Origin of the sequence: Ideonella flava (genome assembly GCF_051857595.1) — a bacterium.
GTDB lineage: Bacteria > Pseudomonadota > Gammaproteobacteria > Burkholderiales > Burkholderiaceae_C > Ideonella.
The window spans coordinates 1-57671 of the sequence record NZ_JBPZHD010000010.1 but is presented as its reverse complement, the minus strand read 5'-3'; the positions used below and the strand labels follow the sequence as shown (position 1 = coordinate 57671).

The window sequence follows — 57671 nt, the reverse complement described above, 5'->3', positions numbered from 1 at the left end:
AAGCAGCTCATCACCGGCACGTAGATGATGGTGGACACCAGCATGAACATGAAGTATTCGGTGTTGCTCCAGCCTCGGCCCACGGCGAACATCAGCGGCAGCCCGATGCCCGCCAGCACCCCGCCCACCAGGATGAAGGGTCGCCTGCGGCCGTAGCGGGTGCGCGTGTTGTCGGAGATCCAGCCGAACAGGGCATCGGACCCCGCGTCGACCAGCACCTTGATCATCTGCGCCGTCGAGATCAGCCCGGGCGCCATGCCCAGGAACACGTTGAAGACGGTATAGGCCAGCGACGGGTAGAGCCAGTGGCCCCACATGTCGAGCACCGATCCCAGGCCGTAGCCGATCTTCTGGGACAGGGGGACGCGGTCCGACGCCGTGGGCGCAGGGCCGATGGAGGCGACGGCGGTGTCCCGGTCGGGTACGGCGGTGACGCTGGACATGGTGAGGGGCCTGTTCTCAGAGGACGGTTCGGTGGCGGATCACATCGGCGTAGTAGCGCGCCGAGAGCTTGGGAGTGCGTTGCAGCGTCTGGTAGTCGCAGTGGACGATGCCGAAGCGGCGCAGGTAGCCGTCCTCCCACTCGTAGTTGTCGATGAAGGACCAGAGGAAGTAGCCGTCGATCGGCACACCGTCGGCGATGGCGCGGTGCACCTCGCGCAGGTGGTTGCGCAGGTAGTCGCGCCGGTGCAGGTCCTGCACCTCGCCATTGACCAGCGGCTCGTCGTTGTAGCCGCAGCCGTTCTCGGTGATGTACACCGAGGCGTGGCCGTAGACCTCGTGGCACATGCGCGGCGCCCAGTAGATGGCCTGCGGCACCAGGTTCAGCCAGGGGCTGTCGGCGCGCGGGTAGTTGGGCGGCAGGGCGACGACCTCCCACGGCTGGCCGTCGCGTCCGGCACGCACGTAGGTGGCGGTGTAGATGTTCAGGCCGAGGAAGTCGGTCGGCAGGCTGATCAGCTCGAAGTCGCCGGCCTGGACGACGGGTGCGTCCGGACCCACGCGGGCGAGGTAGCTGTCGGAATACCCCTTGCCGTGGATGGCGCCGAGGATGTGATCGTTCTTCTCGGTGAACCAGGCCTTGGCGGCGGCGATGTCGGCCGGTGTCTCGGTCACCGGCACGCTCACGTCGCAGTTGTCGGTCAGGCCCACGCGCGCGCCGGCGCCGCCGAACTGGCGCACCGCGCGCACGCCGTGGCCATGGCACAGCAGGGCGTGGTGGTAGGTCTGGTTGAGCACGGCGGCGCTTTCCTGGCGACCGGGCGCCTTGGTGCCGTAGCCATAGGCGAGCAGCGTGAAGCAGCGGATCTCGTTGAGCGTGATCCAGTTCTTCACCTCGTGGCGGAACTCCTTGACCACCGTGTCGGCATAGCGGGCGAAGGCATCGACGGTGGAGCGGGCGGTCCAGCCGCCGCGGTCTTCCAGTGCCTGCGGCAGGTCCCAGTGGAAGAGGGTCACCCACGGCGTGATGCCGTGTTTGGCCATGCTGGCGAAAAGCCGGTGGTAGAAGTCCAGCCCGGCCTGGTTCAGCTCGCCGTCGCCTTGCGGGTAGATGCGCGGCCAGGCGATGGACAGGCGGTAGGTCTTGATGCCCAGCGAGGCCATCAGCGCGAAGTCCTCGTCGAAGCGATGGTAGTGGTCGCAGGCGACGTCGAGCGTGTCGCCGCCGGCGACCTTGCCGGGGATGCGCGCGAAGCGATCCCAGATGGATTCGCCCTTGCCGTCCTCGAAGGCGGCGCCTTCGATCTGGGCCGAAGCGGCGGCCACGCCGAAGACGAAGGAGGACGGGAACGGGCTGGAGTACGTGAGCATCAGCTTGGGAAGAATCGGGTGGAGGGGTCGGTGGAATGGATCAGGGCGTCGCGAGCAGTCGCTGCAGCGTGGGTTCGATGCGGCGGGCCCAGATGGCGTAGCCCTTGTCGCTCAGGTGCAGCAGGTCGGGCATGACGTCGCGCGAGAGCGTGCCGTCGGGGTTCATGAGGGATTCGCCGATGTTCAGGTAGAAGACCGAGCGCTCGTCGGCGTAGCCGGAGATGATCCCGTTGACGCGGTCGTTGAGCTGGCGCGAGGCGGAGGTCGGCTTCTCGTCGCGCGGGAAGATGCCCAGCAGCAGGATCTTCGCCTTGGGCTGGCGCAGGCGGACCTCGTCGACCAGCCGGCGGATGCCCGCGGCGGTGGTGCGCGGATCCTCCTGCCGGTCGCCGGTGTTGTTGGTGCCTACCATCATCACCACCACCTTGGGCGTGACGCCCTCGAGCTCGCCGTGCTGCAGGCGCCACAGCACGTTCTCGGTGCGGTCGCCGCCGAAGCCGAGGTCGAGCGCGTTGTAGCGGGCGAAAGACTGGTCCCAGGCCTTCTTGCCGGCGTCCTCCCAGCCCTGGGTGATGGAGTCGCCGATGAAGACCACGTCGGCGTTCTTGCCGGCGGCGCGCAGCTCGCGGATCTCCTGCAGCTTCTTCTCGTGGCGCGGCATCCACCAGTCGATGGACCAGACTTCGCTCAGCGGACCGGGTGTGACCGACTGCACGCGGTAGTCGGGGCAGGCCGCATTGGGCTTGCCCTTGCGCTTGATGACCACGTTGGCCACCTCGACCTCGCCGCTGCCGCTGGTCTCCAGCACGAAGGGGCGCTTGACCTGCACGAAATCGGCGCCGTCGCGCACGAAGCACTGCATCGAGAACGACAGGTGCTGCCAGCCCTTGCCGGCCAGCGGCCGCGAAGCCATGACGTAGTTGACCTTGCGGCTGCAGTCCTTGCCGCAGGACATGGTGATGTTCAGGCCCGAGCGGGACAGGTCCGGCGAGCGCACGTCGAACTCCAGCGTGCCGGCGTCGACGAAGGGGCGCAGGTCCAGCGGCTGCTCGCTCTCGATGCGAAGCGCGGCGTACCAGGCCTCCTTCCACTGCAGCGCGACGGCCTCGCCGCTGCCCTCCTTGGCCGTGCGGCGCAGGCTGACCTGGCTGGCCGCGACGCGGGGGTCGGCGGGCTTGGGCATCACCGCGCTGTCCCCGCTCAGGACCAGCTCGCGTTCGAAATCGGCCACCGTGAGGCGAAGGCCCGGCGAGAGCCTGCCGGCGAGCAGGGGCAGCTCTTCGGCGTTGACTGGTGCCTGCGGTGTGGAGCAGGCCGAAAGCAGCGCGTAGGCGGCGCACAGGGCGGCCACGGCCAGCGTTCTGCGATGGGGCTGTGTCATGAGGGGGTATCGGAAAGGGGCCAGGACAGGCGGCGGCTCTGGCCGGGCTGCAACTTCAGGGAGAACGTCCGCTCGCCGTAGCGGATGCGGACTTCATGGCCCGCGATCGAGCGCACGGTGGCGCTGGTGAGCCGGCCATCGGCCCACGCGATGTCGACCTCGTAGCCGCCGCGGGCTCGCAGTCCGCGTGCCGAGCCTTGCTTCCAGGCCGAGGGCAGGGCGGGCAGCAAATGGATCTCGCCGTTGTGCGACTGGACCAGCATCTCGCACATGGCGGCGGTGGCGCCGAAGTTGCCGTCGATCTGGAACGGCGGATGCGCATCGAAGAGGTTGGCGTACGTGCCGCCGGCGTTGTTCGTCTCGCTGCCGGTGCCGGCCTGCTGGGCCGCGCGAGCGCCCGGCGTGGCGAGCAGGCCGCGCAACATGCGCCAGGCATGGTCGCCATCCAGCAGCCGTGCCCAGAAGGCCATCTTCCAGGCCATGGACCAGCCGGTGCCGGCGTCGCCGCGCGCCTGCAGCGTCTTGCGTGCCGCGGCCGCCAGCCCGGGCGTGCGCACCGGCGAGATCTGCCGGCCCGGGAAGAGGGCGAACAGATGCGACACGTGGCGGTGGGTGTCCTTCGGCGTGTCGAGCACCGGGTCGTCCTTCTCGTCCAGCCATTCCAGCAACTGGCCCCAGCGGCCGATGCGCGGGCCCGCGAGACGCTCGCGCGCTGCGGCGATCTGGTCGCGCAGGGCCTTGTCCACGCCCAGGGTGTCGGCGGCCTCGAGGGTGTTGGTGAACAGGTCCCAGACGATCTGCTGGTCGTAGCTCACGCCGTCCTCGATCGGCCCGTGCTCGGGCGACCAGCCGCGAGGCGCCACCAGCCGGCCGTCGGGAAGGGCCTTGAGGTGGTCCAGCCAGAACAGGCACACCTCCTTCATCACCGGGTAGGCCTCTTCGCGCAGGAAGGCCAGGTCCTGCGTGAAGGCGTAGTGCTCCCAGAAGTGGCGGGCGTACCAGGCGTTGCCGGTCTTGTTCCACAGGAAGCCCATGGCACCGAAGGGATTCGATTCGGTGCGCAGCGTCCAGCCGCGCACGGGCCGGCCTGCAGGCGTGAGGAAGGTCTCCTCGGCGGGCGGGGTGGTCCCGCCCCAGAGCGGGACGCCGGGCCGCTCGATGCCGGGATGGGCCAGGGCATCGGCGGCCAGGTCCGCCACGGCGCGCCGGTACAGCGGCAGCTGGCTGCGCACGAAGCCGAGGAAAGGCCGGTGCAGCTCCGCCAGGTTGGCCGTCTCCGCCGGCCAGTAGTTCATCTGGACGTTGATGTTGGTGTGGTAATCCGAATTCCAGGGCGGCGTGGGGCTGTTGTTCCACAGGCCCTGCAGGTTGGCCGGCAGCGAATCTCGCGAGCTCGAGATCAGCAGGTAGCGACCGAACTGGAAGTACAGGGCCTCGAGCTCCGGGTCCTGGCCTTCAGCGGTGTAGGTGGCCAGGCGCAAGTCGGTGGGCAACGCGCGCCGATCGGGGGCGCTGGCGCCGAGGTCGAGCTGCACGCGGCCGAACAGCGCCTGGTAGTCCTTCTGGTGCTCGGCCCGCAGGTCGTCGTAGGGCCGCGCCGCGGCGGCGGCCACTTGTCTCGACACCCGAGGCAGCGGGGCGGCACCGAGGAAGCGGCGGGCGGCATCCGGCACATAGCTGGTGCCCGCGCCGAGGACGAGCGTCAGCGCATCGCAGCCGCTGAACTCGATCACGTCGCCGCGCGCCTTCACGCTGCCCCCCTCGGCCAGCACCTGCAGCTGGCTGGCGTAGCGCAGGCGATTGGGCAGCGCGCCGGTGGCCTGCAGCCGCGCGCCGCTGGCCGTGATCTGCGCGCCGTGCATGTCGGTGAGCCTCAGCGTGCCGGTGTACTGGCCCTGGCGATCGGCGGTCAGCCTCAGCAAGATCACGCCGGCCGGGTGGCTGGCGAAAGCCTCGCGCTGGAAGGCCACGCCGCCCAGCGTGTACGCGACGCGTTGCGTGCCCTCTTCGAGCCGCAGCTCGCGCTGGTAGCCCGTTGCAGCGCGGTCGTGACCGGCCAGCTCGATGAACACGTCGCCGAAGGGCTGGTAGGCCCCCATGGACTTGTCGTCGCCGGTCCACAGGGTGATGTCGTTGAACTGCAGGTGCTCGCGAGCGACGTCACCGAAGAGCATGCCGCCGAGGCGGCCGTTGCCCATGGGCAATGCCTCGCGTTCCCAGCCGGCGGGCGTGTCGGCGGCAGGCTGCTGGTAGCGCAGTGTCAGCGCCGCGGCGCTGCTGCCGGCCGCGGAAGCGGCCAGCACGACGGCCGCGAGGAGTGCGCGCCAACAGCGGGTCATGCCTTGGCCCGCGGCCGCCCCATGACCACGCCGCGGCCATGCGGCGCCAGGTAGACGACGCCGTGATGGCGCGCGTCCGCCGCCATCGACAGCAGCCGACCGTAGCGATGGGCGTCGTCGTTGATGCGCTGGAAGCTCGCGCCGCCGTCGTCGGAGCGGAACACGCCTTCGACCGGCGCGCCGTAGCGGCCGGGCCGCACCTGGCCCCACAGGTAGAGGCTGTGGCGATAGGCCGCGCCCGGCTTGCCGCGGCCGAGGGCCATCATCCACGCGCCGGCGACGCCTTCGATGCGCCGCGGTTCCTGGCCGCGGCCGGCCACGTGCAGCAGCCGGTCGTGCAGCACGAGCCAGAGCTCGTGGGCCGTGCCCGGCGCGCTGAGCAGCTGAGCCCATTGGCCTTCGTCGATGCGGGGCAGTCCGGTCAGCGAGGGCTCGAAGCGGCGGCCGCCATCGGTGCTGGTGAGCACCTGGCCGCGGTCGCGGTCGAGCACGTGGAACACGCCCTCCACGGTGCGATCGGCCACCGGCTTGAGCTCTGCGCCGCTGCTTTGCGGCCAGCCCTCGCAGGGCGACCAGCTGCGGCCACGGTCATCCGACCGCAGCGCCTGGCCTTTCTTCGGTGCGTAGAGGAAGCTGCCGCCCGCGGCCGACACGGCGACATGGCCGGACTGGACCCGCTCGGTCCGCGGCGAGGTGGCGAACGGCCGCCAGCTCGCGCCGCCGTCGTCGGACCAGTGGCCGCTCGAAGGGCCGTCGCTGGTGCGCGCGATGATCTTCGGCGCCAGCTCCGCGAAGTCGACCGAACGGTTGGTTTCCTTGCCGGGCAGGAAGAAGCGGTGGCCGGGCGGACGCTCCGGATCCTCCCAGGCTGCGCCGGCGACGTCGCCCATGGCGGCCAACAGGCGCGGGCCTTCGGAAGGGCTGCGGATTTCCAGCGTCGCCGTCTCTTCCAGGCCCTCCACGGTGAAGTCCCAGCGCACCTTGCTGCCGCGCCGGGCTGCGCCCAGTCCGTGCGTCATCCAGACGCCGTAGCCGGTGCCGTAGACGGCGATCTGCCCGTCGAACGGATCGAGCTTGACCGCCGAGGTCCAGTGGCCGAGTCGGCGCTCGGTTCGCATGTAGGCCTGCAGCCAGGGGTAGGCCCGGGCGTCGTGGACCGAGGCCTGACCGACGGAGGTCCAGTTGGCGCCACCGTCTTCGGAGAGGAAGATGTCGTCTCCTTCGACCCAGCGCTCGATGGTCGAAACCACCACGCGGCGTGGCATCTGGCGATCGACATCCACGGCCGAGTAGCCGAAGCCGCGCCTGCCTTCGCCGGGAAGCTCGGGCGTGATGTCCATCCAGCGGCCGTCGGGCGTGCGCTTCCACACGCCGCCGGACCTGGCGTAGCTCGGGTTGCAGGCCACCGGTCCTTCGCCCTGAGCGAAGGTCACGTAGAGCGAGCCGTCGGAAGCAAAGGCCGCCTGCTGAGGCGCCTGCCGCGGGGTGGCGGCTTCGCGTTCGAAGCTGGCGCCGCCGTCGCGGGAGACGTACAGCCCCGGGTCGTCGTGGCTGCCGGCGTAGACAGTGCGAGAGGCCTTGCCGGGCTCGCTGCCGGCCGGGTCGATCAGCACGAAGGACACGTGCCGGGCGGCCAGGCCTTGCGGCTTGAAGCTGCGCCCGCGGTCGGTGCTCTTGAGCAGGCCGTCGCGCGAGGTGCCGAGCCACAGCACCTGGCCATCGCGAGGGTCGACCTGCAGCCGTTCGCCCGAACCTCGTCCGGCCCAGTTGCCGCCGAGGTGGATGCCCAGTTCGTGCTGCTGCCAGGTGGCGCCGCGGTCGGTCGAAGCGAGCAAGGCGGCTGGGCGGACCCGTTCATCGAGGTACAGGCCGCAGGCGGCGTAGAGCCGGTCCGGATCCTGGGGATCGATGGCCAGGCTCAGCACGCCCATCAGGTCCGCGTCGGCCAGCGACAGGTGATCGAGCAACGGGACCCAGGAGTGGCTGCGCGTATCGAAGCGGTAGGCGCCGCCGATGTCGGTGCGCACATACAGCAGCCCGCGCTCCTTGGGGTGGAAGAGGAAACCGTCGACGAAGCCGCCCGCGCCGAAGGGCACGCTGCTCCATTCGTAGCCTCCGCCGAAAGACGAGGGCCGCTGCTTCGCGCTCCAGGCCAGAGGCAGGCCGGTACCGGCGAGGGCGCACAGGCTGGCACCCTGGAGGATGCGTCGGCGTGGCAGTCGCATGTCGTCGCCTCGCGATCTCAGGAGCCCGCCGCGCGCGGCTTGCCGACGAGCAAGCCACGGCCCTGGGCAGCGACGTAGAGCACCCCATGCTCCAGCGGGTCGGCCGCCAGGGACTGCAGCCGGCCGAAGCGGTGCTGGTCGTCGTCGATGCGCTTGAAGCTCGCGCCTGTGTCGTCGGAGCGGAACAGGCCTTCGACCGGCGTGCCGCCGACCAGGACCTTGCCCCAGACGTAGAGGCTGTGATAGCTCGCGCCCGGCGCGGCCTTGCCGACGGCGATGAGCCAGGGGTCGGCCACGCCCTTGATCGTGCGGCCGCGCTTGTCGGGCCCAGCCAGGTAAAGCAATCCATCGGGCACGGCCAGCCACAGGTCGCGCATCGTGCCGGGCGCGGAGATCAGCTGGGACGATTGCCAGAACTGCAGCACCGGCAGGCCGGTGATGATCGGCTTGAAGCTCGCGCCGCCGTCCACGCTGACCAGGATCCGGCCGCTGGTGCGGTCGTAGACGTAGAAGACGCCGTCGATCGCGCGGTCGGCCACGGGGGTGAGTTCCACGTCGCGGGTGGTGGGCCAGCCGGCCACTTCCTTCCAGGTGGCGCCGAGGTCGCGGGTCCACAGGGCGGCCTGCCGCTCGGGCGCCCAGACCATGAAGTTGCCCTTGGCCGAGATGGCGACGCGGCCGGCGCCGAGGTAGCCGCCGTTGGGGGCCTTGGTCTCGCGCTCGGTCGGCCCGAAAGGCCGCCAGGTGAGCGCGCCGTCGACCGAGATGTAGCCGCCCGTCGAAGCCTGGTCGGCGACGCGCACGACGATGGCCGGCTGCAGCTCCGCATGGTCCACCGAGCGATTCGTCTCCCCATGCGGAAGGAACAGCCCGGCCCGCGGCGGCTTCGTCAGGTTGTCCCAGGCGGCCCCCGACGCCTCGCCCATGACGGCCAGCAGGGACGCTCCGGCCGACGGACTGCGGATCTCGACCGAGGTGGTCTGTTCCAGGCCGTCGACGGCGAAAGTCCACGACAAGATGCCGCCGGGCTGTTGCGCGGCGCGCAGGTTCTCGGTCAGGTACAGGCCGTAGCCGGTGCCGTACACGGCGCGGTCGCCGTTGAACGGGTCGATCTTCAGGTCCGAGATCATGCTGCCCATGGCGCCGCCACGGACGTGATGCGACAGAGCCCAGGCAAAGGGACCCACCTGGTGCTTGGAGCGCGAGGCGAGCGGCGTCCAGTGCGCGCCGTCGTCGGTGCTCAGGAAGACGTCGTCGCCTTCGCCCCAGCGCGCGAGGGTGGAGACCATGAGGCGGCCCGGCACCTGTCGGTCGACGTCCAGGCCGGAGTAGCCGAAGCCCTGCGGGGAGCGGCTGGCGGGGATGGGCGTGATGTCGGTCCAGCGACCGCCGGCATCGCGTTTCCACACGCTGCCGGAGCGGACGTTGCCCGGGTTGGTGGCGCCGTCGGAATGGCTGACGCAGAAGCTCACGTACAGCGTGCCGTCCGGTCCGAAGACCGCGCGTTGAGGCACCTGTTCCGGCGCGCCTGCCTCACGGGCGAAGGTGCTGCCGCCATCGTTCGAGACGTACAGGCCCGGCTGGTCGTGGCTGCCGGCGTAGACCGTGCGGCACGCGGTGCCGGGTGAGCCGCTGGAGGGATCGAACAGCACCAGCGAGACATGCTTCGGCTGGAAGCCCAGCCGGCGGAAGCTCTGGCCCCGGTCGGTGCTCTTCATCAGGCCGTCGCGCGTGGTGCCCAGCAGCAGCACTTCGCCCTGGTGGGGATCGACCTGCAGCCGCTCGCCCGAGCCGCGGCCGTCCGCGCGGCCTCCCAGCTTGATGCCCAGCTCGGTCACCCGCCAGCTCGCGCCGCGGTCGTTGGAACTCAGCAGCGCGCCGTTGCGCGCCCACTCGCCGAGGTACTGGCCACAGGCCAGGTAGACCCGGTTGGCCTCTTTCGGGTCCACCGCCAGGCTGAGCACGCCCATGAGGTCGGCATCCCCCCGGGACAGGGAATCCAGCAGCGGCACCCAGGCGCGCGTGGCCAGGTCGAAGCGGTAGGCCCCGCCGGCGTCGGTGCGTGCGTAGAGCAGCCCGGCCTCGCGCGGATGGAAGACCAGGCCGTCGACGTAGCCGCCGCCGCCGAACGGCACGTTGCGCCAGTCGTAAGCCAGCGCAGGCGCTGTTGCCGCCCGGGCCATGGGCCACTGCCCGAGTCCGGCGGCACAAAGGCCCGCCGCCTGGATGATCTGCCTGCGCAGAACCTTCATCCTTGTCTCCAGTCTTCTGTCGTAGTTGTCTTCAGTACCGGCCCATTCGGACCTTCAGGATGACCGGTCGGGCCGTGAGGTTCAGCCCCCAATCGACCTGGTCACCATTCCATCGGCGTTCCATGATCCAGCGGCCGGCCGCATCGAAGTGGCCTTCCTCGGCGCTGACGAGGTGGGTCCCGTGGCCTGGCGCGGACTCGGCGTCGAGCCGCACGCGCGCGGATTGCCCGACGACCAGGAACTCGTCATCGCCGGTCTGGGCCATCGCGACGCCGCCGAGCAGCTGGCTGGCGTGGGGCGGCGGCTGCTTGGCGTTGCCGGGGAAGCTCTTCTCGCCGAACTGCCACTGGCCGAAGGACACGGTGGCCTTCCAGCCGTTGCTCAAGGTGATGGCCTGGTCGGCGTGGTCGTCGCCCTCGGCCACGCCGTGCGTCCGACCCTCGAAGGCCCAGCGCGCCCATGGGCGCTGCAGCGAGGCAAAGGTCGCGAAGATCGGCGCGAAGGGCTCGACCATGCGCTTGTCGGTCAGCGGCGAGCCGAGCGGGAAGTTGCTGTAGGCCGCGTAGTCGATGCCGAAGGGTGTGACCCCGATCGCGCCGCGGCCGAGGATGGCGTAGACGTAGCGGGCGTACACCGCCGCGTTGCTCATCTCGGGCACCCACAGCGCGTTGTCGGCGCGATGGAACTTGTCGAGCGTCCCGCTCACCTGGGCGGATTCGGGGCTGTAGAGATCGGGCCCGGCGATGTCGATGTGCGGGGCGACCGCTTTGTAGATGTCGATGACGTCGTAGGTCGGGCCGCCGCTGGCGAAGTTTTCCTTCCACGGCGCGAGCGGCTCCAGCGGATCTCGCAGCGCGTTGTTCACATACAGCGGCAGGTCATGCACGGCGCGGCCGGCCTGCGCCAGGGTCTCGATGTAGCGGGCGATGGCCCAGGCGTGGAAGTACTGGTCGGCATAGTCGCCGTAGACCTCGCGCCACGAGCCCGAAGCGGCGCTGCCGGGCGCGGGCTTCTTGCGTTGCAGCACGGCCGCGGGCACGGGCTGCTCGAAGGCCTTCTGGGCGGTGGGGGCGAAGTCGCGCGCCAGGCCGTAGGTGCCGACCTCGTTCTCGACCTGCACCATGATGACGGTGTGCTGCTGGCCGTCGATCTTCTTCAGGTGGCTCATCAGCGCGACGAAGGCGCGCTTGTCGGCCTGCAGCGTCTGCTCGCCGAACGGCGAGAGGCAATAGCTGGTCTTGCCGTCGGGGCCGACCATGCGCGGGAAGCGCCGGTTGTCGGACTTGACCCACTCGGGCGTGTACTGCGGGCTGGTGTTCTTCCAGGTGCCGAACCAGAGCAGGACGAGCCTGGCCTGGTGCTGGCGGGCCTCGGCGACCAGGGTGTCGACGAAGCTGAAATCGAAGCGGCCCTCGGTTGGCTCGACCTGTTCCCAGGCCACGGGCACGGCCACGGTGTTGGCGCCCATGTCCTTGACCGCAGGCCAGACCTTCGCGAGGGCGGCGGGGTAGTTGCTCGAGTTGTGGACCTGCGCGCCCAGCACGAGGAAGGGCGCGCCGTCCACCATCAGGGCATGGCGGCCATCGCGCTCCACCAGCCGCGGGCGGTCCGGCGCGGCCGCGAAGGCCGCGCCGGCGACCGCCAGCACGCCGGCCGCAGCCAGCGTGCCGGCCAGGCGGCCAAAAGGGCGCGATGTCCGGCTCATGCCCGTCCGGTCAGAACGTGTAGCTCAGCCGCACGGCGTAGCTCGGGCCGACCGCGTGCCAGGCGCGACCCATCATGCCGATGTGCTGCTGCATCAACTGCTTGTTGGTCGAGTCGGTCAGGTTGGTCCCTTCCAGGCCGATCTGCAGGTTGTCGTCGAAGCGGTAGCTGATGCTGCCGTCGAGCTGGCCGAAGCTGTCCTGCCAGGTCGGCAGGGCCCAGGCCACGTTGTGCTGGCCGTAGGTCGGGCTGTCCGGATTCGAATCCAGGCCGTCGCCGCCGTTGGTGCCGTTCACGTTGACGTTCTGCAGGTACTTCGAGCGCCAGCTGTAGGCCAGGCGGGCCGAGACCGGGCCACGGTCGTAGAGCAGCGCCAGGTTGAAGGCGTTGCGCGACACGTCCTTGATCGGCAGGTTGCCGAAGGTGCGCCCGTCGGTGTCGCAGCCGTTGAGGTTGCGGTTCAGGTTGGTGGCCCCACCGTCCGAGCCGCAGTAGGCCGCGAACACCGGCGTGTACAGCGTCTGCTTGCTGTCGACGAAGGTGTAATTGGCCTGAACGCCGAAGCCGGCCATCCAGCCCGGCAGTCTGTCGAAGTACTGCTGGAAGGCGAGTTCGAGGCCGTTGAGCGAACCCTTGGCGCCGTTGATCGGCGACGTCACGATGAAGTCATGCAGGCCGCCGTCCACATCCGCCAGCTGCTTGATGGACGTCTGCTTGATGATGATGTCCTTCAGGTCCTTGTGGAAGACCACGAAGGTCAGCGAGTCGGCCTTGCCGAAGTACCACTCGGCCGACAGGTCCAGCGACTGTGAACGCACCGGCTTGAGCAGCGCGTTGCCCGAAGCCGAGCCGCTCAGGGTCACGCTGTTGACCGTCTTTGAACCGTCAGGATGGTTCGTCACGTCGGCCGTCTCGGACAGCGTCGTGTAGGCCTGCAGGTCGGTGAAGTCCGGACGCGAGATCCCCGCGGCGTAGCCGGCTCGGAACTGCAGCTGGTCGCTCGCCTTCATCCGCAGGTTCAGGCTCGGCAGGGCGTTGGTGTACGAGTTCTTGAGGTTCTGCGCCTCGGCGAAACTCGCGATCTTGGGGATGGGCACGCCGTCCACCACGACGTTGTCGGGGAAGCTGGGCGCCGTGTTGTTGAACACGGTGTAGCCATCCGCTGTGCTCGAGGTGCGAACCAGGCGCAGGCCGACGTTGCCGTCCACCGGCCACTTCCAATCGTCGAACGCGAAGCGCAGCTGCGAGTAGGCCGCCTGGGTGTGCTCATGCTGGTTGTTGGTGCCCAGCGGGTCGGTGCCGAAGGTGGCCGGACTCCAGGGTACGCCTCCCCCCTGGCAGGCCGGGGAACCCTTGCCGTTCAGGTCCTCGCACAGTTGCAGGCTGTAGGAGTGCAGCGTTGCATAGCTGTTCGGGTAGCCTGCGGCGACGGAGACATCCGGGAAGATCAGCCCCGGAACGTTGGCGTCGCTGTTGAAGAAGTTGTCGAAGGTGCGGAGGTGCGCATTGCCGCTGAAGCGAGGATCGCCCAGGTACGCCAGTCCCTTGAGCGCCCAGCCGACCTGCCAGGGCTGCGAAATGGATGCCCAGTTGTAGCTCGGGTTGGAGTTCACCGTCGAGGCGTCGCGGTTGGTCAGCCGCACGCCGAAGCGAAGGTCCAGGAGGTGCGGGTCGTCGAACTTGAACTTCGCATCGAGCCGCCCGGCCTTCTCGGTGGCGTAGCTCTTGTCCATGTGCTCCATGGTGAAACCCCAGTAGTAATGGCTGGGGTCCGCCAGGTAGGCGATGTCGTCGGCGTCGAAGACCAGGCGAGGCCGCGAACCGCTCAGGTCCACGTTCTCCTTGGCCATCTGCACGCCCGTGGCGACCGTCGAGTCGAAGGACTCGGTCTTGGCGCGGACGTACTGCAGGTCCGCCGAGAAGCTCCAGCGGTCGCTGGCCTTCCACTTGGTGTTCCAGCCGAAGTCCTCGGTCGAGGAGTGGCGCTTCTGGAAGCGGGTGTCGTCGTTGAAGTTGATGCCGCCGTCGGCCGCGTCGCGCAGCGTTCCCTTGAGGAAGTTCCCGTTCGGACCATAGGTCGCGCCATCGTCGACCGTGATGTTGTAGGGGTTGGACTGGGCGAACAGCGCGTGCTCGTTCCAGGTCATCTTGTAGTCCGACTTGAAGTAAGTCAGGGAAGACGACAGGTCATTCAGCTTCCACTGCAGGGCGCCGTAGATGCCGTTGCGCGCCCGGTCGTAGTCCTCGCGGCGGTACTGCACGCCCTTGGGGATCCAGACGTCGCTGTCGACGGTCTGGCGGTAGTAGGGCTCGACCTGGAAGGTGTCGCTGCGCTGCGAGCTTTCCGAGTGCGCCAGGTCGACCATGGCACCGAACTGGCCGAGGTCGGTATCCCAGCGGTTGGAGGCCATGAGCGAGAACTCGGGGAAGGACTTGCCCCGCAGTACGCTGTAGGTCGACTTGGCCGTGATCGCGACCTTGGTGCCCGGGAAGTCGAAGGGCAGGAAGGTGCGCAGGTTCACCAGGCCGCCGATGGCGCCTTCGGTCTGCTCGGCCGAGGGGTTCTTGTAGACGTCCACGCCGGCCATCAGCTCGGGCGGAACGTCCTCGAAGTTCAGGGCGCGGCCGCCATTGGCCGAGAAGGAGTCACGGCCGTTCAGCTCGGAACGGACGAAGTTCAGGCCCCGCACCTGCACGCCAGAGCCTTCGATGGAGAAGTGCTCCGGGTCGTTCTTGGAAATCGTGCGGTCGATGGTGACGCCGACCATGCGCTGCAGCACTTCGGTGACCGAGCGGTCCGGCAGCTTGCCGATGTCGTCCGCCACGATCGAGTCGACGATCTCGTCGGACTCCTGCTTGATCTTCTGTGCCGACTGCAGCGCCGCACGCTGGCCGGTCACGACGATGGTCTCGACCTTTTCGGTCGGTTTGCCCTTGGCGTCATCGGCTGGGGGGGCCGTCTGCGCAAGAGTCGCTCCGCTCCACATCAGCGCCACTTGGGCTGCTGCGATTGACAACGCTGTCCGCTGAAATTGTCTCATGTCGTATTTGCTCTATTGGGGTTTCAGGGGGCCCTCTATCTCTGTCTCTCTCTTTCTGTCTCGAGGGCCTGGTGGAATTCGGGCGGCATGAAACGGCCACCGCCCAAGGTCTTCACATTCGTGATGGCGTCATCGATAGTCACCCTCCGGAAAATTTGTTGACCAGGTTCTCGAGGAACTCCTGACGGCCCGAGACCGGAGCGACGTCCGTGTTTTCGGCCAGTACGCGGTCGGCCAAACTGTCGAGCGAGACGCGGCCGCGAAGAATGTCCTGTCCCGAGGCACTGTCCCAGCCCGCGTAGCGCGCCGCGAGGGCCTTTTCTAGTCCTCCGTCGAGGATCATTCGTTCAGCCACGAGCAGCGCGCGGGCGCTGACGTCCATGCCGCCGATGTGGCCGTGGAACAGGTCCTCGGGGTCGATCGACTGGCGGCGCACCTTGGCGTCGAAGTTCAGGCCGCCCGTGCCCAGGCCGCCGGCCTGCAGCACGTGGTACAGCGCGAGCGCGGTCTCGGGCACGTTGTGCGGGAACTGGTCGGTGTCCCAGCCCAGTTGCGGATCGCCGCGATTCATGTCGATGCTGCCGAGGATGCCCAGCGCCGCGGCGGTGGCGATCTCGTGCTCGAAGCTGTGGCCCGACAGTGTCGCGTGGTTGGCCTCGATGTTGACCTTGACCTCTTTTTCCAGGCCGTAGCGAACGAGGAAGCCGTACACCGTGGCGGTGTCGAAGTCGTACTGGTGCTTGGACGGCTCGCGCGGCTTGGGCTCGATCAGGATCGTGCCCTTGAAGCCGATCTTGTGCTTGTGCTCCACGGCCATGTTCAGGAAGCGGCCGAGCTGGTCCAGCTCCTGTCCGACACGCGTGTTCAGCAGCGTCTCGTAGCCCTCGCGGCCGCCCCACAGCACGTAGTTCTCGCCGCCGAGCTTCAAGGTGGCGTTCATCGCATCGCGCACCTGCAGCGCGGCCATGGCGAAGATGGCCGGATCGGGGTTGCTCGCCGCGCCGGACATGAAGCGCCGGTGGCTGAACAGGTTGGCCGTGCCCCACAGCAGCTTCATGCCGGTGCGCTGCTGGTGTTCGCCCAGCACGTCGACCATGCGGGCGAAGTTGTCGGCGCTTTCGCGCGGCGTGGCGCCCTCGGGCGCGACGTCGCGGTCATGGAAGCAGTAGTACGGCGCGCCGAGCTTGCTGAAGAACTCGAAGGCCGCGTCGGCCTTGGCCTTGGCCAGCTCCATCGGGGAGCCGCCCTCGAACCACGGGCGCTGAAAGGTGCCCAGGCCGAACGGGTCGGCGCCGGTCCAGCAGAAGTTGTGCCAATAGCACACCGCGAAGCGCAGGTGATCCTCCATGCGCTTGCCCAGGACGAGGCGGTTCTTGTCGTAGTGCCGGAAGGCCAGCGCGTCGTCGCTGTCCGGGCCCTTGTATTCGATCGGGGCGATGCCGTGGAAGTAGCTGTTCATGTCAGGCAGTGGGATGAATCAGTGAGCGGGCAGGGCTTTGAGCCTCTGGTAGATCTGGCGGAAGCGCTCCAGCCGGGACTGGAGCTGACGGTGACGTTCGGCATCGGGCGAGTGGCGCGCGGTGATCTCGGGCCGGCTGCAGACCTGGGCCTCGTCGCCGCCTGCGGCGAGCCAGCCGAGGCGGGCGGCGCCGAGCGCGCCGCCGGCCTGCGAGCCCGCATGCACGACGATTTCGACGCCCAGGGTATCGGCGATGAGCTGGGCCCACAAAGGGCTTCGCGAGCCGCCGCCCACCAGCGAAAGCTGGCGCACCTGCGTGCCCGCGGCCTGCAGGGCGGCCAGGCCGTCGGCCAGTCCGAAGGCCACGCCCTCGAGCACTGCGTAGCCGCAGGCCGCTCGGCCGTGCTCCGGGGTCATGCCGAAGAACACGCCCGAGGCGAACGGGTCGTTGTGCGGCGTGCGTTCGCCGGCCAGGTAGGGCAGGAAGGTGGGGGCGGCTTGGATGTCCGCGGCCGACAGCGTTGTCATCTCGGCCAGAAGCGCCGCCTCGTCCGCTGCGCCGCTGAGCTGCACGAACCAGCGCAGGCAGCTGGCCGCCGACAGCATCACGCTCATCTGGTGCCAGCGCTGGGGCAGGGCATGGCAGAAGGCATGCACCGCGGAGGCCGGATTGGGGCGGTAGCGGTCGTTGACCACGAACAGCACGCCGGACGTGCCGAGCGAGATGAAACCGTCGCCGGGCTGGGTCGCGCCGATGCCGATGGCGCTGGCCGCGTTGTCGCCCGCGCCGCCGGCCACGATCACCTCCGGCCCCAGGCCCCAGGCCTTGGCGAGCTCGGGGCGCAGCGTGCCCGAAGGCTGGTTGCTCTCGACGAGGCGCGGCATCTGCGCGCGGGTCATGCCGCACGCGGCGAGCAACTCGTCGGACCAGTCGCGCGCCGCCACGTCCAGCCACAGCGTGCCGGCGGCATCCGAAGGCTCCGAGACCTTTTCGCCGGTCAGCAGCAGGCGCAGGTAATCCTTGGGCAGCAGCACACAACGCGTCTGCGCGAAGAGCTCGGGCTCGTGCTTCGCGACCCACAGCAGCTTCGGTGCGGTGAAGCCGGGCATGGCCAGGTTGCCGGCGATCGCGTGCAGCCTGGGTGCTCGCTCCTCCAGCTCAGCGCATTCGACATGGCTGCGACCGTCGTTCCAGAGGATGGCGGGGCGCAGCACACGATCTTGCGCGCCCAGCAGCACCGCGCCGTGCATCTGGCCCGACAGGCCGATGGAGCGCACCTGCGCGAAGGCCTCGGGATGCGCCGCACGCAGGGTGGTGACGGCGGCTTCGGTCGCCTGCCACCAGTCCTGGGGCGGCTGTTCGGCCCACAGCGCCTGGGGCCTGGACACGCTCAGCGGCGCGCCGGCCTGGCCGACGATCTGCCCGCCGGCGTCCAGAAGAAGCAGCTTGACTTCGGACGTGCCGAGGTCGATGCCGAGAAACATCAATCAGTCTCCTGTGGGATCAATCGTGCGCCGCCCGGGACGAGAGGCCGGGTGAGGCGATAGCGCGCCAGGGCGGCGGCGCCGGCGGCCACCGCATCGGCGCCGAAGCGCGAGGTGCGCACTTCAGGTGGTGCGAGGTTGGCGGCGGCGGCGTACTCCTGCAGGGTGCGCAGGGCCGGCTGCAGGAAGACGTCGCCGAGCTCGACGAGCGCGCCGCCCAGCACGATGCAGGACGGGTCGTAGGCCGAGGCCAGGTTCTGCAGCAGCACGCCCAGGTAGTTGCCGGCCTTGCGGGTCGCGCGCGTGGTGGTGGCATCCTGCTCGGCGCAGCAGGCGCTGCGCCTCGGACAGCGAAGGCATGCCGTCGGCGGCCGGCACGCGCAGGATCGCGCGCGGGCCGATCAGCGCCTCGGCACAGCCGCGCCGGCCGCAGGAGCACAGCGGCCCGTCGATCTGCAGCACGATGTGGCCCACCTCGCCGGCGAAGCCGCGCGCACCGGTGAGCAGCCGGTCGCCGACGATCACGCCGGCGCCCACGCCCTGGTTGATGCTGACGTACAGCAGCGGGTCCGAAGCCGGCGTGGGGTTGAACTCGTGCTCGCCGAGCGCGGCGACATCCGCCTCGTTCTGCAGGAAGGTCGGCACGCCGGCCAGCGAGGTGCCGGCCAGCTTCTCGGCCAGCAGGGCTCCGACGGGAACGTCTCGCCAGCCGAGGTTGGGGGCGAAGTTCAGCACGCCGCTGGCTTCGTCGACCCCGCCGGGCAGGCCGACGCCGATGCCGATGATGCGGTGGTCGGATTCGTCCAGCTGCTTGCGTACCTTCAGCAGCGCGGTGGCGACGGTGGCGATGCAGGCCTTGGCGCTCTTGGCCGAGCCATAGCTGGCGGTGGCCGTGGCCAGCACCTCGCCGGTGAGGGAGGTGCCGACGGCCCGCACGCCCTCGATGCCGACCTCGGCGCCGAGCAGCAGCAGCCGCGTCGGATCGATGAACAACGGGGTGGGGCGGCGACCCAGGTCGCCGGTGGCGACGACCTCGCGCTCGACCAGCCAGCCTTCTGAGATCAGCTCGCGAACGAGGAGGCTGACGGTCGACTTGGTCAGCCCGACGGCCGGCGCCAGGTCGGCGCGCGACAGGCCGGGGTGGGCGCACAGGTGGCGCACCAGGGCCATCCGGTTGATGTCCTTGAGCAGCTGTTGGTTGCCGGCGGCCTCGGCCAAGTCTTGTCTCCTGTGCTCTTATGAACGGCTGGCATCTATATTAGTTCGGCCATCGAACGAAATAAAGCAGGTGCAAACCCCTAAGGCGTTGCGCACTCGCCGCGGACCGAAGTGACGCCAGTCACAATTGAGCACATTAGTTTGGCCAGCGTACCAACTAAAGCCGTGTAAACACCTAGCCGGGCAGGTCGGCCCCGACACGAGACTCCCGGCCAGCGCCGGGCCCGAGGTCAGAAGTGGTCGCGCTTGCGAGGGGTCGATTTCATGAGCAAGATCCGGGCGGCGGTGCTCGCCGCCGCGTGGATGTTCGCCTCCGGCGGCGCCGCGGCACAGAAGTTCGAGGGCCCGGCGGCCACGCCGCCCATGGGCGGCACGGACAGGCCGCCACGCCGAGCTGCCGGCCACGACGTGCTGGTGCTGCGCCTGACGCCCGCGCACTGACCGGCTGCCGCAAAAGAGGGACATGCCATGAACGACAAGGCCATCCGCAAGATCGTCATCGTGGGCGGCGGCACCGCCGGCTGGATGGCGGCCGCGCCGCTGGCGCTGCAGCTGTGCGCCGGCCGCGAGCGGCCGTGCGAGATCGTGCTGATCGAGTCGCCTGACATCGGCACCATAGGCGTCGGCGAGGCCACCTTGCCGCCCATCCGCGCCTACAACCGCACGCTGGGCATCCCCGAGGCCGACTTCATCAAGAAGACCCAGGCCAGCTTCAAGCTCGGCATCGAGTTCAAGGACTGGGGGCACGTCGGCAACCGCTTCTTCCACGGCTTCGGCGACTTCGGCCCGCGGATAGAGAACCGCTCGGCCCACCAGTACTGGCTGCGCCTGAGGAGCGGCGGCGAAGTGCCTTCGTACGAGGAGTGGTCCACCGCCACCGTGATGGCGCGCCAGAACCGCTTCACCCCGCCCAGCGGGGAGGTGCCCTCGGCGCACAACGCCTACTCGTACGCCTTTCACTTCGATGCGGGCCTGTACGCTGCCTACCTGCGCGAGTACGCCATGCAGCGCGGCGCTCAGCGCATCGAGGGCACGATCGTCGAGGTGGAACAGCGGCCCGAGGATGGCTTCGTCGCCGCGGTGAAGCTCGCCGACGGCCGGCGCATAGACGGCGACCTGTTCATCGACTGCTCGGGCTTCCGCGGCCTGCTGATCGAGGACGCGCTGCACGCCGGCTACGAGGACTGGAGCGCGATGCTGCCGTGCAACAGCGCCCTGGCCGTGCCCTGCGCCAAGGTGCCGAAGCTGACGCCCTTCACCACCTCGACGGCCCGGTCGGCGGGCTGGGTCTGGCGCATCCCGCTGCAGCACCGCACGGGCAACGGCCACGTCTATTGCAACCAGTTCACTTCCGACGACGAGGCGGCGCGGGTGCTGCTCGAAGGGCTGGACGGCGAGGCCCTCGGCAGCCCCCGGCCCCTGCGATTCACCACCGGCCGGCGACGCCAGACCTGGATGAAGAACGTGGTGGCGCTCGGCCTGGCCGCCGGGTTCGTCGAGCCGCTGGAGTCGACCAGCATCCAGCTCATCATGGATGGCGTGGGGCGCCTGATCGAGCTCTTCCCCGACCGCGATTTCCATCCCAGCCTGGCGGCCGAATACAACCGCCGCATGTCCTTCCAGTTCGAGTCGGTGCGCGACTTCATCATCCTGCACTACAAGCTCACGAAGCGCAGCGACAGCGAGTTCTGGCGCTACTGCGCCGCCATGCCCATCCCCGACGCGCTGCGGCACCAGATCGAGCTGTTCCGCGCCAGCGGCATCGTGGGGATTCGCGACCCGGAGGGCTTCGCCGAGCCCTCCTGGGTGTCCATCCTGTTCGGCCTGGGCGTGATGCCGGCCAGCTACGACACCTTCGTCGACCGCGTGGACGAGGCCCCGCTGCGCACCCACTTCATCCGGCTGCGCGCGGCGATCTCGCACACGGTGGCGGCCATGCCGGACCACGGCGACTACATCGCCCGCCACGCCCGCGCTGCGCCGCTGGCCTCGGCCTCACCGGCGTAGGCCCGATGGGCGTTCACCGGCCCTGGTGAAAACGATAGGGCCCCCAGGCGCCCCGCTAAGTGGTTTCCACAGGGCCGCTCGCGGAGCGCGGCGCCAGCATGGGGGTTCGACTGCCAGCCAGTCCAACCACGAAAGACGCAAGCGAATGACCACCCGCCGCCACCTCGTCGCCTCGGCCGTCCTGCTGGCCGCCGCCTTCGCCGCCCAGGCCCAGAGCTACCCGTCCAAGCCGGTGCGCCTGGTCGTGCCCTTCGCCCCGGGCGGCACCACCGACATCATTGCCCGCGTGGTCGCCGAGAAGCTCGGGCCCAACCTGGGCGGCACGGTGATCGTGGAGAACAAGAGCGGCGGCGGCGGCATCGTCGGTGCGACCGAGATCTCGCGCGCGGCGCCCGATGGCTACACGATCGGCATGGCCACGGTGTCCACCACCGCCGCCAATCCGGCCATCAACCCTCAGGTGAGCTACGACCCGCTCACGAGCTTCACCGCCATCACCAACATCGCCGCCACGCCCAACGTGATCGCGGTGCATCCTTCGTTCCCGGCCAAGGACTACAAGGCCTTCCTGGCCGAGATCCAGTCCAAGCCCGGCAAGTACAGCTTCGCCAGCTCGGGCACCGGCGGCATCGGCCACCTGCAGATGGAGCTCTACAAGAGCCTGACCAAGACCTTCGTCACCCACATCCCCTACCGCGGCGCGGGCCCGGCGCTGAACGACGTGGTGGCCGGCCAGGTCCCCATCATCTTCGACAACCTGCCTTCGGCGCTGCCCTTCATCAAGGACGGCCGCCTCATCCCGATCGTGGTCGCCGCGCCGCAGCGCGTGGCCGGGCTGCCGAACGTGCCGACCTTCGCCGAGGTCGGCCTGGCGCCCGTCAACCGCATGGCCTACTACGGCATCCATGGCCCGGCCAACATGCCCAAGGAACTGGTCGACAAGATCCACGCCGCGGTGAAGAAGACGGTCGAGATGCCCGACGTGAAGAAGCGCATCGAGGACACCGGCTCCATCATCGTCGCCAACACGCCGGCCGAGTTCTCCAAGCAGATCCAGGACGAGCTGGTGACCTACAAGAAGGTCGTGCAGCTGCAGCGGCTCAAGCTCGACTGACCGGGCGGCCGCCATGTCGGTCCACATCGTCCGCCTCGGCAGCGAGCGCCTGCCGCACGAAGGCACTCGCATAGGCACCGTGCGGCGCCCGCCGCGCGGCGTGCCCAAGAGCGAGTTCGCCAAGCGCAACTACTACGACGTCTGGTATCCCGAGCTGGCGCCCAGCGTGGAGACGATGAAGCTCGGGCAGTCGGCCGAGACACCCGCCGACTGGGCGGCCTTCGTCAAGGCCTACAAGCGCGAAATGGCCGAGCCTTCGGCCGCACGCTCCATCGGCCTGCTGGCCGTTCTCTCGCACAACGCCGACTTCTCCGTGGGCTGCTACTGCGAGATCGAGGCGCAGTGCCACCGCTCGGTGCTGCGCGAGCTGCTGAAGGAGCAGGGGGCGAAGCTGGACTGACCGCCCGGTCACCACCCCGTCAACTCGTCGACACAGCGGTGTCACCTCCGGCCCGCACGCTGCGGGCCTCGCAGAACGAGGTGACATCCCATGCCCTTGCGTTTCGCCCTGCGCCTGCTGTGCGCATCCCTGCTGGCCGCCGGCCTCGTGCTGCCCGCGGCGGCCTCCACTTCCGGCGTCGTCGTCAGCCAGGTCTATGGCGGTGGCGGCAATGCCGGGGCCACGCTGAAGAACGACTTCATCGAGCTGTTCAATGCGGGCGGCACGCCGGTCTCGCTGGCCGGCTGGTCGGTGCAGTACAACTCGACCACCGGCACGGGGACCTGGCAGAAGACCGAGCTGACGAGCGTCGTGCTGCAGCCGCGCCAGTACTACCTGGTGCAGGAGGCCGCGGGCACCGGCGGCAGCCAGGACTTGCCCACGCCCGATGCCATCGGCAGCATCTTCATGGGCGCCACCGGCGGCAAGGTGGCGCTGGTCAGCAGCACCACGCCGCTGGCGGGCGACAAGCCCGTCTCCGACACCATCGTCGACCTGGTCGGCTTCGGCAGCGCGAACTACTTCGAAGGCGCCGCCGCCGCACCGGCACCCTCCAACACCACTTCGGACCTTCGCAGCGCGGGAGGCTGCACCGACACCGACCAGAACGCCGGCGACTTCGCCACCGGCGCGCCGAACCCGCGCAACACCGGTGCGCCCGCGGGCACCTGTTCGGGCGACGGCCCGACCGAGCGCACGATCATGCAGATCCAGGGCAGCGGCGCGACCAGCCCCTATGTGGGCGAGGCCGTGAAGACTTCAGGCGTCGTCACGCGCGTCAACAACAACGGCTTCTTCCTGCAGGATCCGGTGGGCGACGCCGACGACGCGACCTCCGACGGCATCTTCGTCTACACCGGTGCCGCGCCTTCGGTCTCGGTCGGTCAGCTGGTGCAGTTCACTGCGGTGATCAGCGAGTTCAACACCGGCGCGGCGAACAATGCCGACACGGCGGCGCACCCGGTGACCGAGCTCACCGGCGTCGGCAACCTGCAGCTGCTTTCCAGCGGCCACACCCTCACGCCCAAGCTCGTCACCTTCCCCGAGCTCGTCGATGGCGACCTCGAGCATGTCGAAGGCATGCTGGTCACGATCGCCGGGCCGCTGACGGCCTCGCAGAACTACTTCCAGGGCCGCTACGGCCAGGTCACGCTGTCGGCCGGGGGCCGCATGGAGACGCCGACCAACCGCTACCGGCCGGGAACGCCCGAGGCGACCGCGCTGGCCGATACCAATGCCCGCGGCCGCATCATCCTCGACGACGGCACGAGCCAGCAAAACCCGGATCCGACGCCCTACATCGGCGAAGACAACACGCTGCGCGCCGGCGACACCGTGCCATCGGTGACCGGCGTCATCGACTACGGCCTGGCGACGAGCAGCTCCTCCGGCTTCGGCGACTACAAGATCCACCCCGCGGCGCCGGTGACCTTCACGCGCGACAACCCCCGCACTGCCGCGCCGGCTCCGCAAGCCGGCAACCTGAAGCTCGCCAGCTTCAACGTGCTGAACTACTTCACCACCTTCACCGACGGCACCGATGTCTTCGGACACCCTGGCCAGGGCTGCATGCTCGGGGGCGTCGACTCGCCGGCCAACTGCCGCGGGGCCGACAACCTCGCCGAGTTCGAGCGCCAGCGCACCAAGATCATCGAGGCGATCGCCGCCATCGATGCCGATGCGCTGGGCCTGATGGAGATGCAGAACAACGGCCCGACGGCGGTCGGCAACCTGGTCGAGGGCCTGAACGCGCGGGTCGGTGCCGGCACCTACGCGGCGGTGGCCGACCCGGCCGGCGGGACCGGCACCGACGCGATCAAGGTGGCGATGATCTACAAGCCCGCACGCCTCGCGCCGGTCAACGCCGCGCAGACCGACACCGACCCGATCCACAACCGCCCGCCGCTGGCGCAGACCTTCGCTGCGTTGAACGGCGAGAGATTCACGCTGGTCGTCAACCACCTGAAGTCCAAGGGCAGCTGCCCGGCCGAGGACGATCCGGATTACAGCGGCAACTTCGATGCAGGTGACGGCCAGGGTTGCTGGAACGCCCGGCGCGTGGCGCAGGCCCAGCGCACGGTCAATTGGGTGGGCAGCCTCGCCTCCGGCGCCGGCACCGACCGTGCGCTGCTGCTGGGCGACATGAACTCCTACGCGCAGGAAGACCCCGTGATCGCCTTCGCCGGCGGCGGCTACGCGGACCAGATCGCGCGCTTCAACGCCTTCGGCTACTCCTACGTCTTCGACGGCGCTTCGGGCCGGCTCGATCACGCGCTGGCCACCGCGACGCTCGCCGCCGTGGTGAGCAGCGCCACCGAGTGGCACATCAACGCCGACGAGCCTTCGGTCATCGACTACAACACCGAGTTCAAGCAGCCGCAGTGCCCGGCCTGCGGGCCCGACTACTACACGCCGACGGCGTACCGCTCGTCCGACCACGATCCCGTCGTCGCCGGCCTGTACCTGGTCAAGGTGATCACCGGCGGCCCCGGCAAGGACCAGCTCTCGGGCACGCCGGGCGACGACCAGATCATCGGCGGCGGCGGGGCGGACAAGCTCGCCGGAGGTGCCGGCGACGATGTCTTCACCTACACCTCGATGGCCGATGCCAAGGACACCCTCCTCGACTTCGCGCCCGGCGCCGACCGAATAGACATCCGAGCCTTGCTGTCGAGCATCGGCTACGCCGGCAGCGACCCGATCGCCGACGGCGTGGTGAGGCTGAAGGATGCCGCCAAGGGAGCGGTGCTGCAGGTCGACGTCGACGGCCCGACGGGCGGGGCCAGGTGGAAGACGCTGGTGCTGCTGCAGGGCGTGCCGGCAGCGGCCATCGTCCCGATGCGCGATCTGGTCTTTTTCGACACGGCAGCAAGCGCGCGGCGCTGACCGCGATCCGTCATCCGGGGGTCACGGAAGCTGGCGACACTCGCGCCCGTTTTTTCCGACTGAAGCAGTACCCCCATGATCCGATGTCAGGCGGGCGCGCCCCTGGGCGCGCTCATCGTCGCCTTCGCACTTTCCTCGGCCCCGGCCCGCGCCGCGGAACCCACCCCCCCGAACCCGACGGCCGTGCAGGCCGCCGGTGCGACCTTCCCCGCCAAGGTGTACGCGCGCTGGGCCGAGCAGTACGTCCGCGACCAGGGGGTTCAAGTGCGCTACCAACCCACCGGCTCGGGCGACGGCATCAAGAAGGCGACCGAGCACAGCGTGGACTTCGGCGGCACCGACAGCCCGCTGCCTCCGGAGGAACTGGCCCGACGCAAGCTGGTGCAGATCCCGATGCTGGTCGGCGGCGTGGTGCCGGTGGTCAACCTGCCTGGCACGTCGCGCCTGAGGCTGACCGGCGAATTGCTGGCCGACGTCATGGCCGGCCGGGTCGAGCGCTGGGACGATGCGCGCATCACCGAGCTGAATCCCGGCGTTGCGCTGCCGGCCCGGCGCATCGCGCGGGTGGTGCGGGCCGAGAAGTCGGGCACCACCGAAGGCTTCACCCGATATCTCTCAAGCCAGTCGGAGCCCTTCAGGGCCTCGCCCGGCGTGAGCCCGCTGCCCAAGTGGCCGGGCGAGGTCAAGGCCGAGGAAGGCAACGACGGCGTGCTGGCGGCGGTCAAGGCCGGCGCCGGCTCGATCGGCTACATCAGCTTCGATCGCGTCGAGTCTTCCGGCCTGACGCCGGTGACGCTGCGCAACCGCGATGGCCAATGGGTCCTGCCTTCGGAGGCGGGCTTTCGCGCGGCCATCCTGCAGAGCGGGGTGCACCGGGCGGGGGACGACACCGCCTCCATCCTCGACATGCCGGGCGCCGACAGCTGGCCCATCACGTTGACCAGCTTCGTGCTGGTGGATGCCGCGCCTGCCCGGGCGGTCCAGGTCGAGCCGGCGCTGCGCTTTCTCTACTGGTGCTTCCAACGCGGCGATTCGCTGACCCGCGGCACCGGTTTCGCACCGCTGCCGACCTCGGTGCAGGCGCGCCTGGCAGCGCGCTTCGGCAACGTCCGTCCGGTGGCCGGCGGCGCGCCGGCGTACCAGATGTTCTGACCGCTGGCGTGCATCGCCTCAGGGAGAGGGGATCAGCGCGTAGACCGTCCCCTGGTGGTGAAGCCCGCCGCCGTATCCGGTGCCCAGCAGGAATCCGTCCGCTGTCTGGACCAGGGCGCCGATCGGCCCTTCGGTGTCCGACTGCCCCCAGCCGGCAAAGTCGGCCAGGGGCTGCAAGCCATGTCCCGGCACCACGCGGAAGGCGCCGCCATAGCCCCACTTGCCGCCGAAGGTCAGCGTGCCGTAGAGCGCGCCATCGGCCGCCTGCATGAGCGGGCCCGTGGGGCGGTAGGCCTGGCCGGCATACTCGGGATCGTTGGGCCCCGTGAAGGCATGCAGGATGGTCAGCTCGCCATCCAGCGACAGCCGGAACACCGTGCCGCCCTGCCTGGGCCCGCCCTCGGTCATGGCGCCGTAGAGGTGACCGTCCGTTCCGCGGATCAGCCCCGGAAGGCCCAGGAACCCGTGCTTCTCGGGACTGAACCGGCGCATCTCGGCGGACGATCCGTCCATGGCCACCCGGAAGGCGGCGTTGCGTCCCATGGCGTAGATCGCGCCGTCCGGGCCGAAGCAGAAGTCGCTGCTGGTGTAAGGCTCGTGCTGGCCGTCGTTGCGGAACGAGTACAGGGTGGTCAGCTGGCCCGCCGGCGTGATTCGGAAGAAGGTGCCGTGGCCATGGTGAGTGCCGCCGCCCGCCGTCGTTCCGTAGAAGTTGCCGTCGGGGCCTTCGACCAGCCGCGTGTTCGGATGCCGGCCCCCGCCCGGCGTGTCGTCGAACGCGTGCAGCACCGTGTAGGTGCCGTCCGCGCTCATCCGGTACACGACGCCGTAGTGGTAGGGGCCGCCTTCGGTGGTGGTGCCGTAGAACTGGCCGTCGCCGCCCAGCGTCAGGCCCCGCCCGGGGTCGCGGCCGGTGGCCGTGTCGAACACGTGCAGCGTGGTGATCGACCCGTCCGCGTTCATGCGGTAGATCGTGCCTTCGCTGGTGGGGCCGCCGTTGGACGAGACGCCGTAGTACAGCCCGTTCGGGCCGATCAGCGAGGTGCCGACGGGGCCACCGGGCCGATCGATGCTCGCGTCGAAGTCGTGGACAACCCGGTAGCTGCCGAGCACGCCGTGACGCTCGCGCGGCCAGGGATCGGCGCCAGCGGTTCCCGGTCCGCCGAAGGTGAGGACCGCGAAGGCGGCGAGGAGGGATCCGAGGCGTTGAACTCGCAGCATGTGGGCTCTCCCTTCACGTCAGGACAGGACGCGAGGGCGCACGATGGCACGAGCAGCGTGCGGCGGCGCACGGGATCCCTAGTTCGTGCGCGGCCGCGGTTCAGTTGTCGAGCGTCGGGGCGCCGATGGTCACGCCGTGCCAGAACTCGAAATCGGGCTGCTTCCAGGTGATGCTGGAGTAGGTGCCGACGAACTGCACGACGCCGTGGCCTTCGGTGCCCGTCAGCGTCTTCTTCTTCACCGTCAGGCAGGTTTCGCAGCCGCCGAAGAAACCCACGCCGGACGACAGCAGGGTGGGCACCTGGCCGAACACGTAGCGGGTCGGGATGCCATTGCGGCCGAGCGACATGACGGCCATCACCGGGTTGACCACCGGGCGGCTGAAGCTGATCTTGTAGACCTCCTTGTCGGTGCCGCCCTTGAAGGCGAGGATGTCGCTGCTCGGCGGCTCGCCGGTGATTTCGTAGGCGGCGCCGGACCAGTAGTCGGTCTGGCCATCGGCGACCTGGGCGAAGTACAGGGTCGGGCCGCTGAACTTCACCTTGACCTTGCCGCTGGGCAGCATCACGGTGCCGGCGGCGGTGGTCAGGCCGTCGGTGGTGGTCCAGTCGGCCCAGGCGGTGGGGATGGTCTGTGCGCCGACGCTGGCGCTGGCGAAGAAAGCCGCGGCGGCCAGGCTGGCGGCGAGCGGGCGGAAGGCGGTAGGCATCGTGTATCCCTCTGGGACTGCTCAAAAAAGAGGCGCGAGTGTGACAAAGCCCGCCGGCTTTGGAAACGTTTACGCAGGGGGGTTGACAGGCCCTTGGGGATGCTGCATTCGCGCACTGCACGGCGTGCGCGCAAGGCGCGCAGCGAACAGGCCCTAGGAGGACCTGGGCTCCCAGGCCTCGATCCAGCGCGCGAAGCGGTTCAGGCCTTCGTCGAGCGGAGTGCAGGCCCAATCGCCGATGCGCGCTCGCAGCTTGCCGTCGTCGGCGCAGGTGACGGGCACGTCGCCCGGTTGCATGGGGCCGTATTCGATGATGGCCTTCAGGCCCAGGGCGGCCTCCAGCGTGTTCACGAAATCGATCACCTTCACCGGCACATGGTGGCCGAGGTTGTAGATGTCGGATTCCTTGGCGGCCGTGGCCGGTGCCGGCGTGTTCAGCAGGCCGACGACCGCGTCCACGATGTCGTCTATGCAGGTGAAGTCGCGCAGCAGCTCGCCGCCCGCGAAGAGCGTGATCGGCTGGCCGGCCCGCATGCGGCGCGAGAAGGAGAAGTACGCCATGTCCGGCCGGCCCCAGGGGCCGTAGACGGTGAAGAAGCGCAGGCCCGTGGAGCGCAGGCCGTGGATGCTGGCGTAGGTGTGGGCGATCAGCTCGTTGGCGATCTTGGTCGCGGCGTAGAGCGAGGCCGGGCGGTCGACCCGGTCCGTCTCGCTGAAGGGCGCATCCTCGCGGCTGCCGTAGACGCTGGACGAACTGGCGTACAGCAGGTGCGGCACGCCCGCCTCGCGGCAGGCCTCGATGACGTTGCCGAAGCCGACCAGGTTGGACTGGATGTAGTCGCCCGGGGCCTTGATCGAGTGCCGCACGCCGGCCTGCGCGGCCAGGTGGATCACCGCGTCGAATCCGCCGTCGACCACCAGGCGCCGGGTGGCCTCGCCATCGCACAGGTCGAGCCACCTGCATTCGACGCCCAGCGGCGTCAGCAGGGCGGCCACGCGGTCGTGCTTGAGCCTGGTTTCGTAGTAGGCGTTGAAGCTGTCGATGCCGACGACGCGGTGGCCCTGGCGGGCGAGCTGGGCCGCGACGTGCGCGCCTATGAAGCCGGCCGCGCCGGTGACGAGGATCTGCTGCTGGGGCATGGGCCGGGGATGATAGCCCCGGCTGCTACCATGCGCGGTTTTCCTGGCCGCCACGATGCCCCCGAAGCCCGACATCGCGCCTGAAGGCGCGCGCCGCTCCTGGATGCGCCTGGCGGTCGCCAGCGTGCTGGGCATCGGCCTGCTGGCCTTCCTGCTGCGCCAGGTCGACCTCGCCCCGCTGAAGGCGGCCTTCGCCGCCACACCCGCCTGGGTATGGGCCGTGGCCCTGGCCGGCCTGGCCGCGAGCTATGCGTTGCGCGCGGAGAGGCTGCGCCGCGAATGGGGCTCCTGGTTCGGGGCCGACGCGGCGCGCGGACGCGCTCCGGGATTCGTCGCCTGCCTCGCCCTTTTCCTGACCCACAACGCCGCCATCGTCGTGCTGCCCCTGCGTGCCGGCGAGGCCGGCTACCCCCTGCTGCTGCAGCGCCGCTTCGGCGTGCCGTTGGGAGAGTCGCTCAAGAGCCTGCTGTGGCTGCGCCTGCAGGATGCGGCGGTGCTCGGCACGCTGGCCGCGTGGTGGCTGCCGCCGGTCGGGCCTCGCGAGCGTGCCGCCTGGGCCGTGCTGATGGCCCTGGGCTGGCTCCTGGGCCTGCTTCTCGGGCCGCGACTGCTGGCGGCCGCGCAGGCGCGCGTACCGGCTGTCCAGCGTTTCTCGGCCGCCTGGCTGGCCCACCGCAACGACCGGATGGGCTGGGCGCTGTGTGCCGCCAACTGGCTGGTCAAGCTGGCTGTCTTTTCGCTGCTGCTGCAGGCGCTCGCGCCGCTCGATTTTTCGGCCGCCCTGCGCGGCTCGCTGGGCGGCGAGGTCGCCTCGGTGCTGCCGCTTCAAGGGCCGGCGGGCCTCGGCACCTACGAGGCCGGTGTCTGGGCCGCCGCGCTGATGGGCGACGCCAGCATCCACGGCCCCGGTGCGCAAGTGGCCGCCGGCGCGCTGGCGCTGCACGCCTTCAGCCTCGCCGTGGCCCTGGCCGCGGCTGCGATCATCATGCCCTGGGCCCGCGACAGCCGGCCCGCGTTGGAGAACCCATGAGCACGACCACCCTCCCACCGGCCGCCGCCGTCGCGGCGCCCATCGACCTGCCCGCCATGCGCATCGAGGCGCTTTCGCGCCTGCCCGTGCACCGCCTCTCGGTCGTCGTGCCGATGTACAACGAGATCGACAACGCCCGCCCGCTGATCGACGCGGTGCAGGCAGCCCTGTCGGCCTACCCGCAGCCGTGGGAGCTGATCGTCGTCGACGATGGCAGCCGCGACGGCACCGGCCGCGCGCTGCAGGATCACGCGGCCACCGTCGGCCCGCACATCCGCGTGCTGCGGCTGCTGCGCAACTTCCGCCAGACCGCGGCCATGCAGGCCGGCATAGACGCGGCGCGCGGTGACGTCATCGTCACCATGGACGGTGACCTGCAGAACGATCCGCAGGACATCCCGCTGCTGGTGGCCAAGCTGCTCAACGAGCCCTACGACATGGTGGCCGGCTGGCGGCAGAACCGGCAGGACGGCTTCGCCCTGCGCAAGTTCCCGTCGATGCTGGCCAACCGCCTGATCCGCCGCGTGACGGACCTGAAGTTCCAGGACCTCGGCTGCAGCCTCAAGGCCTTCCGCGCCTCGGTGCTGCGCGAGGTGCGGTTGTACGGCGAGATGCACCGCTTCATCCCCGCCTGGCTGGCCACGGTGACCTCGCCGGCCCGCATGGCCGAGGTGCCGGTGAGCCACCACGCCCGCACGGCGGGCGAATCCAAGTACGGCATCTCGCGCACCTTCCGCGTGCTCGTCGACCTGCTGGCGGTGTATTTCTTCCTCAACTTCGGCGCGCGGCCAGGGCACTTCTTCGGCACGGTGGGGCTGGGCGTCGGCGCCATCGGAACCGGCATCCTCGGCTACCTCGGCGTGCTCAAGCTGCTGGGCGAATCGGTGGGCGGCCGGCCGCTGCTGATCCTGGGCTTCTTCATGGTGATCGCGGGGCTGCAGTTCTTGTGCACCGGCGTCCTGGCTGAGTTGCTGATCCGCATCTACTACGAAGGCGGCCATGCGCGGCAGTACCACACGATGAAGCAGCCGGAGCTCGGCGAGAACGAAGCCTGGCATGCCAGTTTCTCTTCCTAGGCGGGCGCCTTGGGCCCTGGCGTTGGCGCTGCTCGCGCTGGCGCTGTTCCAGCTCGGCGCCGCGCCGCTGTTCGACGTCGACGAAGGCGCGTTCAGCGAGGCCACGCGCGAGATGCTCGCCAGCGGCGACTGGGGCCACACCACGCTGAACGGCGAGGACCGCTTCGACAAGCCGATCCTCGTGTACTGGCTGCAGTCGGCCAGCGTCTCGGCCTTCGGCTTGAACGAGTTCGCGCTGCGCCTGCCCTCGGCGCTGTGCGCCTGGGGATGGGCGCTGGCGCTGTTCGGTTTTGCCGCGCCCCGCCTGGGCCAGCGCAGCGCCACCAATGCGGCGCTGATGCTCGCGACGAGCCTGGGCGTGCTCGCCATCGGCCGTGCCGCGACGGCCGATGCATTGCTCAACCTGCTGCTCGTGCTGGCGGTCTTCGATGCCTGGCGATGGCTGGAGTCCGAGTCGAAACCGGCCCTGCGGCGGGCCTTCGCCTGGATGGGCCTGGGCTTGCTGGCCAAGGGGCCGGTGGCGGTGCTGGTGCCCGTGGCGGCTGCAGGTGTCTGGCTGCTCACGGCGGGCGACTGGCGCGCGCTGGGGCGCCGCCTGCTGCAAGCCGTGGGCGACCTGCCGGCCTGGGCGCTGATGCTGGGCATCGCGGTGCCTTGGTATGCCTATGCGCTGCACCGCCATGGCCAGGCCTTCATCGACGGCTTCTTCGTGCGACACAACCTGGCGCGCTACACCGGCACGATGGAGCAGCACGGTGGCGGCTGGGCCTATTACCTTGTCGTCCTGCCGTTGGTGCTGCTCCCCTGGGCGCCGCTGCTGGTGGCCGTGCTGCGCCACGCGCGCGAGCACTGGCGCGACCCGCTCGGCCGCTTCCTCCTGGGCTGGGGCCTGTTCGTGGTGGTGTTCTTCACGCTCTCGGGCACCAAGCTGCCGCACTATGTGTTGTACGGCGCGACGCCCTTCGTGTTGCTGATGGCCATCGAGCTCGAGCGCTCGGGTGCTGTGATGCGTTGGGCGTTGGCGCTCGCGGCGTTGCTGCTGCTCGCTCTGTTCGTGCTGCCGGCCTGGCAACTGCCGTGGGTGGCCGCCCGCATGACCAAGCCGGAATACCGCGCGTTGCTGGCCGGCGTGCCGGTGCCTACGCTGGTGGTCGCCGCCGGTTGGGTCGCGGCCGGCGTGGTGTTCGGCTTGGCGGCCGCGCCTGCGCGCTGGCGCCAGGGGCTGCCTGCCAGCGCCTCGCCGCTGCTGGGCGCGTGCGTGGTCGCGCTGACGGTGCTGGGCTTCGCGCTGCCCTGGTGGGGCACGCTGCTGCAAGGGCCGGTGCGCGACGCCGCGGCGGCCGCGCGCAACCGGCCTGAGCCGGCGGTGCAGTGGCAGCTTCATCACCCCAGCTTCGCCGTCTACCGCGGCCAGGTCACGCCTCGCCGGCATCCGCAACCGGGCGAACTCGCGCTCATCCGTGTCGACCAGTTGCGCAAGCTCCCGCCCGAGGAGGCGGACGCCTGGGAGCCCGTGTTCGAGGAGCGCGGCTTCGCGCTCGTCAAGTGGCGGGGAGTGGCCGGGGACACCGCTGCGCCGGCAGGAGCGCGGTAGGTCAGGCCGAGTCTGCGGCGGCCCGTCAAGCGCCCGGCGCGAGGCGCTGGTCGATGACCCGCCGCGCCTTGCCGGTGCTGCTGCGCTCGATGGCGCCGGCGGCCATCACGCGGACGCGGGTGCTGACCCCCACGTGGGTCTTGACGCCATGCTCCAGCGCGCGGCCCAGGGATTCGGCTTCGCCCGCGCTCAGCGAAGCCGCCGCATCAGCCCGCGCTTCGACCAGCACGTCGAGCGTGTCCAGATGGCCGTCGCGCTTGACGACCAACTGGTACACCGGGGCGAGGCACTCGTGGCGCAGGATCAGCTCCTCGATCTGCGTCGGGAAGACGTTGACGCCCCGGATGATCAGCATGTCGTCGGAGCGGCCGGTGATCTTGCCGATTCGGCGCATCGAGCGCGAGGTCGGCGGCAGCAGCCGCGTCAGGTCGCGCGTCCGGTAGCGGATCACCGGCATGGCCTCCTTCGTCAGCGAGGTGAAGACCAGCTCGCCTTCTTCGCCGTCGGCGAGCACGCGGCCGGTGTCGGGATCGATGATCTCGGGATAGAAGTGGTCCTCCCAGACCACCGGGCCGTCCTTGCTCTCCAGGCATTCGCCGGCCACGCCCGGCCCCATCACCTCGGACAGGCCGTAGATGTCCACCGCGTCGATGCCGGCGCCGGCCTCGAGCTCTGCGCGCATCGCCTCGGTCCAGGGCTCGGCGCCGAACACGCCGAGCTTCAGCGAACTCGCGGCCGGGTCCAGCCCCTGTCGCCTGAACTCCTCGATCAGGGTGAGCATGTACGAGGGCGTCACCATGATCACGTCGGGCTTGAAGTCGCGGATGAGCTGCACCTGCTTTTCCGTCTGGCCGCCGGACATCGGGATCACCGTGCAGCCCAGGCGCTCGGCGCCGTAGTGCGCCCCCAGCCCGCCGGTGAACAGGCCATAGCCGTAGGCCACGTGCACGAGGTCGCCGGGCCGGCCGCCCGCAGCGCGCAGGGAGCGCGCCACGACGCCGGCCCAGGTGTCGATGTCGGCCCGGGTGTAGCCCACCACGGTCGGCTTGCCGGTCGTGCCGGAGGAGGCGTGGATGCGCGCCAGCCGCTCCCGCGGCACGGCGAACATGCCGAAGGGGTAGTTCTCGCGCAGCTCCTTCTTGCCGGTGAACGGAAACCGGGCCAGGTCCGCCAGGCGGCGGCAGTCGTCGGGGTGGACGCCCGCGGCGTCGAACGCGGCGCGGTAGTGCGGCACGTTGTCGTAGGCATGGCGCAGCGTCCACTGCAGGCGCTGCAGCTGCAGGTGGGCGATCTCGTCGCGGCTGGCGCGTTCGATGGGCTCCAGCAGCTCGGAGGGCGGATTCAGTCTCGGCATGTGTCGTTGTCTCTATGCGTTGGATGGGCGTGAGCTCGGGCCTGGCTCAGAGCACGGGCGCCGGCGCCGTGCCGAGCAGGGCCTCGATCGACAGGCCGATGCCCAGCAAGGTGCGGTCGCTGCCCAGCGGGCCATCGAGCGCCAGGCCGACGGGCAGTCGGTCGGCCGTCATGCCGCCGTGCAGGCTCAGGCCCGGGATGCCGGCGTTGCTGCCCGGGTCGGTGTTGCGGATGAAGGTGTCGAAGGTCGCGACCGGCTCGCCTCCGTCGATCGACACGCTGGACGACCCTTGCGCCGCGTCGATGGCCACCGCGGGCAGCACCGTGGTGGGGAACATCATCGCGGCCAGCCCGTGCGTGGCGAAGTAGCCCGCGTACAGGGACTGCATCCGCGGCCGGTGGACCGCCATCACCTCGGCATACGCCGGGCCGAAGACATCGGCCAGGATGGCGCCGAAGGCCAGCTTCACGTCCGGGCTCGCGACCTGCTGCGCGATGTCGGCCAGGGTGAGCTGTAGCGCGCCGGTGGTTCGCAGGTACTCGGGCAGGTCGGCGATGGGCTCGTGCAGCGCGATCTGGAAAGAGACCTGGCTGTTCAGCGCCATCAGCCCGGGGATGTCCACGTCGACGAAGTTCACGCCCGCCGCCGCCAGCCGGGCCTTCGCCGCGGCCATCACCGCCTCGACCTGGCCGTCCAACCCGGCCCAGAACGACGCCGGCACGCCGATGCGCAGGCCCGACAGGTTGATGGCACCGGGCAGCGCGCTGCCGGCGATCACGCTGTCCAGCAGGGCCACGTCGGCCACGGTCCGGCCCATCGGGCCGACGGTGTCGCGGGTGTGGCTGATGGGCACCACCTCGCCGGCATCGTGGTAGCGGCGCTGGGCGCCGCCGTTGCCCACCGAGGGGCGCAGGCCGACCACGCCGCACAGCGCCGCCGGCACGCGCGCCGAGCCGCCGGTGTCGGTGCCCAGCCCGGCGCTGGCGATGCGCGCGGCCAGCGCGGCCGCCGTGCCGCCGGACGAGCCGCCGGCGATGCGCGTGCGGTCGTAGGGGTTGCGCACCGGCCCGGCGAAGGCCGACAGGTTGGTGCTCGTGATGCCGAAGGCCAGCTCGTGCAGGTTGGTCTTGCCCAGCACGATGGCGCCGGCATCGACCAGCTTCTGCAGGCTCGGGGCGTTGCGGCGGGGCTGCTGGTGACGCAGCGCCGGGGTGCCTCCGGTGGTCGGCAGCCCGGCGCTGTTGATGTTGTCCTTCACGACGATGGGCAGGCCCGCCAGCGGCGGCAGCGCGTGGCCGGCCTGGCGCGACGCGTCCACGGCGCGCGCAGCGGCGAGGGCGCCCGCCCGGTCGAGCGTGATGAAGGCATTCAGGTCCTTCAGCCGCTCCGCCCGGTCGAGCAGGGCCTGCACGCAGGCCTCGGCGCGCAGCGTGCCGGCCCGGATGCCAGAGACCGTTTCGGCCGCGCCCAGCCCGGTCAGTTCAACTGAAGGGTCAGCTTCCATGCCGGCGGCTGGTGCCGCGATCGCGGCCGCCGAGGTCGTCTGAAGAAAGGCCCTGCGGGAAATCGTCGAGTCCATGTCCACTCCCGGTTGCGCCAACCCCAGCCGCTGGGGGTGGTCCGCCTGACGTTACAGGTGCTCACCGCGTCGCCCTATCGTTGAAATAGAGGACAAGCGCCCTGTGGCCAGAGGGCGCGAGACCGGGGCCCTGTCCTTGCACTAGAGGACAGACGCAGCGTCACACCGTCGTTAGGGTGCGAGCCCTACCGATGGCCGCGCGCCTGCATCTCGATGCGCCGGTCTCCCACCCCTGTTGATGCCAAGGAGAGTTCATGCTTCCAGGTTTTTCCGCCCTGCACGAGTACCGCCGGCGAGCGCAGCAAGAGCCGCTGCGGGCCGGGCTTTCGCCGCAGCAGCTCGCCGTGCTGGACCGGGCGCAGGCGTTCGGCGAAACGCCAGCCGCCGAGGGCACCGATGCCGGGCTCCCATCGCCTTCGAATGCACCGGTCGCCGTGGCCGGCATGGCGGCGGCAGCGGCAACGCTGGCCGCCCAGGCCCTGCGCCGCGCAAGCGGTAGCGGCGCGGCACCCGCCGCCGAAGCGCCGAAGGGCCCGAGCCAGCAAGAGTCGGATGCACGGCCCTTGCCGTTCCTGCGCGCGCCGGCCGCAGCGGCTGCCGCCGCGGCCTTCGGCCTGGCGAGCCCCGCCTTCGCTGCGCGCACACCGCCGCTGCCGCAGGCCGGCAGCGGCCTGCGGCGCGAGTACATGGACAACGTGCTCGAGGCGGCGTCGAAGTTCGTCTTCGTCGACCACGCGCACATGAACTGGCACGCCATCCTCGCCAACGAGTTCGCCGATCCGGCGAAGAGTCCGTTCACGGTGAACGGGCTGCCGGCGTGGCCCAACCGCAGCGGCCCGAAGGTGGCGGTCATCGGTGCCGGCCTGGCCGGCCTTCTGACCGCCTGGCAGCTGGCCAAGGTCGGCATGCGCGTGACGGTGTTCGAAGGCAACCCGGCCCCCACCGGCGTGCTGGGCACCGCGCCCAGTGGCGGGCGCATCTACCCGGTCGTGCTCGACCCGGCCGCGCCCGACACCCGCGTGGAGCTCGGGGGCATGCGCTTCCCGATGACCTCGTACCTGTTCTGGCACTACATCTCCCGGCTCGGCGTGCATCCGGAGAATGACGACCCGATGCTGGACTTCCCGAATGCCGGCAAGGTGCCCACGCTGTTCAGCCGACGCGATTCGCGCATCTACGGCACCTGGGGCCAGGGCAGCACCAGCTTGCCGGCCGACGTGCAGGCGATCGCGACGCGCCAGATCCAGAAGTTCCTCAACTACGTGCCGCCGCGCCCGGCCGACGCCATCAACACCGATGCCACCGGCGTGACGGCGGCCACCATCGCCGGCTTGATGAGCGACCAGTCCAAGCTGGATTCGGCGGCCAAGGTCGAGATGGTGCGCGCCTGGTGGAACTGGGCGGCCCGCGACCTGAACCTGCGCAGCTACAAGGATTACCTCAGGCAATCGCCCGATCCGTTCTCGGACGCCGACGTGGAGCTGGCCGGCGACGTGGGCTTCGGCACCGGCGGCTTCTGGACGCTGTTCCAGACCTCGGCGCTGGAGATCATGCGGCTGGTGCTGTGGGACTACTCGGCCGAGTTCCAGCTGCCCGAGCTGTACCGGCTGCCCTACGAGCTGATGCAGCGTTGCCAGGCCAGTGGCGTGACGCTGGTCTACGGCAGCTCGGTGCGGGGCTTCTACCACGTGGGCTCGACCGGCAAGCATGCCGTCCTGCATGGCGACGGCCCCACGACGGTGCAGGATTTCGATCAGGTCGTCGTTGCCACCTCGTTCAAGGCGGCCCGGGCGCTGCTGGATTCGAGCCTGGCCAACAAGCCGGTGGCGGCGGGCCAGCTCGGCAACAGCACGCTCGTCGTTCCCTACGTGGACACCGCGGCCCGGCCGGGCTACACGAGCATGTTCCAGCTCGGCGACTTCAACAACCAGGGCCTGTCGTCACTCAAGGTGTTCTCCACCATCACCGGGCCGGCGGGCATGGCCGATCCGGGCAAGTACCTGCGCGTGCGGGCCGTCAGCAACCCGAACGCCTATTACGCCGAGACGGGTACCTTCTTCGGCGCCAGCAAGGTGGGCGTGACCTACCACATGCCCAAGGACGGCCAGCTGCTGCACGAGGCCACCACCGCGATCGGCCTGAACTACGCCTGGACCACCCAGGCGGATGCCTACTACGCCAGCGACTTCCAGAACCACCCGCTGGTCGGTCCGTCGCTCAACGCCACCGGCGTGTTCATCGGCACCGACCCGAGCGGAGGCTTTGCGGCCCGCATCGCGCAGACCGTGTCCGAGCTGCGCAGCGGCGCCGGCGATGCCGAATCGATCGAGAACTGGAGCAACCCCGTGGGCGTGTTCGGCGGCTTCTCGGACGCCTGGAAGAAGGGCGCCAACAACCCCAGCCGCTGGGGGATCATCCACTGGAACAACGTGCCTTGGTGCCGGATGGGCTTCAAGCTCGATTTCCCCGGCAAGGGCAAGTGGAGCGCGTACTCGTTCCAGTCGTCGGCGTTCAGCACCATCGCCTACCGCAGCGGCGCGCCCGAGTTCGCGGCCTGGGACGGCTCGGCCGGAAGCTTCGCGGTGCCTGGCGACTTCCCGTACATGAAGAAGAGCCGCGCCACCGCGGGCATCTACTTCGCCGGCGAATCCTTCAGCCACTACGGCGGCTGGATGGAAGGGGCGCTGCAGTCGGCGCTGAGCAACGCGATGGCGCTGTACTACGCGGCCGTGAAGGGCACCAACCAGGACGTCGTCTACGCCGGCGGCGATGTGACCACCACGGCCGCGTGGAACGGGCTGTTCGGCGGCCTCGAAGCCGCACGCCGCCTGTGGACCAGCGATGCGCTGATCCGGTGAGCCGCCGCGCGGACACCCGATGCCATCCACCCGCTTCCTCCACACGATCCCCACACGAATCCACCATGAAGAGCAATCGTCGTGACTTTCTGAAGACCACCGCCGCCACCGGCGCGGCGGTCGCCGCCATCGATGCCCGCGCCTCGCTGGCGGGGCCCGGGGCGGCCGACATGGCCAGCCCCCTGGGCGGCCGCGCGGGACTGCGCCTGAGCCTCTATGGCCTGCCCGCCGACGTGCGCGTGGCTGCGCGCGCCCAGCTCGACGGCGTCGCCCGGGCCGCGGGCGCGAGCCCGCGCCGGCTGCAGGTCCAGCTGCTGCAGCACGCGCCCATGCCCTGGATGGCCGAGGACATCGCCTTGCTGACGAAGTTCGCACCGGCCTTGGACGGCGTGGCGCTGGAGACCCTGGGCCTGCCCGAGGCGGCCGCCGCGGCCGCGTCCTTCGAGCGCCACTGGGCCGGCCGGCGCACCGCGGTGGTCGTCGGCCTCGAGCCGCAGGCGATGCTGATCCACCGGCGCAAGGCCCGCGAAGCCGGCATCACCGGCACCACGCTGGCCGATTTCGCCGAACGCGGCGTGCGGCCGCGGCTGCCGCTCAGCCTGGATTTCGGCAGCGGCGTGAACGGCTGGATCCACCCGGTGTTCGCCGAGTTCACCGGTTGGCACCAGGGCCCCTCGCCCTCGGCGGCGTCGCTGTTCCTCGACGAGCCGGCCTTGAGCGGGATGCGCAGGCTGCGCCGGCTGCTGCTGGACGAGGTCGATGCGCCTGTCGCCGAGTCCTCCGACGGGGGGCTGTCGGCCTTGGTCGACGATCGCCGCGACGAGCTTGTCGCCAGCTACGGGAACCCGCTCCTGCTGGCGCACCGCCTGGCCCGCGCGGGCCGCAGCCTGGAGGACGAGTTCGAGGTCGTGCCGCTGCAACGCTTCATGGGCTTGAAGGTACCTTCGCTGTTCCGCAGCGCGGCGATCCAGCTCGGCAGCCGCGTGCGGCGCGAGGAGGCGGCCGAGGTGGTGGCGGGGATGACGCGGCCGGCGGCCATCGAGGCGCTGCTGGGCTGCCTGCCCCACGTGGCGGCCTTGCGGTCCGAATGGCTGTCGGCGCTGCCGAACGACCACGCCTTCTACGCCGGGCTGCCACACCTGAACGTGATGGCCGATGCGCGGCTGATGACGACGCTGGCGCTGAACCTGCGGCGCCCGGCCGATGGGACCGGAGCCGACGAGGTGATGGTCGCGCATGCCGCGTCGCAGGCCTACTACGAGCTGGCGGGGTACGCCTCATCGCCCGCGCACGCGGCCTGATGCGCGGGGCTGGGCGGGCCGGCTACCAGCCCAGCCGGCGCGCCAAGGCCATGCGGTTGGCGACGCCCAGCTTGCGGAAGGCCCGGTCCAGGTGCGTGCGCACCGTGGTCACCGAGACGCCCAGCTGGCGCGCGATGTCCTTGTCGGACAGCGCCTGGGCGGCCAGCTTGGCCACGGCGCGCTCGCGGGCGCTCAGCAGCTGCTGGGCGCCCGCGCCGGCGGCCACCACGCCGGCCGACCCGCCGGCCTGGGCGGCCGGCGCCTCTTCAGGCTCGGGGCGCAAGCCCGGCGCACGGGCCAGCGCCGCGATGAAGGCCGGCCGCACCAGGTCGAGCAGTTCCACGTCGGTACGGGTGAAGTTCGTGTGGTGGCGGTCGCGCCAGATGCGCATGTCGCCGATGTTGCGCGTGCCGCTCCAGGCGTAGAGGTTCATGCCCCAGTGCAGGCCGTCGCGCACCAGGAACTCGTTGAAGAAGGCGGTGCGCCGCAGTTCGCTTTGCGGCATGACGTCGGTCACCCGCATGGCCGAGCGATGGCGCTGCAGCTCGAAGGTGATCGGATCGTGGTACTGGAAGTGCCGCTCGTAGCGCGCCAGGTTGGACGGATCCATGTTGATGCAGATCCCCATGTCGAAGCGGCGCAACTGCTCGTCCCACACGTAGCTGGCGTAGTACTGCGCGTCGAGCAGCTCGAGCATCAGGGCGCCGGTGCGCAGGCGGATCTCGCGCTCGTCGTGCGGTTCGGCCAGGGTGGCCATCACCCTGGACAAGACGTTGGCCTGGTAGCTCGTGAGGTACATGCTGGGCTGGGGGGGCCGGGGATCGCGGTTCGGCGCGGGCCGGCGCGGCATCTTCGCACCGGTTCGCGCCGCCGCCGATTCTGCGCACCGGCCTGCCGTCCGGCAAGCCGGAGGTCCGTACGCGCGCCCGCCGGGCCTCAGCCCACCGGCGTCGCCAGGTAGCCCCGGTAGGCCTGCAGGTCCTCCCGCCAGCCCCGGCCGACGATCTGCCCTCGCTGATTGATCGAGGCCGCCCGGTAGAGCACCCACTGGTCCGCCTGGTCGGCTTCGAGCAGCGTGTTCATGTCGTACATGACGTTGTCGAAGGCGACGAAGGCGCGTTCGCCCCAGCCGTTCTGCCCTTTCCGGTAGGCGATGCCGACCACCGTGCCGTCGTCGTTCAAGGCGGTGGCCTGCGCCACGGCACTGCGGCGTCCCGGCCAGTGCAGCAGGCTGAGGCGCCCGTCCTGCCAGACGAAGGGCCGGCCGCGGTCGCCATCGCCCTGCAGACGCAGATTGCCGCAGACCTGCCGCTGCCGGTTCACGCCGCGCGCCTCGTGCTGGGCCACGCCCGGGAAGTCGAGCGCCTTGAGGACGCCATCGAAGCAGGTGAAGGCCGTGCCCTCGGAGGGGCCGAAGAGCACGCCCACCACGTCGCCCTCGGCATTGAGCGCGCGCGCCTGGCCGTGGGTGAAGCCGTCGGGCAGGCCCAGCGATTCGGTCCGCCCGTTGGCATGGCGCAGCGGCAGGGTGCCCGAGCCGCCGACCACGACGCCGGCGTCGTTGATGTCGTCGATGTAGAGGAAGGGCGTCCCGTCGGCGGCAGGCGGCAGCTCGTGGCGGATGCCGTCGCGGCCGACGGTCCAGCAGACGTTCGGCGTGGGCGGGAAGATCAGGCCGCGGTCGTAGCCGGCGGCCAGGCCGGTGTTGTTGATCGCCACGGCGTAGGAAGGATGGCCCGAGCCTCTGAAGGCCAGGCCGCGCATCCGGCCGTCGACCGAGACGAAGGCCACGCCTTGGCTGTCGCCGTCCTGCCGGGTGGCCATGCCGACGGACACGCCGTGGTCGTTCACGTCGTTGGCGTCTATGGTCCCGCCGCCCAGGTCGCCGAGGTCGGACAGGCGGTAGCGCACGGGCTGCACGCCCGCGCGGGCCAGCGGTGCGATCGAGGCGAGGGCGGTGCCGGCACAGGCGCCGAGGGCCGCACGGCGAGTGATCGCGAAGGGCATGGACAACTCCCTGGAGTGATCGATGGGCCGCGTGAGCTTAATTGCAAGCGCCGGCCCGACCCACGGTGCCGGCCCCAGGGCTGAACGAATCTTGAGGATTGCCCTTACGTAGTTCCCGGCGGGCGTGGGGCGAGTCGCTCGCTAGAGTGGTGCTGATCGATCAATCAGGAGGCCTGCCCATGTCCAGCCCATCCATCACCCGCCGCCGATGGCTCGAGGCGGCCACGGCCCTGGGCGCCGCCGGTCTGTTGCCCGCCACCGCACGTGCGCAGGCGGCGTGGCCGAGCAAGGCCGTGCGCTTCGTCGTGCCCTTCGCGCCCGGGGGGAGCTCGGAGATCGTCGCGCGCGCCACCGCCGCGGAACTGACCAAGTCGCTCGGCCAGAGCGTCTACGTCGACAACAAGCCCGGCGGCGCCGGCAACGTGGCGATGGCCGAGGTGGCCCGGGCCGACGACCAGCACACCGTGATCCTCGGCCACATCGGCACGCTGGCGGTGAACCCGTACATCTTCGACAAGCTCCCCTACGACCCCCGCAAGGACTTCAAGCCCGTCTCGCTGCTGGCCAAGGTGCCGAGCCTCTACCTGGTCCACCCGGAGTTGCCGGTGAAGAACCTGAAGGAGTTCATCGCGCTGGCCAAGTCCAAGCCGGGCCGCCTGAACTACGGCTCGGCCGGCAACGGCAGCGCCGGGCACCTGGCCATGGAGTACCTGAAGATGGCCAGCGACACCTTCATCCTGCACGTGCCCTACCGCGGCACCGGCCCGCAACTGACCGACCTGCTGGCGGGCCGGCTGGATGCCGCTTCGGTGGGCGCGCCCGCGGTGCTGCAGTTCATCAAGGCCGGCAAGCTGCGCTGCATCGCCACCGGCACCACGCAGCGCATCCCGCAGCTGCCCGACGTGCCGACCGTGGCCGAGCAGGGCTACCCTGGCTTCGAGATGACCCAGTGGTACGGCATGCTCGCGCCGGCCACGTTGCCCGCGACCGCGGTCGACAAGCTCGCTGCGGCCTGTGCGAAGGCCATGCGCGAGAAGGAGGCGCTGGATCGCCTCGCCAACGACGCCGCGATCGCGGTGGGCAGTACGCCGGCCGAGTTCGCGGCCTTCATCGCGACCGAGCAGAAGCGCTGGCAGCCCGTGATTGCGCGGGCGAAGATCAAGCCAGATTGAACGAGGCCCCCACGGCCCCTCCCGGGGCCTGCCCCCCGAGGGGGCTCGCGCAGCGGACCGGCAAAGCCGGATCCGCGCACGCCCTTGAATGGGAGCGGCGCTGCGCGCGCTCGGAATGCGCGGCTGACCTGGACAGAGGTGCGCAGGGGCGGTGGAGCCGGACCCGCGCACGCCCTGGGTGGGAGCGGTGCTGCGCGCGCTCGGAAGGCGTCGCTGACGTGGACAGAGGTGCGCAGAGGACGGGTGGAGCTGGATCCGCGCCGCGATAATCGCGGGATGTTCACGGGCATCGTTCAAGGCATCGCCACCATCGAAGGGTTGACTGACAAGCCGGGCTTGCGCAGTTTCCGATTGCGGTTTCCGCCCGGGTTCGCGGCGGGGCTGGAGATCGGTGCCAGCGTGTCGTGCGACGGCGTGTGCCTCACGGTGACGGCGCTGCACGGCGAAGACGCGGCGGAGTTTGACGTGATGCAGCAAAGCCTGGCGCTGACGACGCTCGGCTCGTTCGCGCAGGGTGGGCGGTTCAACGTCGAGCGTGCCGCGAAGGAGGGCGCCGAGATCGGCGGCCATCCCTTGTCGGGCCATGTGGACGTGACCGGCACGCTGCTGGAGGTGCGCCGCCCCGAGAACAACCACGTGATGCGCATCGGGTTGCCGCCGCGCTGGATGCGCTATGTCTTCGCCAAGGGCTACATCGCCGTCAATGGGGCGAGCCTCACGGTGGCCGAGGCGGATCGCCAGGACGGCTGGTTCGAGGTCTGGCTGATCCCCGAGACGCTGCGCATGACCACCTTCGGCGACAAGCGGCCGGGCGACGCGCTGAACATCGAGATCGAGCGCTCCACGCAGGTCTTCGTCGACACGGTGCGCGATGCGCTGGACGAGCGGCTGGGCGCGCTGCGGCCCGCGCTCGAGGCGTTGCTGCGCGAGCGTGGCCTGTCGCTGGACGAGGTGGCCAGGCCCCTGCCTCCGGCTGAGTGAGTGTCCTGGGTCTTGACGGCGCCGCGGAGCCGGGGAAGATCGCAGGCTTCGACTCAAGCAGTGGAGCGCGAAGCATGAACGCATTGAGAATCATCGGCAGCGGTGCCCACAAGGTGCTGTGCCTGCATGGCTGGTTCGGGTCGTCCACGGGCTGGGGCCCCTGGGCCGAGGTGCTGGACACCGACCGTTTCACCTGGGCCTTCATGGACTGCCGCGGCTACGGCGCCCGGCGCGATGAGGAAGGCGCCTACACGATGGCCGAGATCTCGGCCGATGCGATCGCCGCGGCCGATGCGCTGGACTGGCCGCGCTTCTCGATGGTCGGCCACTCCATGGGGGCGATGGCCATGCAGCGGGCGATGCTGGATGCGCCGGGGCGCGTTCGCAAGCTGGTGGCGGTCACGCCCGTGGCCGCCTCGGGCGTGCCCTTCGACGAGCCCACCTGGGCCTTCTTCAGCAGCGCCACCGAGAGCGCCGAGGCGCGGCGCGCCATCATCGACCTGACCACCGGCCAGCGACTGACCGCCACCTGGCTCACGCAGATGGTGCGGCACTCGGTGAACCACTCCCTGCCCGAGGCGTTCGGTGCCTACCTCGTCGCCTGGGCCCGGACCGACTTCTCTGCCGAACTCGGCCGGCCGGAGCTGCCGCTGCTGGCGCTGGTGGGCGAACACGATCCGGCGCTGGGCGAGGTGCCCACGCGTGCCACCTACCTGGCGAGTTATCCGAACGCGCAGCTCGAGGTGCTGGCGAACGCCGGGCACTACCCGATGTTCGAGACGCCGGTGGCGATGGCGGCCAGCATCGAGCGCTTCCTCGCCGCTGAGTGAGGGTGCGCTGAACTCCCCCGTCAGGGGGAAGGACGCGCGGCGGCCCGGCCGCTGACACTGGCGGCCCTTTCCATTGCCGCCCCGCGTGTCCATGAGCCTGCGTCTTCTTCCTTCGCGCCGCCGCATGCTGCTGGCAGCGGCGGCCTGTCTCGGCGTCCCTTCGTCCGCGCGCTGCCGCGCGGATTCCACCGCAGCGGATTCACCTCCGTCCTTGCTGCTGGCACGCGAGGCGGCCGAAGGCATGGACCCGGCCGGCTATCTGGTCAGCGAGAAGCTCGACGGCGTGCGCGCCTTCTGGGATGGCGAACGCCTTCGCTTTCGCGGCGGCGGCGCAGTGGCGGCTGGCGCCGCCTTCCTGGCCGGCCTGCCGCGCGGACAGGCGCTCGATGGCGAGATGTGGCTCGGCCGCGCGCGCTTCGACGCGCTCTCGGCCATCGTGCGCCGCGAGCAGCCCGTCGACAGCGAATGGGAGGCGGTGCAGTACCGGATCTTCGAGATGCCCGGGGGCGAGGGTACGTTCGCCGAACGTGTCGAGCGCCTGAAGGCGTTGGCGCAGGCGACGCCGCAGCGACGCTGGCAGCCGGTCGAGCAATTGCCCATGGCGGGTGCGGCAGCCTTGCGCGCCCGGCTGGCCGAGGTGGTGGCCGGCGGCGGGGAGGGATTGGTTTTGCACCGGGCCGATGCAGCCTACCGCACCGGCCGCAGCGATGTGCTGCTCAAGCTGAAACCGGTGCGCGACGCCGAGGCCGTCGTCGTCGGCCACACGCCGGGCCGTGGCCGCTTCGCCGGCCAGCTCGGTGCCCTGCAGGTGCGCGACGAGGCGGGTCGGGTCTTCCTCGTCGGCAGCGGCCTGACCGAGGCGCAACGCAGCAGCCCTCCGCCCCTGGGCAGCGTGGTGACCTACAGCTGGCGCGGCGAGACGGCCACGGGGCTGCCGCGCTTCCCGACGCTGCTGCGGCTGCGCTCGGCGGGCTGGTAAGGTGCCGCCCATGGCTGACATGACCTTCTTCTGGCACGACTACGAAACCTTCGGCCGCGTGCCGCGGCGAGACCGGCCGGCGCAGTTCGCCGGCGTGCGCACCGACGCCGAACTCAACGAGATCGACACCGCGGTGATGCGCTACTGCAAGCCCACGCCGGATTACCTGCCCGACCCGGAAAGCTGCCTGCTCACCGGCATCCTGCCCCAGCAGTGCCTGGCCGAGGGCCTGCCCGAGCCCGAGTTCGCCGCGATGATCGAAGGCCAACTCGCGCGGCCCGGCACCGTCGGCGTCGGCTACAACACCATCCGCTTCGACGACGAGGTCACGCGCCACCTGCTGTGGCGCAACCTGATGGACCCGTATGCCCGCGAGTACAAGAACGAGTGCGGCCGCTGGGATCTGCTCGACACGGTTCGCTGCATGTATGCGCTCCGCCCGGAGGGCATCGAGTGGCCGAAGCACGACGACGGGCGGCCCTCCTTCAAGCTCGAGCACCTGACGGCCGCCAACGGCCTGTCGCACGAGGCGGCGCATGATGCGCTGTCCGACGTGCGGGCGACCATCGCGCTGGCCCGGCTGGTGCGGCGGTCGCAACCGCGGCTCTGGGATTTCTGCCTGAAGCTGCGCAGCAAGCAGGCGGTGTGGGCCGAGATCGGCGTCGGCCGGCCCTTCCTGCACATCTCCGGCATGTACTCGGCCGAGCGAGGCTGCGTGGCGGTGGTGTGGCCGCTCGCGCCGCACCCCACCAACAAGAACGAGCTGATCGTGTGGGACCTGTCCCAGGATCCGGCCGAGTTGTTCGGCCTGAACGCAGCCGCCATCCGCGAGCGGCTGTTCACCCGCACCGAGGACCTCGCCGAAGGCGTGACGCGTCTGCCCTTGAAGAGCATCCACGTCAACAAGTCGCCGGTGGTGGTGGGCTCGCTCAAGACCTTGTCGCCCGCGATGGCCGAACGCTGGGCCATCGATCTAGGCGTGGTCGACCGCCACGCCCAGGCCTGCGCGCAGCTTGGGGCGGGCATGGGCGGCATCTGGCCCGACGTCTTCGCCCGCCCGGCCCCCGAGCACGCGCCGGATGTCGACGAGGATCTCTACGGCGGCTTCATCGGCCCGACCGACCGCCAGCGCCTGGATCGGCTGCGCCAGCTGCCGCCCGCCGATCCGGCCTGGGGCCGCGCCAGCTTCGACGATCCGCGGCTCGATGAGCTCGTGTTCCGCTACCGCGGCCGCCATCACGCGGAAACGCTCGGCGATGCCGAGCGCGAGCGCTGGGCCCAGCACTGCGCCGCCCGGCTGCATGACGGCGCCGGTGGCGCTCTGACGCTGGGGGTGTTCTTCGACAAGCTCGACACGCTGGCCGAGACGGCCGACGAACGCGGCCAGGGCATCCTCGGTGCGCTGTACGACTACGCCGAGCAGATCGCGCCGGCTCATGTCTGACGACCGCCGTCGACGCTGACGCTTCTTGACGGTCCTGGGGGTGCCTCGGAAGCCAGGCTTGGACTAGGCTGCGCGCTCAGTCCATCCACCTTCAGGAGCCAACCGTGCTGAATCCGTCATCTCCCTCCCGGTTGCCGGGCCGTGCGATCGGTCGGACTGTGGGCCGCACCGTGGGCCGGTGGTTCGCCGCTGTCGCCATCGCCGCCGCCTTCGGGGCCAGCGCGCAGACCGTGCCGCTCTCGCACGTCGCCCACGACTACGCGTATCGCTCGCCGGACGGCCTGACTGCGCCCCAGGCCAGCGTGGCGGCCCGCCATGACGTCCGAATCGAAGGCGCCGAATGGCTGCGCCTGCAGTTCGACCCGATGCAGCTGCCCGAAGGCGCCGTGCTGCGCATGACCTCTCTCCAGGACGGCGCCCAGCAGCACCTGGATGCCACCCGGCTCGAGCAATGGCAGTACACCTCGGCCTACTTCAACGGCCCGGCCGTGCGCGTGGAGCTGCTGGCCGGCGCGCGCGGGCAGGCCGGTCAGTTCGGCATCACCAAGGTCATTGCAGGCGCACCGGACGAGCAGCCGGAAAGCCAGTGCGGACCGACGGATGACCGCGTCTCCTCCGGCGCCGTCGACCGGGCGAGGCTGCTCAACATCGGATGCACCGCCAACCTGATGAAGCAGGGCTGCTTCATCACCGCGGGCCACTGCCTGTCCACGCAGAGCCTGGTCAACGTGGTCGAGTTCAACGTGCCCAAGTCCAATGCCAACGGCAGCCTGAACCATCCGGCCCCCAAGGACCAGTACGCGCCCAATGTGGCCACCCGCAAGTTCACCGACGGCGGCATCGGCAACGACTGGGGCGTGTTCGTCGTCTTCCCGAACAGCGAGACCGGCCTGATGCCGCTCGAGGCGCAGGGCCACGGGCTGGCACTGTCCAAGACCGTCCCTTTGGTGGGCGACAAGGTGAAGATCACCGGCTACGGCGTCGACGACGGCGTGGACAACCAGACCCAGCAGATCTCCAACGGCCCGATCACTTCGGTCGACACCAACAGCACGACGCTGCGCTACCAGGCGGACACCGAAGGCGGCAACAGCGGCTCGGCGGTGCTGGCCGGAGCGCGCGTGGTGGCGATCCACACCCATGCCGGCTGCACGCTGAACGGCGGGGCCAACCAGGGCACGCTGTTCACCCATGCCGGCTTCAAGTCGGCTTACAAGGCGCTGTGTAAGTAGGGCCCCCACGGCCCCTCCCGGGGCCTGCCCCCCGAGGGGGCTCGCGCAGCGGACCGGCAAAGCCGGATCCGCGCACGCCCTGGAGGGGAGCGGCGCTGCGCGCGCTCGGAATGCGGAGGTGACCTGGCCAAGAGGTGCGTGGCGGACCGGGGGGAGCGGATCCGCGCACGCCCTGGAGGGGAGCGGCGCTGCGCGCGCTCGGCATGCGGAGGTGACCTGGCCAAGAGGTGCGTGGCGGACCGGGGGGAGCGGATCCGCGCACGCCCTGGAGGGGAGCGGCGCTGCGCGCGCTCGGCATGCGGAGGTGACCTGGCCAAGAGGTGTGCGGCGGACCGGCAAAGCCGGATCCGCGCACGCCCTGGAGGGGAGCGGCGCTGCGCGCGCTCGGGATGCGGAGCTGACCTGGCCAGAGGTGCGTGGCGGATGGGGGAGCTGGTTCAGTGCACGCTCTGGAAAGCGTCGGCTGGGGCGCAGGGAAATTTCCTAGCCGGGCCGGACGGGCCAGGCGTATGGTGGCGCCTCAACCACGAGGAGACCGCCATGCCCAAGTCCGCCATCGACCAGGACGCGCTGATCGAGATGTTCGCCAGCGCCAGCGCCAAGCAGACAGCGCAGCTGCGCGAGGCGGTGAGCCAGGCGACGCTGAAGGCCCTGCAGGGCCGCGAGATGAGCCTGAAGAACATCAAGCAGGTGATCAAGGCGGTGACCGAGGCCACCAGCACCGGTGCCCTGCAGAACGTGACGCCCAAGGTCGACGTCGAGGCCATGCTCAATGGCGCGATGGCCGGCATGGACGACGCGCTGCTGAAGGCGGTGGAAGCCAACAGGGTCGCGCTGGAGCGACTGGTCGACCAGGGTGTCGACCTGCAGGAAAAGCAGCTCAAGAAGGCCCTGGGCGACCTCGAGAAGCTGGAGGACACGATGTTCGACACCATCCGCAAGGCCAGCGGCGGGGCGGACATGTCCCAGCTCGCCGGCCCTTGGGGCGAGGTCCTCGGCAAGTTCGAGCAGAACGGCAGCCTCACCGGCGCCCAGGCCACGGCCACGCTCGAGAACCTCACCAACCAGATGCAGACGGCCGTGCGCGAGACGCGCGCCGCCAGCCTCAAGGCGGCGCAGACGCTGGCGCAGAGCTACGCCGCTCTCGTCAGCGGGGTGTTGATGGGCATGTCGGATGCGCTGCAACAGGGCGGCGAGGAGGAGGAGTCGGCCCCGAAGTCGCCCTCCAGGCCCGGCGCCAAGTCTTCCCGCCGGTCAGCGGGTTAGGCGGCCGCCTCCAAGGCCCGGCGGCGCTCCGGCAACACAGCCGGCCTACACTGGCCGGCTGCTTTCTTTGTCCGAGCCTGCTTTTCATCGAGCCATCCACGCCATGACATCCGTCGTCATCAGCGGCACCGGCCTGTACCGGCCGCCGCACGTCATCACCAACGCCGAACTGGTCGAGGCCTTCAACGCCTATGCCGCGATGCAGAACGAGAAGCACGCGGCTGCCATCGCCGCCGGCGAGCGCGCGCCCATCGTGCCGTCCAGCGTCGAGTTCATCGAGAAAGCCTCGGGCATCCAGCGCCGCTACGTGATCGACAAGGAGGGCGTGCTCGACCCGACGCGCATGTACCCGCGCTTCACCGAGCGCCCGGACGACCAGATTTCGCTGATGGCCGAGATCGGCGTCGACGCGGCCAGGAAGGCCCTCGAGGCGGCCGGCAAGACGGGCGCGCAGGTCGACATGGTGCTGTGCGCAGCGGCCAACATGCAGCGCGCCTACCCGGCGATGGCGATCGAGATCCAGCAGGCGATCGGCGCCGGCGGCTACGGCTTCGACATGAACGTGGCCTGCTCCTCGGCCACCTTCGCGCTGGAGCAGGCCGTCAACGCGGTGCGCGCCGGCACCGCGAACTGCGTGCTGATCGTCAACCCGGAGATCACCTCGGCCCACCTGGAGTGGCGCGACCGCGACTGCCATTTCATCTTCGGCGACGTGTGCACCGCGCTCATCGTCGAGCGCGCCGATACCGCGACCTCGGCCGACCAGTGGGAGATCCTGGGCACCAAGCTGGCGACCCAGTTCTCCAACAACATCCGCAACAACTTCGGCTTCATGAACCGCAGCGAGGACAGCGACCCGAACGCGCGCGACAAGACCTTCCGCCAGGAGGGCCGAAAGATCTTCAAGGAGGTGGTGCCCATGGCCGCGGCCCACATCGAAGGCCACCTCGCCTCGCTCGGCATCGAGCCGGCGGCCGTGCGCCGCTACTGGCTGCACCAGGCCAACGTGGGCATGAACCACCTGGTCGTCAAGAAGCTCGTCGGCCAGGATGCCGGCAGCGAGGTGGCGCCGCTGATCCTGGACGAATACGCCAACACCGCCTCGGCGGGTTCCATCATCGCCTTCCACGAGCACCACGCGGACCTGCCCGCCGGCTCCCTGGGCGTGGTGTGTTCCTTCGGTGCCGGCTATTCGGTCGGCAGTGTCGTGGTTCGTCGCAAGTGAAGGGCGGCATGGTGCAGCAATCGATCCCCCGCCTTCTCCTGGCGATCACCCTCGCCGCCGTGGGCGCGGCCAGCCAGGCGCAGTCCGCCGGAAAGAGCCTGGGCGGCAAGGCGCCGCAAGGCAGGCTGATGACGCGCGACGAGCTCCGCGTCTGCATGAAGGAGCGCCAGTCGCAGCAAGCTCGCGCCGCGGAGCTGGAGAAGCGCCGCGTCGACATCGCGGCCGAGGTCGAGGCGGTCAACCGCCAGAAGGCCGAGGTGCAGGCCGAGCGTGATGCGTTCAACGCGAAGGCCGCCGAGGGCCGCGCCTTCAACGAGCGCGTCCAGCTCCACGGCGAGCGCGTGGCCGAGTACAACCAGCGGGTGAAGGACTTCCAGGGCAAGCCGCCCAAGGATGCCGAGCTCATCCGCGGCCAGCTGCAGGCCGAAGGCGAAGCGGTGGCCCAGGCCGACGCCGCCATCAAGGCCGAAGCCGAGAAGTGGACGACCTCGATGGAGCCCGCGCGCACCGCGCTGAACGAGCACGTCCAGGCCCAGCAGGCCGCGGCGGCCACCGCCATCGAGCACAGGCGGGTGCTGAACGAAGACATCACCGCCTATGACCAGTCGCTGGCCACGTGGACGCTGAGCTGCGGCAACAGGCCCTATCGCGACGAGGACGAGAAGGCCGTGCGCGCCGGGAAGTAGGCTCAGGCGGTCGCGAAGAGCGCTGGCGTTTCGATCTCGGCGGCGGCGCCCGGCATCAGCCGTGCGGGATCGATAAGCTGGACCAGCGTCGCGCTGCTGCCCGTTTGCAGGTCGAACAAGCCGGCCAGCCACGGCGCGCGGCTGGCGCTGCCGGCCGGTGCCGGGTGCAGGGAGCGGGCATCGAACTCGGTGATCGACAGCACGTCGTCGACCCGCAGCCCCAGGCCCGGCCGTTCCGGCTGGCGCGGATCGCGAAGGACGACGACCACGCCGGCCGGATCCCCCGCCGGCGCCTGCAGGCCGAAGAGCCGACGTGCACAGCTCACGTGGACGAGCGAAGAGCTGCCGCCCCATGGCACCTCGAGCAGCCCGAGCGCGCCCCCGGGTCGGCCCGGCAGCGGCACCAGGCCTGCTGGCGAGACCGCCTCCATCACAGAGGCCGCCGGCAGGCCCGCGCACAGGGATCCGATCCGCACCAACGCCACCTCCAGCGGCTGGTGCCCTGCCGTGCGGCGAGGGGAGCCTTCAATGTCCAGCCGATCGGCTGGTGGCGCCGAGCTGGCTGTGCCCAGGCGCAGGGCCACGACCGCGCGCACGTGGTTGTCGTAGCCATCGCCGCGCTTGAACTCCCGGTAGCCGGCGGCAGGGGCTTGCGCGGCCACGTAGTGCACGCCGTCGAGCTCGAACATGGCCGTGGCGTTGTCGAAGGCCAGCGGCGCCCGGCGAGCGAGCGCCGTGTCGGTGGCGGCAAGCACCCGTCCCGTGCCGTCGATGAAGGCGGCCAGGCCGGTGCGTGGCCCCAGCACGTCGTGCAGCATGGCTTCGAACTCGCGGGCCGCATGGAAGACGATCGCCACGCCGCCGGCTAAGCCGCCGCCGCTCTGGTGCCGCACCGCAGCGAGGTAGGTGTACGTGGGGCCACCGGCGTGCAGCGGCGTGTCCTCGAAATCGCTGACGGCGTAGTGCTGCGATCCCGTCAAGCCGCGCACCGCGTGCAGCCAGCGCGGGTCCACGGCGGTGTCGATGATGCTGGCGGCCTCGTCATCGCATGACGCGCCGCGGATCACGCCGCCGGCATCGAAAACCACGAGGCGGCTGTAGACGGTGTAGAGACCGTTGATGTGGTCCAGCACGCGGTTCAGCGACGCCGCGGCCTGCGGCCCCTGAATCTGCAGGCCTTGCTGCATCGCCGGCGAGAGCGCCCACCAGCGGCAATCGTTGGCGCGCTCGTAGAGGTTGCGGTCCATGATGTCCGCCGCGAGCCGGGCCAGGTCGCCGCAGCGCCGGCGGGAGCGGCTGAAGGCCGTTCGCGTCAGGTCCTGGATGGCCTGGCCGACACGTTGCCGCGTGCGCACGCTGGCGGTGTTCACCTGGCCCAGCACCGCCTTCAGCCGCAGCCGGTCACCGTGCTGGCCGCTGGCCATCAGGCGGCCATTCCAGACGACGCGTCGCAGGTCGCTGTCGATCGCGTCGGCGTCGTGGTTGATGGCCTGCAGAGCGGCGTGTTCGAGCGGCACCTCGTGGTCGGCGGCGCCCGCCTGCGGGTCGCGATCGCGGAAGGCCGTCAACAAGGAGACCATCGCCTGGGCCCGCCAGCCCGGACCGGCGTAGCCCTGGTAGCCGCGGGCATCGCAACAGACGGCGAGGTACTCGCGGCCGGCGAAGGAGGTGAGGGCAAGGCCACCAGGCTCGACGCGACCCAGGCGGGCCCCGACGGGGACGTGGGCGCCGTCCATCGTGGCGACGACGCGTTGCTGGCCGTCCAGCAGCACCAGCGCCATCTCGCGGCGGACGTCGGCCACGCCGTCGAAGACGTGCGCCATCTCGTCGTCGAAGCGGAAGCGAAGCACCAGCACGCCGATCGGCGTGCCCGTCGCCCCGGTGATGCGGTGGCCGTAGAGCAGTGCGGCCTGTCCCCCGCGCTGGAGGTCGGTCAGGCCATGCTGTTCGACGTAGCCGCCCGCGGCGAGCGCCCCGGCCACCAGCCGGTCCGCACTTCGGGCGAGGCCCTCGTCCGGGTCGAGGCGGGCCAGCACGACGCCTTGCGGATCGAGCAGGATCACGTCGTCGTAGACGGTGTACTTGGCCTGGTACTCGCGCAGCCGGGCGACCATGGCCTCGCGCTCGGCCTCGCGCTGCGTCGCGGGCAGCGCGCAAAAGCGGCGGACCACCTCATCGGTGGCCAGGAAGCCGACATCGGCAGTGCGCTCGAAGAGGTTGCGCACGAGGATGTCGATCGCGCACCGGGCCTTGGCCGTGAGCTCGTCGCCGAGTGCCGCCATGCTCTCGGCGGCCATGTCGCCGATCAGCCGCTGCTGCAGGGATTCGAAGCGCTCGCGCGTGCTCACCAGCGTGGGCAGGATGGGCGCGACCTCCTCCGGGCAGCTGATGGCGGCGGCGGCCTCTATCGTCCGCCACACCGTGCCCAGCTCGCGCAGATCCCGCTCGGCCTGTTGCACGCGGTGCATGCAGGCAGAGACCTCCTCCGGCGTCGTCTCCATGGGTTTGACCTGTCTCTATGTCGATCCGCCCAGTCTAGGAAGCCCACAGGGAGGCGGCCGCTGGATCTGCAAGCGCTTTCCAGCCCAGTTCCACGCCGTCCCCGCGCCGGGGGCGCAAACGCTTGCCGATGGTGCACGGCGCACCGGAACGGTCACGCCGAGGAAGCGCTCAGGGCAGGACGAGACGGTGGGCGCGCAGGGCCTCGTAGGCCGGTCGACACGCCTCGGCAACGGCCAGCGCATGGCCGCTCAGTTGCGGGGAACGGGCTCGCCACGGCTCGAAGGCGGTGGACTTCCAGACCGCGTCGTACCAGTGCGGCGCCCAGATGCCGTCACTTTCGCGCGGCCCCGCGGGCCAGGCCAGCATGCGCTCGGTGAAGGCGATGCCCAGGCGGTCGCACAGGGCCTGCAGATAGGCGCCGGGCGCGCGCAGGAAGTCGTCGGCATCGATCACCGGCGGCGCATGGCCTTGGCTCGTCGCCACCACATCGAACAGGGCGGCCTGCTGCAACAGGCCGATGTCCGGCGGCTCGACGGTCGCGCGCGACTTCAGGTAGGACTCCACCACCTCCGCCGGGTCGCGGATGAGGAACACATTGACCAGGCTCCTGACCCAGCTGCTGTCGTGGCCCGGCAGCAGGTGGTGGGTCATGTGCTTCTGGTACCAGATCGGCTGGCCATCGGGCGCCGGGCCGGTGGCCAGCGCTGCCGCCACGCGTTCGAAATCTGTGTCGCCGTGGGCGATGATCTCTTCGCGCCCGGGGTGGTCCAGCCCCGTCGCCGCGAGATAGGCCGCGTACAAGGGCTCGTCGCTCACCGCGCAATCGCCTCGGTTCTCCCAGGACCGCATCATCGCCGTGGAGATGTTGCGCGGGCCGCTCCACATGGCCACGCGCAGCGGCTGCCGGCCCTGCGTGCTCATCGCGTGCGCCCGGACACGTCGCGCTGCACCAGTGCCTTGTAAAGGCCCTGCAGCCGCGTGACCATGGGCCCGGGGATGCCGGTCTCTTCATAGGCGCGGCCATCGACCGAGCGCACCGCCACCACGCCCGCGAAGGTGCCGGTGCAGAAGGCCTCGTCGGCACCGTAGACCTGCGACAGGCTGAAGTTCTTCTCGAACACCGGGATGCCGGCTTCGCGGCAGACCTGGATCACGTTGGACCGGGTGATGCCGGGCAGGCAGTAGTCGCCGCTGGAGGTCCAGACCTCGCCCTTGCGCACGATGAAGAAGTGGGTCGAATTGCAGGTGGCGACGAAGCCGTGCGGATCGAGCATCAGTGCCTCGTCGGCGCCCGCCTCCGTGGCCTGAATGCACGCGGTGATGCAGTTGAGCTTGCTGTGGCTGTTGAGCTTGGGATCCTGCACGTCGGGATAGCCGCGGCGCACGTGCACCGTGAACAGCTTCAGGCCCGCCGCCACCGTCTCCGGCTTGGCCAGCTTCCACTCGGGCAGGATGACGACGGTGGCCGCGCCGATGGTGGCGCGAGGGTCCTGGTAGGGCGTGCGCTTGACGCCGCGGCTGACCATGAGGCGGATGTGCACGCCGTCGCTCATGCCATTGGCGTCGAGGGTCTCGTAGAGGGCGCGCGTCAGCTGTTCCCTCGTCATGCCGATGTTGAGCGCGATGGCCTTGGCGCCTTCGTACAGGCGGTCGAGGTGCGCATCCAGGAACGCCGGGTGGCCAGCGACGACGCGCAGGCCCTCCCACACTCCGTCGCCCAGCACGAAGCCGCTGTCGAAAACCGACACGCTCGCGTCAACCCGCGATTTCAGGGTGCCGTTGATCCAGATTCGTATGTCCGCGTTGCGCGGGTCGTCGTGGAAGTCGTGGATGCTCTGTGACATGTGCTTTCCCGGATAGGCCATCGCGGCGCGGATCGCCGGTGGCATGATGCGCGGCTCGGGCCACAAGCCCCGCCGATTTCAAGAGGATTCCATGAAGCGAACCGAATATTCCTCCGTTTCCGCTCACCTGCTTGGTGTGGCACTCGTCGCGATGGCCGTCGTCCATGGGCCGGCGCTCGCGCAGTCCGACACGAAGACGCTGTCGGGCAAGAGCAGCGGCACCGGCAAGATCCTCACGAAGGAAGAGCTGCGAGCCTGCCTGCAGCAGCAGACGTCCCTCGCCAGCCGCAAGACCGAGCTGGACAGCCGGCAGACCGCGGTCGCCGCGGAGCGCGAGCAGGTCCAGAAGGACACCGATGCCATCAAGGCGGAGCAGGCGAGCCTCGGCTCGCAGAAAAGCGCCGTCGATGATCTCAACGCCCGCATGACGGCCTTCTCGGCCAAGGTCAAGGACCTGCAGCAGCGCCGGGACGACTTCGAGAAGTCGGGACGAGGCGGGCCGACCGCCGAGCGCGAGCGTCGCAAGCTCGAGAAGGAGGCGGCCGAGATCGAGAAGGAACAGGCCCAGCTCAACGCCGAGCGCGAGAAGCTTCAGACCGGCGGCAACGAGGCCGTCAACAAGCTCAACGCGCGTGTCGAGGCTCAGCAGCAGGTGGCGCAGGCCTGGAACGACAAGAGCAAGAAGCTCGCGGCCGACCAGCAGGCCTACGAGGACGACCGCATCGCCTGGCTGGACAACTGCGGGAACCGCCGCTTCCGCGAGGACGACGAGAAGGCCATCAAAGCGGGGAAGTAGAGCCCCCACGCCCCCTCCGGGGGCTGCCCCCCGAGGGGGCTCGCGCAGCGGACCGGCGGAGCCAGATCCGCGCACGCCCTGGCAGGGGCCGGCGCTTCGCGCGGCCGGGCTGAAGCGCTGCTGCGCTTCAGCAGGGGGCGCCATTCGGCGAGGACGACGAGAAGGTCATTAAAGCGGGGAAGTGGAGCCCCCACGCCCCCTCCGGGGGCTGCCCCCCGAGATGCTATGGGGGAGGACCGCCTGCATCGGTATGCCCGTTGGTCTAAAACGGGCGTTCCGTGGTCTTCCATCTAGCGTGAAGGAGGTCGGCAATGAACGCGACGCAAGCAGC

The 57671-nt window shown here is 70.1% G+C and carries 42 protein-coding genes and 1 pseudogene (1 of these 43 running past the window's edge); 21 read left to right on the top strand and 22 right to left on the bottom strand.

Translation table 11 applies throughout. The annotated features are described in order from the left end of the window. The 12 genes and pseudogenes from ACS5PM_RS21755 to ACS5PM_RS21700 all read right to left on the bottom strand — a co-directional run. A protein-coding gene (locus ACS5PM_RS21755; RefSeq protein WP_439389795.1) for an MFS transporter crosses the window boundary here: on the bottom strand, positions 1–443 show its start. Its footprint begins 1024 nt before the window's first position; the window shows 443 of its 1467 coding nt (coding positions 1–443); it begins with the start codon at positions 441–443; the stop codon falls past the left edge of the window. A gap of 16 nt (positions 444–459) precedes the next feature. After that, entirely contained in the window at positions 460–1812 is a 1353-nt protein-coding gene (locus ACS5PM_RS21750; RefSeq protein WP_439389794.1) for a GH1 family beta-glucosidase, read from the bottom strand. Positions 1813–1852: 40 nt separating this feature from the next. Next, positions 1853–3193, bottom strand: coding sequence for a GDSL-type esterase/lipase family protein (locus ACS5PM_RS21745; protein WP_439389793.1), 1341 nt, complete (start codon positions 3191–3193; stop codon positions 1853–1855). Then, a complete protein-coding gene (locus tag ACS5PM_RS21740) occupies positions 3190–5532 on the bottom strand; it encodes a glycosyl hydrolase family 95 catalytic domain-containing protein (RefSeq protein WP_439389792.1) in 2343 nt (780 codons plus the stop codon). The genes ACS5PM_RS21745 and ACS5PM_RS21740 overlap by 4 nt, the downstream gene beginning before the upstream one ends. Next, a complete protein-coding gene (locus ACS5PM_RS21735; RefSeq protein WP_439389791.1) occupies positions 5529–7757 on the bottom strand; it encodes a WD40/YVTN/BNR-like repeat-containing protein in 2229 nt (742 codons plus the stop codon). The genes ACS5PM_RS21740 and ACS5PM_RS21735 overlap by 4 nt, the downstream gene beginning before the upstream one ends. Positions 7758–7774: 17 nt before the next feature. Next, positions 7775–10009: a beta propeller repeat protein gene (locus tag ACS5PM_RS21730; protein WP_439389790.1), complete on the bottom strand. Its 2235-nt coding sequence runs from the start codon at positions 10007–10009 to the stop codon at positions 7775–7777. Positions 10010–10040: 31 nt separating this feature from the next. Then, on the bottom strand, positions 10041–11714 hold the full coding sequence (locus ACS5PM_RS21725) for a DUF5597 domain-containing protein (RefSeq protein ID WP_439389789.1): 1674 nt from the start codon (positions 11712–11714) through the stop codon (positions 10041–10043). 10 nt (positions 11715–11724) lie between these two features. Beyond that, positions 11725–14700 (bottom strand): TonB-dependent receptor, encoded by a 2976-nt coding sequence (locus ACS5PM_RS21720; protein ID WP_439390060.1) that lies wholly within the window; start codon positions 14698–14700, stop codon positions 11725–11727. 193 nt (positions 14701–14893) lie between these two features. Beyond that, a complete protein-coding gene (xylA, locus tag ACS5PM_RS21715; RefSeq protein WP_439389788.1) occupies positions 14894–16213 on the bottom strand; it encodes a xylose isomerase in 1320 nt (439 codons plus the stop codon). Between the two features lie 18 nt (positions 16214–16231). Further along, positions 16232–17698, bottom strand: a complete 1467-nt coding sequence (gene xylB / locus ACS5PM_RS21710; RefSeq protein WP_439389787.1) for a xylulokinase — start codon at positions 17696–17698, stop codon at positions 16232–16234. Further along, a complete protein-coding gene (locus ACS5PM_RS21705) occupies positions 17698–17967 on the bottom strand; it encodes an ROK family protein (protein ID WP_439389786.1) in 270 nt (89 codons plus the stop codon). Before ACS5PM_RS21705 ends, xylB begins: the two co-directional genes overlap by 1 nt. Positions 17968–18130: 163 nt before the next feature. Further along, positions 18131–18868: pseudogene (locus ACS5PM_RS21700) on the bottom strand (ROK family protein); the annotation flags it as partial. Positions 18869–19180: 312 nt separating this feature from the next. On the opposite strand from ACS5PM_RS21700, the gene ACS5PM_RS21695 reads away from it, so the two are divergent. The 6 genes from ACS5PM_RS21695 to pstS all read left to right on the top strand — a co-directional run bounded on the left by ACS5PM_RS21695 (position 19181) and on the right by pstS (position 26514). Beyond that, positions 19181–19357 carry a hypothetical protein gene (locus tag ACS5PM_RS21695; protein WP_439389785.1) on the top strand — a complete coding sequence of 59 codons (177 nt, stop codon included), beginning with the start codon at positions 19181–19183 and terminating at the stop codon, positions 19355–19357. Positions 19358–19384: 27 nt separating this feature from the next. Beyond that, positions 19385–20923: a tryptophan halogenase family protein gene (locus ACS5PM_RS21690; RefSeq protein ID WP_439389784.1), complete on the top strand. Its 1539-nt coding sequence runs from the start codon at positions 19385–19387 to the stop codon at positions 20921–20923. A 145-nt stretch (positions 20924–21068) separates the two neighbouring features. After that, on the top strand, positions 21069–22037 hold the full coding sequence (locus tag ACS5PM_RS21685) for a tripartite tricarboxylate transporter substrate binding protein BugE (protein ID WP_439389783.1): 969 nt from the start codon (positions 21069–21071) through the stop codon (positions 22035–22037). 13 nt (positions 22038–22050) lie between these two features. Next, positions 22051–22437 (top strand): DUF488 domain-containing protein, encoded by a 387-nt coding sequence (locus ACS5PM_RS21680; protein ID WP_439389782.1) that lies wholly within the window; start codon positions 22051–22053, stop codon positions 22435–22437. A gap of 90 nt (positions 22438–22527) precedes the next feature. Further along, on the top strand, positions 22528–25362 hold the full coding sequence (locus ACS5PM_RS21675) for an ExeM/NucH family extracellular endonuclease (protein WP_439389781.1): 2835 nt from the start codon (positions 22528–22530) through the stop codon (positions 25360–25362). Positions 25363–25437: 75 nt separating this feature from the next. Then, entirely contained in the window at positions 25438–26514 is a 1077-nt protein-coding gene (gene pstS, locus ACS5PM_RS21670) for a phosphate ABC transporter substrate-binding protein PstS (RefSeq protein WP_439389780.1), read from the top strand. 18 nt (positions 26515–26532) lie between these two features. Here the strand turns inward: pstS and ACS5PM_RS21665 are convergent, their stop codons facing one another. The 3 genes from ACS5PM_RS21665 to ACS5PM_RS21655 all read right to left on the bottom strand — a co-directional run bounded on the left by ACS5PM_RS21665 (position 26533) and on the right by ACS5PM_RS21655 (position 29584). Further along, positions 26533–27735 (bottom strand): choice-of-anchor tandem repeat GloVer-containing protein, encoded by a 1203-nt coding sequence (locus tag ACS5PM_RS21665; RefSeq protein WP_439389779.1) that lies wholly within the window; start codon positions 27733–27735, stop codon positions 26533–26535. A 100-nt stretch (positions 27736–27835) separates the two neighbouring features. Next, positions 27836–28444, bottom strand: a complete 609-nt coding sequence (locus ACS5PM_RS21660) for a hypothetical protein (RefSeq protein ID WP_439389778.1) — start codon at positions 28442–28444, stop codon at positions 27836–27838. 153 nt (positions 28445–28597) lie between these two features. Beyond that, positions 28598–29584, bottom strand: coding sequence for an NAD-dependent epimerase/dehydratase family protein (locus ACS5PM_RS21655; RefSeq protein ID WP_439389776.1), 987 nt, complete (start codon positions 29582–29584; stop codon positions 28598–28600). A 55-nt stretch (positions 29585–29639) separates the two neighbouring features. On the opposite strand from ACS5PM_RS21655, the gene ACS5PM_RS21650 reads away from it, so the two are divergent. The 3 genes from ACS5PM_RS21650 to ACS5PM_RS21640 are packed head-to-tail and all read left to right on the top strand — an operon-like array spanning position 29640 to position 33284. Continuing rightward, on the top strand, positions 29640–30614 hold the full coding sequence (locus tag ACS5PM_RS21650; RefSeq protein WP_439389775.1) for a lysylphosphatidylglycerol synthase domain-containing protein: 975 nt from the start codon (positions 29640–29642) through the stop codon (positions 30612–30614). Then, positions 30611–31690, top strand: a complete 1080-nt coding sequence (locus tag ACS5PM_RS21645; RefSeq protein WP_439389774.1) for a glycosyltransferase family 2 protein — start codon at positions 30611–30613, stop codon at positions 31688–31690. Before ACS5PM_RS21650 ends, ACS5PM_RS21645 begins: the two co-directional genes overlap by 4 nt. After that, entirely contained in the window at positions 31671–33284 is a 1614-nt protein-coding gene (locus ACS5PM_RS21640) for an ArnT family glycosyltransferase (protein WP_439389773.1), read from the top strand. The genes ACS5PM_RS21645 and ACS5PM_RS21640 overlap by 20 nt, the downstream gene beginning before the upstream one ends. Positions 33285–33309: 25 nt before the next feature. Here ACS5PM_RS21640 and paaK read toward each other — a convergent pair whose 3' ends face one another. Together paaK and iaaH are read right to left on the bottom strand one after the other, a co-directional pair. After that, complete coding sequence (paaK, locus tag ACS5PM_RS21635) at positions 33310–34638, bottom strand: phenylacetate--CoA ligase PaaK (protein WP_439389772.1); 1329 nt, start codon at positions 34636–34638, stop codon at positions 33310–33312. A gap of 46 nt (positions 34639–34684) precedes the next feature. Beyond that, complete coding sequence (gene iaaH, locus ACS5PM_RS21630; RefSeq protein WP_439389771.1) at positions 34685–36142, bottom strand: indoleacetamide hydrolase; 1458 nt, start codon at positions 36140–36142, stop codon at positions 34685–34687. Between the two features lie 329 nt (positions 36143–36471). Here iaaH and ACS5PM_RS21625 point away from each other — a divergent pair, with 329 nt between their 5' ends. Together ACS5PM_RS21625 and ACS5PM_RS21620 are read left to right on the top strand one after the other, a co-directional pair. Beyond that, on the top strand, positions 36472–39075 hold the full coding sequence (locus ACS5PM_RS21625; RefSeq protein WP_439389770.1) for an FAD-dependent oxidoreductase: 2604 nt from the start codon (positions 36472–36474) through the stop codon (positions 39073–39075). A gap of 65 nt (positions 39076–39140) precedes the next feature. Beyond that, the gene (locus ACS5PM_RS21620; RefSeq protein ID WP_439389769.1) at positions 39141–40376 is read left to right on the top strand and encodes a twin-arginine translocation signal domain-containing protein; all 1236 of its coding nucleotides are present in this window, start codon (positions 39141–39143) and stop codon (positions 40374–40376) included. A 22-nt stretch (positions 40377–40398) separates the two neighbouring features. Here the strand turns inward: ACS5PM_RS21620 and ACS5PM_RS21615 are convergent, their stop codons facing one another. Further along, positions 40399–41175, bottom strand: a complete 777-nt coding sequence (locus tag ACS5PM_RS21615) for a helix-turn-helix transcriptional regulator (RefSeq protein WP_439389768.1) — start codon at positions 41173–41175, stop codon at positions 40399–40401. Positions 41176–41312: 137 nt separating this feature from the next. Next, positions 41313–42383, bottom strand: coding sequence for a hypothetical protein (locus tag ACS5PM_RS21610; RefSeq protein ID WP_439389767.1), 1071 nt, complete (start codon positions 42381–42383; stop codon positions 41313–41315). Between the two features lie 179 nt (positions 42384–42562). Between ACS5PM_RS21610 and ACS5PM_RS21605 the strand changes: the two genes are divergently transcribed. From ACS5PM_RS21605 to ACS5PM_RS21565, 9 genes are all read left to right on the top strand, one after another. Then, positions 42563–43555 (top strand): Bug family tripartite tricarboxylate transporter substrate binding protein, encoded by a 993-nt coding sequence (locus ACS5PM_RS21605; protein WP_439389766.1) that lies wholly within the window; start codon positions 42563–42565, stop codon positions 43553–43555. A gap of 276 nt (positions 43556–43831) precedes the next feature. Then, the gene (locus tag ACS5PM_RS21600) at positions 43832–44536 is read left to right on the top strand and encodes a riboflavin synthase subunit alpha (RefSeq protein ID WP_439390059.1); all 705 of its coding nucleotides are present in this window, start codon (positions 43832–43834) and stop codon (positions 44534–44536) included. Between the two features lie 74 nt (positions 44537–44610). After that, positions 44611–45366 (top strand): alpha/beta fold hydrolase, encoded by a 756-nt coding sequence (locus ACS5PM_RS21595; RefSeq protein ID WP_439389765.1) that lies wholly within the window; start codon positions 44611–44613, stop codon positions 45364–45366. Positions 45367–45457: 91 nt separating this feature from the next. Further along, positions 45458–46345: a DNA ligase gene (locus ACS5PM_RS21590; protein ID WP_439389764.1), complete on the top strand. Its 888-nt coding sequence runs from the start codon at positions 45458–45460 to the stop codon at positions 46343–46345. A gap of 10 nt (positions 46346–46355) precedes the next feature. After that, positions 46356–47789: an exodeoxyribonuclease I gene (gene sbcB, locus ACS5PM_RS21585; protein WP_439389763.1), complete on the top strand. Its 1434-nt coding sequence runs from the start codon at positions 46356–46358 to the stop codon at positions 47787–47789. 158 nt (positions 47790–47947) lie between these two features. Further along, the gene (locus tag ACS5PM_RS21580; protein ID WP_439389762.1) at positions 47948–49021 is read left to right on the top strand and encodes a trypsin-like serine peptidase; all 1074 of its coding nucleotides are present in this window, start codon (positions 47948–47950) and stop codon (positions 49019–49021) included. A gap of 540 nt (positions 49022–49561) precedes the next feature. After that, positions 49562–50287: a DUF6781 family protein gene (locus ACS5PM_RS21575; RefSeq protein WP_439389761.1), complete on the top strand. Its 726-nt coding sequence runs from the start codon at positions 49562–49564 to the stop codon at positions 50285–50287. A 103-nt stretch (positions 50288–50390) separates the two neighbouring features. Continuing rightward, positions 50391–51512: a beta-ketoacyl-ACP synthase III gene (locus ACS5PM_RS21570; protein ID WP_439389760.1), complete on the top strand. Its 1122-nt coding sequence runs from the start codon at positions 50391–50393 to the stop codon at positions 51510–51512. A gap of 8 nt (positions 51513–51520) precedes the next feature. After that, complete coding sequence (locus tag ACS5PM_RS21565) at positions 51521–52198, top strand: AAA family ATPase (RefSeq protein ID WP_439389759.1); 678 nt, start codon at positions 51521–51523, stop codon at positions 52196–52198. 2 nt (positions 52199–52200) lie between these two features. Here ACS5PM_RS21565 and ACS5PM_RS21560 read toward each other — a convergent pair whose 3' ends face one another. The 3 genes from ACS5PM_RS21560 to ACS5PM_RS21550 all read right to left on the bottom strand — a co-directional run bounded on the left by ACS5PM_RS21560 (position 52201) and on the right by ACS5PM_RS21550 (position 56544). Next, on the bottom strand, positions 52201–54699 hold the full coding sequence (locus ACS5PM_RS21560) for a chemotaxis protein CheW (protein WP_439389758.1): 2499 nt from the start codon (positions 54697–54699) through the stop codon (positions 52201–52203). A gap of 169 nt (positions 54700–54868) precedes the next feature. Further along, complete coding sequence (locus tag ACS5PM_RS21555) at positions 54869–55621, bottom strand: sulfotransferase-like domain-containing protein (RefSeq protein WP_439389757.1); 753 nt, start codon at positions 55619–55621, stop codon at positions 54869–54871. Continuing rightward, positions 55618–56544, bottom strand: coding sequence for an aminotransferase class IV (locus tag ACS5PM_RS21550; protein WP_439389756.1), 927 nt, complete (start codon positions 56542–56544; stop codon positions 55618–55620). The genes ACS5PM_RS21555 and ACS5PM_RS21550 overlap by 4 nt, the downstream gene beginning before the upstream one ends. A gap of 91 nt (positions 56545–56635) precedes the next feature. Here ACS5PM_RS21550 and ACS5PM_RS21545 point away from each other — a divergent pair, with 91 nt between their 5' ends. After that, positions 56636–57340, top strand: coding sequence for a hypothetical protein (locus tag ACS5PM_RS21545; protein ID WP_439389755.1), 705 nt, complete (start codon positions 56636–56638; stop codon positions 57338–57340). Positions 57341–57671: the final 331 nt, after the last annotated feature.

What these genes read in the sequence shown, in the direction of transcription:
- ACS5PM_RS21750 (WP_439389794.1), bottom strand. Translation starts at nt 1,812, where the DNA reads ATGCTCACGTACTCCAGCCCGTTCCCGTCCTCCTTCGTCTTCGGCGTG.
- ACS5PM_RS21745 (WP_439389793.1), bottom strand. Translation starts at nt 3,193, where the DNA reads ATGACACAGCCCCATCGCAGAACGCTGGCCGTGGCCGCCCTGTGCGCC.
- ACS5PM_RS21740 (WP_439389792.1), bottom strand. Translation starts at nt 5,532, where the DNA reads ATGACCCGCTGTTGGCGCGCACTCCTCGCGGCCGTCGTGCTGGCCGCT.
- ACS5PM_RS21735 (WP_439389791.1), bottom strand. Translation starts at nt 7,757, where the DNA reads ATGCGACTGCCACGCCGACGCATCCTCCAGGGTGCCAGCCTGTGCGCC.
- ACS5PM_RS21730 (WP_439389790.1), bottom strand. Translation starts at nt 10,009, where the DNA reads ATGAAGGTTCTGCGCAGGCAGATCATCCAGGCGGCGGGCCTTTGTGCC.
- ACS5PM_RS21725 (WP_439389789.1), bottom strand. Translation starts at nt 11,714, where the DNA reads ATGAGCCGGACATCGCGCCCTTTTGGCCGCCTGGCCGGCACGCTGGCT.
- ACS5PM_RS21720 (WP_439390060.1), bottom strand. Translation starts at nt 14,700, where the DNA reads ATGTGGAGCGGAGCGACTCTTGCGCAGACGGCCCCCCCAGCCGATGAC.
- xylA (WP_439389788.1), bottom strand. Translation starts at nt 16,213, where the DNA reads ATGAACAGCTACTTCCACGGCATCGCCCCGATCGAATACAAGGGCCCG.
- xylB (WP_439389787.1), bottom strand. Translation starts at nt 17,698, where the DNA reads ATGTTTCTCGGCATCGACCTCGGCACGTCCGAAGTCAAGCTGCTTCTT.
- ACS5PM_RS21695 (WP_439389785.1), top strand. Translation starts at nt 19,181, where the DNA reads ATGAGCAAGATCCGGGCGGCGGTGCTCGCCGCCGCGTGGATGTTCGCC.
- ACS5PM_RS21690 (WP_439389784.1), top strand. Translation starts at nt 19,385, where the DNA reads ATGAACGACAAGGCCATCCGCAAGATCGTCATCGTGGGCGGCGGCACC.
- ACS5PM_RS21685 (WP_439389783.1), top strand. Translation starts at nt 21,069, where the DNA reads ATGACCACCCGCCGCCACCTCGTCGCCTCGGCCGTCCTGCTGGCCGCC.
- ACS5PM_RS21680 (WP_439389782.1), top strand. Translation starts at nt 22,051, where the DNA reads ATGTCGGTCCACATCGTCCGCCTCGGCAGCGAGCGCCTGCCGCACGAA.
- ACS5PM_RS21675 (WP_439389781.1), top strand. Translation starts at nt 22,528, where the DNA reads ATGCCCTTGCGTTTCGCCCTGCGCCTGCTGTGCGCATCCCTGCTGGCC.
- pstS (WP_439389780.1), top strand. Translation starts at nt 25,438, where the DNA reads ATGATCCGATGTCAGGCGGGCGCGCCCCTGGGCGCGCTCATCGTCGCC.
- ACS5PM_RS21665 (WP_439389779.1), bottom strand. Translation starts at nt 27,735, where the DNA reads ATGCTGCGAGTTCAACGCCTCGGATCCCTCCTCGCCGCCTTCGCGGTC.
- ACS5PM_RS21660 (WP_439389778.1), bottom strand. Translation starts at nt 28,444, where the DNA reads ATGCCTACCGCCTTCCGCCCGCTCGCCGCCAGCCTGGCCGCCGCGGCT.
- ACS5PM_RS21655 (WP_439389776.1), bottom strand. Translation starts at nt 29,584, where the DNA reads ATGCCCCAGCAGCAGATCCTCGTCACCGGCGCGGCCGGCTTCATAGGC.
- ACS5PM_RS21650 (WP_439389775.1), top strand. Translation starts at nt 29,640, where the DNA reads ATGCCCCCGAAGCCCGACATCGCGCCTGAAGGCGCGCGCCGCTCCTGG.
- ACS5PM_RS21645 (WP_439389774.1), top strand. Translation starts at nt 30,611, where the DNA reads ATGAGCACGACCACCCTCCCACCGGCCGCCGCCGTCGCGGCGCCCATC.
- ACS5PM_RS21640 (WP_439389773.1), top strand. Translation starts at nt 31,671, where the DNA reads ATGCCAGTTTCTCTTCCTAGGCGGGCGCCTTGGGCCCTGGCGTTGGCG.
- paaK (WP_439389772.1), bottom strand. Translation starts at nt 34,638, where the DNA reads ATGCCGAGACTGAATCCGCCCTCCGAGCTGCTGGAGCCCATCGAACGC.
- iaaH (WP_439389771.1), bottom strand. Translation starts at nt 36,142, where the DNA reads ATGGAAGCTGACCCTTCAGTTGAACTGACCGGGCTGGGCGCGGCCGAA.
- ACS5PM_RS21625 (WP_439389770.1), top strand. Translation starts at nt 36,472, where the DNA reads ATGCTTCCAGGTTTTTCCGCCCTGCACGAGTACCGCCGGCGAGCGCAG.
- ACS5PM_RS21620 (WP_439389769.1), top strand. Translation starts at nt 39,141, where the DNA reads ATGAAGAGCAATCGTCGTGACTTTCTGAAGACCACCGCCGCCACCGGC.
- ACS5PM_RS21615 (WP_439389768.1), bottom strand. Translation starts at nt 41,175, where the DNA reads ATGTACCTCACGAGCTACCAGGCCAACGTCTTGTCCAGGGTGATGGCC.
- ACS5PM_RS21610 (WP_439389767.1), bottom strand. Translation starts at nt 42,383, where the DNA reads ATGCCCTTCGCGATCACTCGCCGTGCGGCCCTCGGCGCCTGTGCCGGC.
- ACS5PM_RS21605 (WP_439389766.1), top strand. Translation starts at nt 42,563, where the DNA reads ATGTCCAGCCCATCCATCACCCGCCGCCGATGGCTCGAGGCGGCCACG.
- ACS5PM_RS21600 (WP_439390059.1), top strand. Translation starts at nt 43,832, where the DNA reads ATGTTCACGGGCATCGTTCAAGGCATCGCCACCATCGAAGGGTTGACT.
- ACS5PM_RS21595 (WP_439389765.1), top strand. Translation starts at nt 44,611, where the DNA reads ATGAACGCATTGAGAATCATCGGCAGCGGTGCCCACAAGGTGCTGTGC.
- ACS5PM_RS21590 (WP_439389764.1), top strand. Translation starts at nt 45,458, where the DNA reads ATGAGCCTGCGTCTTCTTCCTTCGCGCCGCCGCATGCTGCTGGCAGCG.
- sbcB (WP_439389763.1), top strand. Translation starts at nt 46,356, where the DNA reads ATGGCTGACATGACCTTCTTCTGGCACGACTACGAAACCTTCGGCCGC.
- ACS5PM_RS21575 (WP_439389761.1), top strand. Translation starts at nt 49,562, where the DNA reads ATGCCCAAGTCCGCCATCGACCAGGACGCGCTGATCGAGATGTTCGCC.
- ACS5PM_RS21570 (WP_439389760.1), top strand. Translation starts at nt 50,391, where the DNA reads ATGACATCCGTCGTCATCAGCGGCACCGGCCTGTACCGGCCGCCGCAC.
- ACS5PM_RS21565 (WP_439389759.1), top strand. Translation starts at nt 51,521, where the DNA reads ATGGTGCAGCAATCGATCCCCCGCCTTCTCCTGGCGATCACCCTCGCC.
- ACS5PM_RS21560 (WP_439389758.1), bottom strand. Translation starts at nt 54,699, where the DNA reads ATGGAGACGACGCCGGAGGAGGTCTCTGCCTGCATGCACCGCGTGCAA.
- ACS5PM_RS21555 (WP_439389757.1), bottom strand. Translation starts at nt 55,621, where the DNA reads ATGAGCACGCAGGGCCGGCAGCCGCTGCGCGTGGCCATGTGGAGCGGC.
- ACS5PM_RS21550 (WP_439389756.1), bottom strand. Translation starts at nt 56,544, where the DNA reads ATGTCACAGAGCATCCACGACTTCCACGACGACCCGCGCAACGCGGAC.
- ACS5PM_RS21545 (WP_439389755.1), top strand. Translation starts at nt 56,636, where the DNA reads ATGAAGCGAACCGAATATTCCTCCGTTTCCGCTCACCTGCTTGGTGTG.